At 70.1% G+C, this 57,671-nt stretch carries 43 protein-coding genes and 1 pseudogene (2 of these 44 running past the window's edge); 25 read left to right on the top strand and 19 right to left on the bottom strand.

Annotation, left to right across the window (positions count from 1 at the left end):
• Window positions 1-498 carry the 3' end of an FHA domain-containing protein gene (locus ABD810_RS13465; RefSeq protein ID WP_344938562.1) on the top strand. Its footprint begins 1,881 nt before the window's first position, so 498 of the gene's 2,379 nt are visible here — the last part of the coding sequence; its start codon lies beyond the left edge, outside the window; its stop codon occupies window positions 496-498.
• 89 nt (window positions 499-587) lie between these two features.
• Here ABD810_RS13465 and ABD810_RS13460 read toward each other — a convergent pair whose 3' ends face one another.
• Window positions 588-1,988 carry a cytochrome P450 family protein gene (locus ABD810_RS13460; RefSeq protein ID WP_344938560.1) on the bottom strand — a complete coding sequence of 467 codons (1,401 nt, stop codon included), beginning with the start codon at window positions 1,986-1,988 and terminating at the stop codon, window positions 588-590.
• 245 nt (window positions 1,989-2,233) lie between these two features.
• Window positions 2,234-3,757, bottom strand: a complete 1,524-nt coding sequence (locus ABD810_RS13455) for a M28 family peptidase (RefSeq protein WP_344938559.1) — start codon at window positions 3,755-3,757, stop codon at window positions 2,234-2,236.
• A gap of 264 nt (window positions 3,758-4,021) precedes the next feature.
• Between ABD810_RS13455 and ABD810_RS13450 the strand changes: the two genes are divergently transcribed.
• Window positions 4,022-4,216, top strand: coding sequence for a hypothetical protein (locus tag ABD810_RS13450; protein WP_344938557.1), 195 nt, complete (start codon window positions 4,022-4,024; stop codon window positions 4,214-4,216).
• A 72-nt stretch (window positions 4,217-4,288) separates the two neighbouring features.
• Window positions 4,289-4,645, top strand: a complete 357-nt coding sequence (locus tag ABD810_RS13445; RefSeq protein ID WP_344939036.1) for a YchJ family protein — start codon at window positions 4,289-4,291, stop codon at window positions 4,643-4,645.
• Window positions 4,646-4,783: 138 nt separating this feature from the next.
• Here ABD810_RS13445 and ABD810_RS13440 read toward each other — a convergent pair whose 3' ends face one another.
• Both ABD810_RS13440 and ABD810_RS13435 read right to left on the bottom strand, forming a co-directional pair.
• Window positions 4,784-8,425, bottom strand: a complete 3,642-nt coding sequence (locus tag ABD810_RS13440; protein ID WP_344938556.1) for a CARDB domain-containing protein — start codon at window positions 8,423-8,425, stop codon at window positions 4,784-4,786.
• Between the two features lie 634 nt (window positions 8,426-9,059).
• Window positions 9,060-9,272 (bottom strand): hypothetical protein, encoded by a 213-nt coding sequence (locus tag ABD810_RS13435; protein WP_344938554.1) that lies wholly within the window; start codon window positions 9,270-9,272, stop codon window positions 9,060-9,062.
• Window positions 9,273-9,583: 311 nt separating this feature from the next.
• Here ABD810_RS13435 and ABD810_RS13430 point away from each other — a divergent pair, with 311 nt between their 5' ends.
• The 3 genes from ABD810_RS13430 to speB all read left to right on the top strand — a co-directional run bounded on the left by ABD810_RS13430 (window position 9,584) and on the right by speB (window position 13,081).
• Entirely contained in the window at window positions 9,584-11,008 is a 1,425-nt protein-coding gene (locus tag ABD810_RS13430; RefSeq protein WP_344938552.1) for an erythromycin esterase family protein, read from the top strand.
• A 215-nt stretch (window positions 11,009-11,223) separates the two neighbouring features.
• On the top strand, window positions 11,224-11,865 hold the full coding sequence (locus ABD810_RS13425) for an AAA family ATPase (RefSeq protein ID WP_344938551.1): 642 nt from the start codon (window positions 11,224-11,226) through the stop codon (window positions 11,863-11,865).
• A 250-nt stretch (window positions 11,866-12,115) separates the two neighbouring features.
• Entirely contained in the window at window positions 12,116-13,081 is a 966-nt protein-coding gene (gene speB / locus ABD810_RS13420) for an agmatinase (protein WP_344938549.1), read from the top strand.
• A 49-nt stretch (window positions 13,082-13,130) separates the two neighbouring features.
• Here the strand turns inward: speB and pcaG are convergent, their stop codons facing one another.
• The 5 genes from pcaG to ABD810_RS13395 form a co-directional block, all read right to left on the bottom strand.
• Complete coding sequence (pcaG, locus tag ABD810_RS13415; protein WP_344938547.1) at window positions 13,131-13,742, bottom strand: protocatechuate 3,4-dioxygenase subunit alpha; 612 nt, start codon at window positions 13,740-13,742, stop codon at window positions 13,131-13,133.
• Window positions 13,743-13,838: 96 nt separating this feature from the next.
• Window positions 13,839-14,636, bottom strand: coding sequence for a protocatechuate 3,4-dioxygenase subunit beta (pcaH, locus tag ABD810_RS13410; RefSeq protein WP_344938545.1), 798 nt, complete (start codon window positions 14,634-14,636; stop codon window positions 13,839-13,841).
• Window positions 14,637-14,645: 9 nt separating this feature from the next.
• Complete coding sequence (locus ABD810_RS13405; protein WP_344938543.1) at window positions 14,646-15,827, bottom strand: thiolase family protein; 1,182 nt, start codon at window positions 15,825-15,827, stop codon at window positions 14,646-14,648.
• Between the two features lie 13 nt (window positions 15,828-15,840).
• Window positions 15,841-16,590 (bottom strand): CoA-transferase subunit beta, encoded by a 750-nt coding sequence (locus ABD810_RS13400; protein ID WP_344938541.1) that lies wholly within the window; start codon window positions 16,588-16,590, stop codon window positions 15,841-15,843.
• Complete coding sequence (locus ABD810_RS13395; RefSeq protein WP_344938538.1) at window positions 16,587-17,411, bottom strand: CoA transferase subunit A; 825 nt, start codon at window positions 17,409-17,411, stop codon at window positions 16,587-16,589. Before ABD810_RS13395 ends, ABD810_RS13400 begins: the two co-directional genes overlap by 4 nt.
• A gap of 207 nt (window positions 17,412-17,618) precedes the next feature.
• Here ABD810_RS13395 and ABD810_RS13390 point away from each other — a divergent pair, with 207 nt between their 5' ends.
• From ABD810_RS13390 to ABD810_RS13360, 7 genes are all read left to right on the top strand, one after another.
• On the top strand, window positions 17,619-19,283 hold the full coding sequence (locus ABD810_RS13390; RefSeq protein ID WP_344938536.1) for an IclR family transcriptional regulator domain-containing protein: 1,665 nt from the start codon (window positions 17,619-17,621) through the stop codon (window positions 19,281-19,283).
• 151 nt (window positions 19,284-19,434) lie between these two features.
• Complete coding sequence (locus ABD810_RS13385) at window positions 19,435-21,930, top strand: PEP/pyruvate-binding domain-containing protein (protein WP_344938534.1); 2,496 nt, start codon at window positions 19,435-19,437, stop codon at window positions 21,928-21,930.
• Window positions 21,931-21,939: 9 nt separating this feature from the next.
• Window positions 21,940-22,599, top strand: a complete 660-nt coding sequence (locus ABD810_RS13380) for a TetR/AcrR family transcriptional regulator (protein ID WP_344938532.1) — start codon at window positions 21,940-21,942, stop codon at window positions 22,597-22,599.
• Window positions 22,600-22,758: 159 nt separating this feature from the next.
• The gene (locus ABD810_RS13375; protein ID WP_344938530.1) at window positions 22,759-23,370 is read left to right on the top strand and encodes an RNA polymerase sigma factor; all 612 of its coding nucleotides are present in this window, start codon (window positions 22,759-22,761) and stop codon (window positions 23,368-23,370) included.
• Complete coding sequence (locus tag ABD810_RS13370) at window positions 23,363-24,382, top strand: CU044_5270 family protein (RefSeq protein WP_344938528.1); 1,020 nt, start codon at window positions 23,363-23,365, stop codon at window positions 24,380-24,382. Before ABD810_RS13375 ends, ABD810_RS13370 begins: the two co-directional genes overlap by 8 nt.
• Before the next feature lie 236 nt (window positions 24,383-24,618).
• On the top strand, window positions 24,619-25,992 hold the full coding sequence (locus tag ABD810_RS13365; RefSeq protein ID WP_344938526.1) for a BNR repeat-containing protein: 1,374 nt from the start codon (window positions 24,619-24,621) through the stop codon (window positions 25,990-25,992).
• A 114-nt stretch (window positions 25,993-26,106) separates the two neighbouring features.
• The gene (locus ABD810_RS13360) at window positions 26,107-27,303 is read left to right on the top strand and encodes a YVTN family beta-propeller repeat protein (protein ID WP_344938524.1); all 1,197 of its coding nucleotides are present in this window, start codon (window positions 26,107-26,109) and stop codon (window positions 27,301-27,303) included.
• A 16-nt stretch (window positions 27,304-27,319) separates the two neighbouring features.
• On the opposite strand, the gene ABD810_RS13355 is transcribed toward ABD810_RS13360, so the two are convergent.
• The 5 genes from ABD810_RS13355 to ABD810_RS13335 are packed head-to-tail and all read right to left on the bottom strand — an operon-like array spanning window position 27,320 to window position 32,332.
• Window positions 27,320-28,579, bottom strand: a complete 1,260-nt coding sequence (locus tag ABD810_RS13355; protein ID WP_344938522.1) for an ABC transporter substrate-binding protein — start codon at window positions 28,577-28,579, stop codon at window positions 27,320-27,322.
• 1 nt (window position 28,580) lies between these two features.
• Entirely contained in the window at window positions 28,581-29,708 is a 1,128-nt protein-coding gene (locus ABD810_RS13350) for a branched-chain amino acid ABC transporter permease (RefSeq protein WP_344939033.1), read from the bottom strand.
• Between the two features lie 19 nt (window positions 29,709-29,727).
• The gene (locus ABD810_RS13345; RefSeq protein ID WP_344938520.1) at window positions 29,728-30,618 is read right to left on the bottom strand and encodes a branched-chain amino acid ABC transporter permease; all 891 of its coding nucleotides are present in this window, start codon (window positions 30,616-30,618) and stop codon (window positions 29,728-29,730) included.
• On the bottom strand, window positions 30,615-31,421 hold the full coding sequence (locus ABD810_RS13340) for an ABC transporter ATP-binding protein (RefSeq protein ID WP_344938518.1): 807 nt from the start codon (window positions 31,419-31,421) through the stop codon (window positions 30,615-30,617). Before ABD810_RS13340 ends, ABD810_RS13345 begins: the two co-directional genes overlap by 4 nt.
• Window positions 31,418-32,332 carry an ABC transporter ATP-binding protein gene (locus tag ABD810_RS13335; protein WP_344938516.1) on the bottom strand — a complete coding sequence of 305 codons (915 nt, stop codon included), beginning with the start codon at window positions 32,330-32,332 and terminating at the stop codon, window positions 31,418-31,420. Before ABD810_RS13335 ends, ABD810_RS13340 begins: the two co-directional genes overlap by 4 nt.
• Before the next feature lie 186 nt (window positions 32,333-32,518).
• Here ABD810_RS13335 and ABD810_RS13330 point away from each other — a divergent pair, with 186 nt between their 5' ends.
• Together ABD810_RS13330 and ABD810_RS13325 are read left to right on the top strand one after the other, a co-directional pair.
• Complete coding sequence (locus tag ABD810_RS13330) at window positions 32,519-33,787, top strand: PucR family transcriptional regulator (RefSeq protein WP_344938514.1); 1,269 nt, start codon at window positions 32,519-32,521, stop codon at window positions 33,785-33,787.
• A 102-nt stretch (window positions 33,788-33,889) separates the two neighbouring features.
• Window positions 33,890-34,336, top strand: a complete 447-nt coding sequence (locus ABD810_RS13325) for an SRPBCC family protein (RefSeq protein ID WP_344938512.1) — start codon at window positions 33,890-33,892, stop codon at window positions 34,334-34,336.
• An 8-nt stretch (window positions 34,337-34,344) separates the two neighbouring features.
• Here ABD810_RS13325 and ABD810_RS13320 read toward each other — a convergent pair whose 3' ends face one another.
• Complete coding sequence (locus tag ABD810_RS13320; RefSeq protein ID WP_344938510.1) at window positions 34,345-34,725, bottom strand: STAS domain-containing protein; 381 nt, start codon at window positions 34,723-34,725, stop codon at window positions 34,345-34,347.
• 201 nt (window positions 34,726-34,926) lie between these two features.
• Here ABD810_RS13320 and ABD810_RS13315 point away from each other — a divergent pair, with 201 nt between their 5' ends.
• The 3 genes from ABD810_RS13315 (at window position 34,927) to ABD810_RS13305 (ending at window position 37,491) form a co-directional block, all read left to right on the top strand.
• Window positions 34,927-35,910, top strand: coding sequence for a metallophosphoesterase family protein (locus ABD810_RS13315; protein ID WP_344938508.1), 984 nt, complete (start codon window positions 34,927-34,929; stop codon window positions 35,908-35,910).
• Between the two features lie 37 nt (window positions 35,911-35,947).
• Window positions 35,948-36,916 (top strand): polyphosphate kinase 2, encoded by a 969-nt coding sequence (ppk2, locus tag ABD810_RS13310; protein ID WP_344938506.1) that lies wholly within the window; start codon window positions 35,948-35,950, stop codon window positions 36,914-36,916.
• Window positions 36,917-37,026: 110 nt separating this feature from the next.
• Window positions 37,027-37,491, top strand: a complete 465-nt coding sequence (locus ABD810_RS13305; RefSeq protein WP_344938502.1) for an ATP-binding protein — start codon at window positions 37,027-37,029, stop codon at window positions 37,489-37,491.
• 11 nt (window positions 37,492-37,502) lie between these two features.
• On the opposite strand, the gene ABD810_RS13300 is transcribed toward ABD810_RS13305, so the two are convergent.
• The gene (locus ABD810_RS13300) at window positions 37,503-38,477 is read right to left on the bottom strand and encodes a helix-turn-helix transcriptional regulator (protein WP_344938500.1); all 975 of its coding nucleotides are present in this window, start codon (window positions 38,475-38,477) and stop codon (window positions 37,503-37,505) included.
• 129 nt (window positions 38,478-38,606) lie between these two features.
• Between ABD810_RS13300 and ABD810_RS13295 the strand changes: the two genes are divergently transcribed.
• The 3 genes from ABD810_RS13295 (at window position 38,607) to ABD810_RS13285 (ending at window position 42,316) form a co-directional block, all read left to right on the top strand.
• Window positions 38,607-40,211 (top strand): peptide ABC transporter substrate-binding protein, encoded by a 1,605-nt coding sequence (locus ABD810_RS13295; protein ID WP_344938498.1) that lies wholly within the window; start codon window positions 38,607-38,609, stop codon window positions 40,209-40,211.
• A 277-nt stretch (window positions 40,212-40,488) separates the two neighbouring features.
• Window positions 40,489-41,415 carry an ABC transporter permease gene (locus ABD810_RS13290; protein ID WP_344938496.1) on the top strand — a complete coding sequence of 309 codons (927 nt, stop codon included), beginning with the start codon at window positions 40,489-40,491 and terminating at the stop codon, window positions 41,413-41,415.
• The gene (locus tag ABD810_RS13285) at window positions 41,408-42,316 is read left to right on the top strand and encodes an ABC transporter permease (RefSeq protein WP_344938493.1); all 909 of its coding nucleotides are present in this window, start codon (window positions 41,408-41,410) and stop codon (window positions 42,314-42,316) included. The genes ABD810_RS13290 and ABD810_RS13285 overlap by 8 nt, the downstream gene beginning before the upstream one ends.
• Window positions 42,317-42,737: 421 nt before the next feature.
• Here the strand turns inward: ABD810_RS13285 and ABD810_RS13280 are convergent.
• A pseudogene (locus ABD810_RS13280) lies at window positions 42,738-43,286 on the bottom strand (SDR family NAD(P)-dependent oxidoreductase); the annotation flags it as partial.
• Between the two features lie 320 nt (window positions 43,287-43,606).
• Here ABD810_RS13280 and ABD810_RS13275 point away from each other — a divergent pair.
• Window positions 43,607-43,969 (top strand): class I SAM-dependent methyltransferase, encoded by a 363-nt coding sequence (locus ABD810_RS13275; RefSeq protein ID WP_344939030.1) that lies wholly within the window; start codon window positions 43,607-43,609, stop codon window positions 43,967-43,969.
• Window positions 43,970-44,285: 316 nt separating this feature from the next.
• Window positions 44,286-45,206 (top strand): class I SAM-dependent methyltransferase, encoded by a 921-nt coding sequence (locus tag ABD810_RS13270; RefSeq protein WP_344938492.1) that lies wholly within the window; start codon window positions 44,286-44,288, stop codon window positions 45,204-45,206.
• A 221-nt stretch (window positions 45,207-45,427) separates the two neighbouring features.
• Here the strand turns inward: ABD810_RS13270 and ABD810_RS13265 are convergent, their stop codons facing one another.
• Entirely contained in the window at window positions 45,428-52,510 is a 7,083-nt protein-coding gene (locus ABD810_RS13265; RefSeq protein ID WP_344938491.1) for a polymorphic toxin-type HINT domain-containing protein, read from the bottom strand.
• A 126-nt stretch (window positions 52,511-52,636) separates the two neighbouring features.
• Complete coding sequence (locus ABD810_RS13260; protein ID WP_344938489.1) at window positions 52,637-56,122, bottom strand: LamG-like jellyroll fold domain-containing protein; 3,486 nt, start codon at window positions 56,120-56,122, stop codon at window positions 52,637-52,639.
• Window positions 56,123-56,353: 231 nt separating this feature from the next.
• Here ABD810_RS13260 and ABD810_RS13255 point away from each other — a divergent pair, with 231 nt between their 5' ends.
• Both ABD810_RS13255 and ABD810_RS13250 read left to right on the top strand, forming a co-directional pair.
• Window positions 56,354-57,607: a sensor histidine kinase gene (locus ABD810_RS13255; protein ID WP_344938487.1), complete on the top strand. Its 1,254-nt coding sequence runs from the start codon at window positions 56,354-56,356 to the stop codon at window positions 57,605-57,607.
• Window positions 57,607-57,671, top strand: partial view of a response regulator gene (locus tag ABD810_RS13250; RefSeq protein WP_344938485.1) — the 5' end (the start) only. The gene runs 616 nt beyond the window's last position; the window shows 65 of its 681 coding nt (coding positions 1-65); its start codon is at window positions 57,607-57,609; the stop codon falls past the right edge of the window. Before ABD810_RS13255 ends, ABD810_RS13250 begins: the two co-directional genes overlap by 1 nt.

The raw sequence follows: 57,671 nt of genomic DNA, 5'->3' as shown, positions 1-57,671 counted from the left end.
GTGATCACCGTGGCCCAGGGCGTCGTGCTGACCTACGTGGCGATGCTGAATGTCCAGACCTACGACAAGGGGGTCTTCACCGCGCCGATGACCGAGCTCTCGCTCGCCGTCGCACTGTTGTCGTTCACCGCGATGACCGTCGGCCTGCTCATCTCCGCGCTCGTCAAGACCAGCGAGATGACCATGCCGCTGCTCGTGCTCGTAACGCTGATCCAGCTCGTCTTCTGCGGGGCGCTCGTCCACCTGGACGGCAAGCCGGTCATGGACCAGATCTCCTGGCTCGTCCCGGCCCGCTGGGCACTGGCCGCGCTGGCCGGCACCCTCGACGTGGGGCAGCTCATCCCGCACATCCAGGATCCGCCGGACCCGTTGTGGAGCCAGGACCTCGGCATCTGGTCGCTGGACATGAGCGCCCTGGCCGTCCTCGCGGTCGTCTGCGCCTTCCTGGTGGGCCGCATGCTGCGCCGCTATGAGCCCGCGGTGATGCGCCGCAAGTGACCAGGCGACACCGGCCGGCTCACAGATTCGAGGCGTGAAACGTCACCCGAGGGCGGCCGGGCGGCTCGCGCCCAGGTGACATCCGGTGGTCATTCCCTGCGGCGCAGCTTCCGCAGGAACGCCCAGAAGCCCGAACGGGAGGGCTGGGAGCCGCTGCCGTCCCCGGCCGCGGTGGACGGCGATGCCGGGGGCTCTCCGGGGATCCTCGATCGGGGACCGGGCGAGGGGACGAAGCTCGCGTCGAGCTCGTAATGCACGGGCAGGGATCGCAGCGCGCGCACGAACGGTGAAGGACGCCACGGTAGCTGGTCGGGTGGAAGCGCCAGCTGCAGCGTGGAGAACGAGTCCTGCAGCCGGCGCACGGCGATCGTGGCCATCTGGGTGGCCAGCCGCCGGCTCGGGCAGCCGTGCGGGCCCGCCCCCCATGCGAGGTGGGCACGGGTGCTGCGAATGGTGTCCGGAGTGAGCGCGGCGGCGAACCGCGGATCGGTGTGCGCACCCGCTATGGACAGCATCACCGGATCGCCGGCCGCGATCGTGAAGCGCCCCAGCTTCACATCGGTCCTGGCGTAGCGGAAGCTCAGGTTGGCCAGAGCGGGGTTGAGCAGGGCGACGCGGTTCACCGTCTCCTCGATCGCGCCGACCGGCAGGGCGGCCCGCAGCTGCGGGTTGGTGAGCACCTCGGCGATGACGTTGCAGATCATGCTGCCGGTGAAGTCGAGGAAGCCGGGCAGCATGAACAGCTCGCGGGCCAGCTCTTCGTTGCTGAGGTCGGGGTTGGCGGCGAACATGTAGGAGGGCAGGTCGTCGCCGCGCTGGTGCCGTTTGGCCGTCGCCAGCTCCAGCAGGGCCACGTACAGCCGCTGGTACGCCCCGGCGGAGTCCGGGCCGTCCAGCAGGCGCCACTGGTCCATCATCATGTCGTCGCCACGGGAGAGGGTGACGCCGAGGAGGCGGTTGGCCACCATCAACGGCAGCGGCCGCCCATACTGCGTGGACAGGTCCGCCCACCCGGTGGACGTGCCTTCCGTCATCACGCCGATGAGGTCGTCGCAGTACCTCTCCATGGCGCGTTTCAGCGTCTGGGCCCGCTTGTCGGCGGGGTCCTGGAATGGCCGCAGCGCCGCGTTCCACGCGGTGCGCAGCACGTGGTGCTTCTCCCCGTCGTGGAAACCCATGTTGTCGGCCTGCAGGAGGGGGAGCAACGGCCAGTCCGGCGGGACGCGTCCTTCGGCGTACGCCCGCCAGTTGTCCACGCGCTTGCTCCAGACATCACGCACGTTCTGCATGACGAGCAGCACCTCGTCGTACCCGAGCACGAACCAGGCCGGCACGCCGAGGAGTTCGATCGGGGCCACCGGGCCGTACTTGGCGCGCAGGCGTTCGTGCACGAGGGTGGGACTGGAGTCGTACTCCCCGGTGAGCAGGGGTTCCAGCGGCAACGACGACAGGTAGTCCACAGCGGGCGAGGGCCATCTATCGGGGATCAAGGGGGGCGGCCTGCCTTTCTGGTTCCCGAGCCCTTCCGGGACGATGCGAACGCCCAGGTAAGGGAGGCCATCGTAACCTCCGGCCGAGGATGTCAGCGGCCCGAGGCTCTACGCCTATCGCTGTTCATTCGTCGTCACGCCGAGAACGTTACGTCCGGCCGCTCATGTTCTCCCTGCGCCGTCGACGGCGATCCGCCTGGACGGGACGCCCCGGCGCGAGTGCAGGGGCGTCCCGTCACCGGTCGCTAGCCGGTGATCTTCACGTCGTCGACCCCCGCCTCGACGAGACTGGCCGTCGAGGCGTCCGCGGCCTCGACGACGACGCGGACGCTCTGCCCGGCGAAGGCGGAGATGTCGGCCGTGGCCGTACTCCAGGAACCGTCGCGGTTGGCGGCGGCGCCGAGCTGCTGCAGGACGGTGCTGGTCGTGCTGCCGACGATCCTCACGCGGAGGTAGTCGGCGCTGGAGGAGTTGCTGCCGTGGGCCAGATACCACGAGAGGGAGAGCCTGAGGGGTCCGGCCGAAGGGAGCGTGATCGACGGGGACTGGATGGTGGTCGTGCCGCCGTCCAGGTCGTAGTCACCCGCGGCGGCGCCCGCGAGCCGTCCGGTGACCAGATCGTTGGCGCCGCTGGTCGTGGTGCCGAGCTGCTTGGTGCCGCTGGAGGTCGTGGCCTCGGGGTCGCCGCGCTCCCACCGGCCGGTGGTCGCGGTGTCGGTGCCGCCGGGGTCGACTGTCCACCCCTTGGCGGTCTCGAAGTCGTCCGACCAGACCACGGAGGGTGGCGGGGTGGTGCCGCCGGCGGCGATGGTCCACACCGAGTAGGCGATGGCGTCGGCGTTGCGGTTCAGCGCGGTGTCGTTGATGTTGGCGGTCGTGTCGCAGGAGCGGTGGTAGCAGGGGTCGAAGGCCTGCCCCGCCGTCCCGCCCCACAGCGAGGCCTGGGCACTGGTCTTGACGCCCTCCGCGCCGGTGAACGTGCCGCCCGCCGGGATGCCGCGCGAGATGAACGGCCCGTAGTCGGAGCGCCCGTCGAAGTCGGTGCCCCGGGTCGGGACGCCGATCGAGGAGAAGTAGTCCTGCAGGACCCGCTCCAGCTCGGCCGAACCGGCCGGGCCGGGACCCGAGCCGACGCCGTCGGAGTTGTCGCCGTCGTAGAGGAAGTAGCCGGGGTTGGGCGAGCCGACCATGTCGAAGTTCAGATAGGCCTTGATCCTCGTACGCTCGGTGGCGGCGAGGTTCGAGACGTAGTACGTCGACCCGCGCAGGCCCAGCTCCTCGGCGCCCCACCAGGCGAAGCGCAGATGCTTGGCCGGAGCGAGCCCGAGCCGCGAGACGGTGAGCGCGGTCTCCAGGATCGAGGCGCTGCCCGAGCCGTTGTCGTTGATCCCCGGCCCCGCCGCCACGCTGTCGAGGTGCGCGCCGACCATCAGGATGTCGTTGGGGTCGCCGCCCGGCCAGTCGGCGATGACGTTGTAGCCGGTGGCTCCGTTGTAGGTGAACGACTGCAGGGTGGTGGTGAACCCGGCGCCGTCCAGCAGGCCGCGGACGTAGTTGGCCGAGGCGAGGTAGCCCGGACGCCCGTGTGCCCGGTTGCCGCCGTTACCGGTGGCGATGCTCTGCAGCTGGCTCAGATGCGCCTTGACGTTGGTCAGGGAGATGTCCGGCGGTGCGAGCAGCGCGGCGGCGGGTTGCGCCACCGCGCCCGGCACGGACGCCGCCAGGGCGAGCGCCAGCGTGGAGATGATCAGGAACAGCCGTGATTTCATGCCAGTCCTCTGGGGGTGGGAGGGCTAGGTGGGTTCGCCGGAGCACGTCCGGGGTGGGGGCGTCGCCGGCTGGACGGGGGGACATCACCGACAGGGGAAAGCCGGGTCACCCACGGGAGCGGAGTTGTACCGGGGGCCTCCATCAGGATCCGACGGGACGCGTGAGTCCCCCGACTCGTCCTGTGATGGAACATAACCGCATAAAAGCGGTTCGCCTACATACGATCTGGCCCATCTACCCCATGCACTCGATGAGCCCAGGACATGATGCGTCCCCACCTGGAGTTGGACGTGATCGAGCCGGCCATGACACCCGCCATCGCGAGCCCTCCTGCGTTGGGCGGCCGGGCGCGGCGCTGGGCCTGCGTCTCCTCGGGCGACGTCTACGCCTCTCATGCCACTGCGCGGGAGCGCGAGCGCGAACTGATCGAGGCACTGGGGGAGTCGCGGACCGGATAACCTCGCGGGGTGAGCCGCACCTCCCGCCCTGGTCGCCCGTCGCCGCGCGCCGGAGATCCCTGTCCCTGTGGTCTGCCCGCCGCCTACGGCGAGTGCTGCGGCCGGTTCCATGCCGGGCGGGCCGCGCCGACGGCGGAGGCGCTCATGCGCTCGCGCTTCGCCGCGTTCGCGGTGGAGGACGAGGCCTACCTGCTGCGAACCTGGCACCCCACCACCCGGCCGGCGCGCGTCGAGTTCGAGCGGGGCATGCGGTGGACCGCCCTGGAGATCGAAGACGTCTCCGAGGGAAGCCCACTCCACACCAACGGCACCGTCAGCTTCCGCGCCCGCTACACCTACCGAGGGAAGCCCGGCGAGCTGCGCGAGCGGAGCCGGTTCACGCGGCACGAGGGCGCCTGGGTCTACCTCGACGCCGCCGACACGACCTGACCGGACGCTCGAAACCCTTCGGAGCGGTGCGACCGGCCATGAGCGTGCTCCCGTGAGGGTCCGGCGGGAGCGCGCCACATGGCCGGTCGTCTTCTCAAGGCGCCGGACCCCCTTCACCCAGGGGGTTCGGCGGAGGGGCTAACCTCCGTTGATCACGAAGGTCGTCCCCGGCTGCCGCACGATGTCGCCGGTGGCCGAGTTGGTGATGGTCACGTTGGTCAGCGTCGCGCTGCCTCGGGCCCCGCTCATCGCCAGGATGCCGGCGCCGTTGTTGGACTTGTCGATCCTCACGTTGGTGATCGCGACGCCCGGCATGTTGCCGCCGCCGTTCTTGAACTGGATGCCGTCGTAGGTCGAATCGTAGATATCGGTGTCCCGGATGGTGACTCCGGGGATGTCCTGGCTCGCCGGGAACAGCGTGATGGCTCCGAACTCCTGGTCCTCGTTCCAGAACGCGCCACCGGTGCGGTAGAGCCCGTTGTTGGCGATCAGTGTCTGACCCGAGAAGGGCAAGGGGTCGTGGTCGGTCGCCAGCATGATGCCGGGGTAGTTCATGGTGTCGTAGATGAGGTTGTTCTGGATCTTGTTGCCGTAGCCGCCGTAGATCGCGATGCCGTTGGCCCGCCAGGGCAACTGGATGGTGTTGTTGACGAAGCTGTTGTCGTGCCCGACGTCGACCGAGGTGTCCTTCACGTACTTGCTGGCCCAGACCGCCAGGGAGTCGTCGCCGTTGGTGCGGAAGGAGGAGTTGAACACCCGCGAGTTCCGCGTGCCGTTGGTGAAGTTGATGCCGTCGGCATAGGTGTCGCGGACGCGCATGCCGGTGAACTCCAGCCCGTCTCCCGGGCCCCACAGCGCCGGGATGTTGTCGTAGTCACGCCCGACCCAGACGCCCACGTTGGCGTGCTCGATCCACACGTTGGAGATCTTGGTGTTCCGGCCGAACCGCCCGTTCAGGCCCACGCCGCCTTCGGCGCCACCGGGTCCGCCCCGGATGGTGCCCGAGCCGAAGATGGCGATATCGGAGATCTGGACGTTGTCGTCGATGTCGAAGCCGAAGTTGCCCTCGTGCGGGTGGTTGATGCCGCCCACCACCAGGTGCGGCTCGGTCAGCGTGTAGAACTGGGAGTGCCACATGCCGGCGCCACGGATCGTGACGTTGCTGATGCCCACCTGGTTCCACTGACCCCGGTTCAGCGGGTCGTCGGTGAGGATCTTCTGCTCCTGCCGCCACTGGCCCGGCGGGATCCACACGCAGCTGATCACACCGTTCTGGTCGTCGGTCACCGCCCGCTGGATGGCGGCGGTGTCGTCGCCTCCGTCGTTGGGCACCGCACCGTAGCTGGTGATCGAGGTGCAACCGGCCGGCTGGCTCGCCGCGGGTGCCACCTGCTCAAGGTCGATGAAGTCGATGATGTAGAAGGACGCCGTGTCGGTCGCGTCGCGCTGCAACCTGAACTTGGTGCCGGCCGGGTAGGTCGTCGACAGCAGCGCGTGGGCCTCGTCGAACAACCGCCGGGCGTCGGCCTGGGGGGTGTTCGTCAGGGCCTCGGGGCCGTCGGTGTTCCCGTACAGCCAGCTGTGGTGTGACGAGAGGGTCAGCTTCCTGGAGAAGGTCCCGTTGATGTACAGGCTGATGCTGGCCTCGATGCCACCGCCACCGGGGGCGTCGGGGATGGAATTGCGCACCACGATGGAGTTGGAGGCGTGGGTCGAGGTGAATTCGACGAACTGGCCCGTGTTGTTCAGCCGCACCGACTGGCGCCCCGAGGATTCGGTGGCGAAGTTGGTGTGCCCGAAGGTGCGCAGCGGGTCGGCCGACAGCAGGGTGCCCTGGTAGGTGGCGGTTTCGGCCTCGTAGGAGACCCACGGAACCGCCGCCCCGCGGCCGACCACGATCGCCTGCGAGAACGTGTTGTTGGTCTCGTTGGTCTCGGTGACGGCGCCGGTGGCGTCGGCCGTGGCGGTGATGGTGGCCCCGCCGCTGGTGGCGGTCCAGCTGCCGCTCATGGCCACGTTGGCCGTCGCGCCGGCCGCGATCGACGGGGTGTTGGTGTTGAGCGTGGTGCCGCCCACCGCCACGCGAGTGACCGTGGTGGCGCCCGTCGCGGCGGTCCCGCGGTTCTTCACCGCCACGTTGAACGTGACCGCCGCTCCCACGGCCGGGTTGGGCGGGTTGGAACTGATCCCGATGACCTGTAGGTCGGGGCCGGGAGCCTGCGCGACCACCAGCGGCGACGACGCGGTGAAGGTGTTGTTGGCCTCGTTCTGCTCGAAGACCGTGTTGTCCGCGTCGACCCTGGCGCTGACCGTGTGGCTTCCCTCGCCGCGGGTGCCGATGTTGTGGGTCACCGTGGCGGTGCCGTTGACGGGCAGGGCGGGGATTGCGACGGTGCCGGCCAGCGTGCCGCCGAGGTAGAGGTTGACGCTGTCCGCCGGGGAGGCCGCGGTGCCCGAGTTCCTGACCGTGGCCGAGAGCGTGATCGCGCTCGCCTCGGTCGGGGAGGCGGGGGTCCACGAGAGGTTCGTGACGGTGAGGTCGGGGTTCGGCGCGGGGACGCCGATGACCTGGAACTCGGCGGCCTGCCCGCCGGGCGCGCCGCTGTTGCTCGCGAACTTGAGCTGGACGTCGGCGACGGTCGCGGAGAGGTCGATCCTCACCGAGTTGCCGCCGGAGGCCGGGTTGAAGGTGTAGTTGGCCGCCGACACCAGGTTCTGGTAGGTGGTGGCGCTCTGCTCGCGGCCCAGCACCTGGATGTTCTGCGTGCGGGTGCCCCACGAGGCGTCGGGGTTGAGTTTCACCACGACCGCGCTCACGCTGGCGTTGGAGCCGAGCTTGACGGTCAGCGTGTTCGGGAACGCGCCGGAGTTGGCCTCCCAGTAGGTGGCCAGGTTGTTGTCGTTCGCGTTGGCGGCGACGAACGAGTGCACGTGGCCGGACTCGGCGATCTCCTTGCCGAGCGCCAGGTTCGAGCCGGGGTCACCGGTGCCGGTGCGGGTCACGGAGTTGCTGTTGGCCGACTGGTTGCCCGCCGCGTCCTTGGCCCGCACGAAGTACGTCACGGTCGCCGACGCGGGCTGGCTGTCGGTGTAGGCCAGCACGGTGCCGACGCTGCCCCGAAGCTGGTTGTTGGCGTAGATGTCGTAACCGGTGACGCCCACGTTGTCGGTCGAGGCGGACCAGGTCAGCCGGACCTGGCCGGTGGCCGGCTGGGTGAAGGCCAGGTTGCCGGGGGCCGACGGCTTCTCGGTGTCGCCGCCCGACGCGGCGCCGTAGATCTCGAACTCGGAGATCTGCGCGGCGGGCCAGCCGGTGTTGGCGGTGATGTTGACGCGCCAGTACCTGTGGGTCGCGGCGCCGAAGTTGATGGTGACCGTGTTGCCGGTCGCCGGGTTGAACGTGTAGTTCGCCGAGGCCACGACCGTGCTGAAGCCGGAGCCGTCGGCGCTGCCCTGGATCGACAGCGTCTGGGTGCGGGTCTGCCAGACGGCCGGCGGGGGCAGCTTCAGGATGATCTGGTCGACGCTCGTGGCGGCGCCGAGGTCGATCCGCGCCCACTGCGGGAAGACGTTGTTCGTGCTCTCCCAGTAGGTGGCCTGGTCGCCGTCGTTGATGGCCGACACCGGTTGTCCGCCCGTGGAACTGCTGGCTTGGGTCGCCTTTCCCGGCGACAGGTTGGGTCCGCCCGCGGCGGCGGCCGGGACGACCGACCCCACGACGAGCAGACCGGCGGCGACCATGGCCGCCACCAGCCGTAACGGTCCGTGCAGCTTTCTCATTCGCGTTCTTCCATCTCTCGTCAGGCACGACAGGGTCGGAGCGTGAAGGCATGCGCCTCCACCGCACACGGATGGGGGGCAGGTGCACGGACGCAGTGCAGCCCTGGAGAGTTGCGAGGAATAGCGAAAAAATGAACAGAGAATTGCAATAATCTTGCGTAGTATTGGCTGAATGTTACATACAGGCTACGGTCACGTCAACGGCCGGGAAGCAGCTTTCTCAACCGGCCGCCGTCAGGAGTGAGAAGGGGCCGGGACGGCCGTGCCGCGTGGGGCATCGCGACCTCGGCGGATGACGCGATGCCCGGCGCCCACCCACGCCGGGGGCCCGTAACCGGGGGCCGCGGGTCGTGGGGGCGAGGGGGACGTTGAGCGCCCGAATGCCCCCGCGAACCCCTACCGCCCGTGGCGGTATGTGGCGTAATGCACGCTCGGCCGCGACCACTCCGGCGACTTCGACTGGAGCGACTACTACCGCCGCTCCTTCTGACACGTAGAGACGTCTCCTCGCCTGACACCCGGAGACGGATGAACGGGGCCTGGGCCGCCGGCCCGTCGAGCGGTTCCGCGCCAGGCGGCGCTCATCTCACTTCGAATAGCGAAGTCGAGCGCCTGCCTGGCGCATTGGAGACCGTCATGCGTAAAGGAACCAGTAACCGTACTGGGGAGTGCATGTGTACGAGGTCCACCAACCGCTGTCGATGCCGAGGTTTCCGACGCGATGGCAGTCCCAGTCGTAATAGTAGACGTTTCGAAGTGTGGCGGCCTGCGCGGGCGTCACACCGACGGATACCGCCAGACCGGCGGCCAGGACGACCGAGGCGATCAGGGTTCGTACTGTGCGCATTAATTCTCCTCTGGCGTGCCGAATGATATTTCCGCGAGAAACACGCGGAGACACTTAATTGGAGTGGTGGGCACGGGAAGTATCGCATCGGGGATCACCTGGGGACAGGTCACCTCCGCCGGCTTTGGTTTCCCGGCCTTTGGATGACCTGGTAGGGCCGGCGTAGAAGGCGTACATGAACTGAAACGTTCATCGAACTCGGTGTTTCCGCCGGGACCGCCGCCCTCAGGTGCCACTCCCCGGGCGATTCCCATTCACGTGACGCATGTCCACGCGCCGGGTGGGCGGGCCGAAGCCCCGCCCGGCCGACATTGATCCACGTACTTGAAGGTTATCGCGGGGAATGGGCGGAACAAGAGATAAAAGTCTCAATAAGCTGGTTGAACGATAGGCTTGAAGGTGCTGGAAGCACACCAAGCAGAACGGGGTCCGCCATGACCACACGCCCTCACCTCCACGAAACCGGTTGGGCCTTCGCCGATGACGGTGGCGTCGAAGTCGCGTTCACGAAGTTCCTCCGATCGCTCACGACGACGCCCCGCCTTCTCGGCTTCGGGGAACCCATGCACGGGGAGGAGGCGTTTCCGCGGCTGCGAAACCGGTTGTTCCGGCACCTGGCCGAGCACGAGGGCTACCGGTCGATCGCGATCGAGAGCGACTATGTGGCCGGTCTGGAGGTCGACGAATTCGTCGCGCGGGGCGTGGGGTCACTTGATGACGTGATGCGGCGTGGCTTCAGCCACGGACTGGGAGAGTCGGCGGCCGATCGCGAGCTGGTCCATTGGATGAGGGAATACAACCAGGACCGTCCCGCCGCGGACAGGCTACGTTTCTTCGGGTTCGACGCACCTATCGAGATGACCGGTGCCGCCGGTCCCAGGAGTGTGCTGACCGCCCTTCACGGCTACCTCGCGGACCATGTGGACGCCGATCTGATCCCTTGTTCCCTCGACACGATCGATCGCCTGACCGGCGACGATGAGCGCTGGACCGCCCCTGAGGCGATCATGGACCCTTCCCGGTCGGTGGGGTCCTCCGCCGATGTCTCAGAACTGCGCCTGATCACCGATGACCTGCTGACCCTGCTCGTTTCGGAGTCACCACGCCTGGTCTCCGCGACGTCGCGCGACGATTGGTGGCAGGCGTGCCTGTTCGGCCGAACCGCCGCTGGGCTGCTTCGCTACCACACCGTGATGGCCGATCCGTCCGCGAGTCGCGTGGTGCGACTCATGGGCCTGCGGGACACGATGATGGCGGACAACCTCGGCGCCATTGTGGAGAGCCAGGCACAGCGAGGTCACACGCTGGTGTTCGCCCACAACCGCCACCTTCAGAAGGACAAGAGCCGCTGGACGCTACCGCCCGGCTGGGGGTCCTTGGAAGGCCGGACGCTGGAGTGGTGGAGCGCTGGAGCGATCGTCAGCGCGCAATTGGGCGACCAGTACGCCTTCGTGGCCTCGGCTCTGGGGGCCGCGCGGGGCCAGGGGCTCAACGTTCCGCGCGCGGACACGCTGGAGGGGGTCCTTTCCACCCTCCCGGAGAACCGTTACGTGATCGACTCGGCACGCCTGGCCACGGCTCTCGACGGCATGGGAACCGAACTCGCCCTGCGAACCGATGATTCGGTGAACTACGACTACTTCGCACTGGACCCGGATCATCTTAAGGAGACCGACGGAGTGGTGTTCATCAGGGACATCGCCGCAAGCTCACCTCACACGCCGGCAGCCGACTAGGCCGCCGGCGGGCCCGAGTGGCCGGCCACCCTTTGGAGGCCCTCCAGGCACTCTGGGCACCCATGTGCCGCCCACCCGGCCAAGGACCCACGAGGCGGTTACGGTCGGCGGCTTGAAACTCTGGGGCGGGCTCGTACGTTGCTCATGGTAACGGGCCCGATTGGACCGGTGATCTCCGTTAGCCTCCGGGCTCCCGAGCAGATGACGAGAGGTCAATGATCCCTGAGCCGACCATCCCGCGACCGGAGTACGAACCCCACCAGGTGCAGGTCATGGCCTCCGTAGAGGAGTTGCGCTACCGCGCCGGGTCGCTGGTGCTGCTCGCGGGGCTGCCCGGCGCCGGCAAGAGCACCCTGCTCGCACGCCTGTACGGGCTGAACGGTGACGAGAGGGTGCCGGTGGCCGCCGGCGATGTGCGGGTGGTCGACTCCCGCCAGTCGCGCAACTGGTGGGCACGCTACCTGGGGCCGGTCCCCTCCCGGGTCCGTACCCCCGTCGTGCACGCCACCCACGTGGCGCGCATCGCGCGCGCGGTCCTGCGCGGACACGCCGTCGTCGCCCACACCAGGGGCACCTGGCCGCACATTCTCTACGGCTTCGCCTGGCTGGCCCGCAGCCGTGGCGCCGCCATGCACCTGATCCTGCTCGACATCCCGCCGCAGACGGCCCGCGCCGGGCAGCACTCGCGCGGGCGGGTCGTCACCGCGGCCACCTTCGCCCGGCACTGCCGGCGCTGGCAGGTGCTCATGCGCCGTGCCCGTGCCGGCGGCCTGCCTCCGGCCGCGAGCGTCACCGTGCTCGACCGCGACGCCGCCGACCGTTTGTCCGACATCCGTTTCGACGACTTGTCGTATTGATGATGGTCGACGATCGCGGTGTCGCCGCCGGATTGGTGTACGGCTCGTTCGCGGCCGGCCTTCTGGCGTGGGACCGGTCCACCGCCTGGGCTCGTAGGCGCGGTCCGTCCGCCCGGCCTCTCCGGGCGGACGCGGCGGTGCGGCGACGGAGGCGTGACCGGTAGCTTGCGGGTCGGGGCGGTGTGCCCGTCCGTGACCCGCGGCGCCGGCGAGATGCCGGAGGCCGGCGACCTCGATTGGAGCCGCCACCATGACCGAGCCTCGAGGGCCGGTGGACTCATCGCGGGTCCCGCGCTTCGCGGGACCCGCCACCTTCGCGCGGCTGCCGCGCCTGGACGAGGTCGGCCGGTGCGACATCGCGGTGGTGGGGGTGCCGTTCGACGCCGGGGTCTCCTACCGGCCGGGCGCCAGATTCGGCCCGTCGGGGGTACGCGAGGCCAGCCGCCTGCTGCGGCCGTACAACCCGGGCCTGGACGTCTCCCCGTTCGCGGCCCTGCAGGTGGCCGACGCCGGGGACATCGCCTGCAACCCCTTCGACATCGGTGACGCCATCGAGACGATCGAGCACACCATGGGCGAGCTGATCTCCGATGGCACGCGGCCGCTCACCATCGGCGGCGACCACACCATCGCGCTGCCGCTGCTGCGCGCCCAGTCGCGACGGCACGGCCCGGTGGCGGTGCTCCACTTCGACGCGCATCTGGACACCTGGGACACCTATTTCGGCGCCGAGTACACCCACGGCACCCCGTTCCGCCGCGCGGTGGAGGAGGGACTGCTCGACACCGAGGCGCTCAGCCACGTCGGCACCCGGGGCCCTCTCTACGCCAAGAAGGACCTGGCGGAGGACCGCCGCCTCGGCTTCGGGATCGTCACCTCCGGAGATGTCCTGCGCAGGGGCGTGGACGAGGTGGTGGACGCTCTCCGGCAGCGGATCGGCGACCGCCCGCTCTACGTCTCGGTCGACATCGACGTGCTGGACCCCGCGCACGCCCCCGGCACCGGCACCCCGGAAGCCGGTGGCCTGACCAGCCGTGAGCTCCTGGAGATCCTGCGCGGCCTGGCCGGCGCCAACCTGGTCGGCGCGGACGTCGTCGAGGTCGCCCCGGCCTACGACCACGCCGAGATCACCTCGATCGCGGCGTCGCATGTCGCCTATGACCTGATCGGCCTGCTCGCCCTCACCGGCAAGGGACTGCCTTCGTGGCGGCACTGACCGGCAGGCTCCAACTGATCGCACAGGCTACTGCGCACAGGTTCACCGGTCAGTCGAAGGTGAGGAAGACCGTCTCCTCGTGGACGCCGTCGTGCTGGAGGCGGATGTCGAAGCGGTGGACGCGGTCGCGTTCCGCGGTGGCGAGCAAAGTGGCGCGGCGTTCCGGGGGGAGCGAGGCCAGCAGGGGCTCGGTGGCGGGGTCGGCCAGTTCCGGCAGGTAGGCCCGGGTGTAGAGGTGGTGCACCAGGCCCCGGGCGAAGACGCACACCGAGATGTACGGCGCGCCGCCCGGCGGAACGGTTCGCACCGCGTAGTGGCCGTCGGCGTCCGTGGCGACGCGGGCGAAGCCGGTGAAGTCCAGGCCGGTACGGCCGATCACCGCGCCGGTGACCGGGTCCCGGCGCAGCGATCCGGGAGATCCGGCCCGCGACCCGTCGGCGGCGGGCTGCCAGAACTCCAGCATGGCGTCCGGCACGGGCTCCCCGGCACCGTCGTAGACCCGGCCGTGGACGGTGATGGCGCCGGGGTGCTCGGCCGGGACGATGTCCCCGCCTCCGGCGAACGGCAGCGCGTACCCGTAGAAGGGACCGACGGTCTGGGACGGCGTGGGCGGGCGCGTCATGGGTTCGCCGTGGCCGGCCTCGGGCGTGGTCTGCGTCATGGGCGCACCGTGTTTCGGGTCGGGCGGGTCTGCGTCATCGGTTCACCGCGGGTCTCGTCAGGTGTGGTCTGCGTCTTCGGTTCACCGCGGGTCCCGTCAGGTGGGGTCTGCGTCATCGGGGTCCTCGGTCCAGGTCGCCGTGGGGCCGGAGAGGACGATGTCCCAGCGGTAGCCGAGTGACCATTCCGGGGTGGACAGGTCGTGGTCGTAGCCGGCGACCAGGCGGGAGCGGGCGGCGTCGTCGGTGACCGACTGCATGATGGGGTCGTAGACGAACAGCGGGTCGCCCGGGAAGTACATCTGGGTGACCAGGCGCTGGGTGAAGGCGGTGCCGAACAGCGAGAAGTGGATGTGCGCCGGCCGCCAGGCGTTGACGTGGTTGCGCCAGGGGTAGGCGCCCGGCTTGACCGTGGTGAACGCGTACCTTCCCTGGTCGTCGGTCAGGCAGCGGCCGACGCCGGTGAAGTTGGGATCGAGCGGCGCCGGGTGCTGGTCACGCTGGTGTGCGTACCGCCCCGAGGCGTTGGCCTGCCAGATCTCGACGAGCTGGCCGCGCACCGGGCGGCCGTCGCCGTCCAGCACCCGCCCGGTGACCCTGATCCGCTCGCCCAGCGGCTCCCCGACGTGCTGCCGGGTGAGGTCGGAGTCGAGGTCGGTGATGTCGGTGACGCCGAAGACCGGACCGCTGAGCTCCACGGCGTCGGGGTCGGTCAGGGCGACGAGGGGCTGCCGCGGGTGGCGCAGGACGGTGCTGCGGTAGGGCGCGTAGTCGCGGTCCGGGTGGTGGCGGCGCGGTGCGCCGTCCTGGACGGCCTTCTCATAGGCCTGTCGCGCCTGGGCGATCTCGGCGCTGATGATCTCCTGCGTGGGTGGCGCCGTGGGGCGGGTCGTCATGGGTGCCTGTTACCTTTCGAGGACCAGGGCGATGCCCTGTCCGACGCCGATACAGAGGGCCGCCAGACCGGTGCCGGAGCCGGCGGCGGCGAGCTGGTGGGCGACCGCGCCGGCCAGGCGTGCGCCGGAGGCGCCGAGCGGGTGGCCGATGGCGATGGCGCCACCGCGAGGGTTGACGATCGCGGGGTCGAGGTCAGGCCAGGCGGCCAGGCAGCCCAGCGCCTGGGCGGCGAACGCCTCGTTGAGCTCGAAGACGGCCAGGTCGCCGAATCCCTTTCCCGCGCGGTCCAGCGCCCGCCGGACCGCCTCGACCGGGCCGAGCCCGTAGTACTGCGGTTCGACGGCGGTGACGGCCGAGGCCCGGATCCGGGCGAGGGGCTCGCGCCCGAGAGCCCGCAGCCCGTCCTCGTCGCACAGCAGCAGGGCCGCCGCGCCGTCGTTGAGCGGCGAGGAGTTGCCCGCGGTGACGGTGCCGCCGTCGGTGCGGAAGGCGGGCTTGAGCCTGGCCAGGGACGCGAGCGAGGTGTCGTCGCGGATGGCCTCGTCGCGCGGCAGGTCCGTTCCCTCGACGGCGATGATCTCGCCCTCGTAGGCGCCGTCCTTCCACGCACGCGCCGCCTTCTCATGGCTGGCGAGCGCGAAGGCGTCCTGCCGCTCTCGGGTGATCTCGTACTTGTCGGCGATCAGCTCGGCGCCCTCGCCGAGGGCGACGGTCCACTCGGCCGGCATGCGGGGGTTCACCATGCGCCAGCCCAGGGTGGTGGAGTACAGCTCCTGGTGGCCGGCCGGGAAGGCGCGCTCGGGCTTGGGCAGCACCCAGGGAGCGCGCGACATGGATTCGACGCCGCCCGCCACCGCGATGGAGGCGTCGCCGGTGGCGACCGCCCGGTATGCCTGGATGACGGCTTCGAGCCCGGATCCGCACAGCCGGTTGACCGTGGTGCCGGGGACGGTGACCGGGAGCCCGGCCAGCAGTACGGCCATGCGGGCGACGTCGCGGTTGTCCTCCCCGGCGCCGTTGGCGTTGCCGAAGAAGACGTCGTCGATCCGCTCCGGGTCCAGTCGCGGCGTGCGGTCCGCCAGCGCTCGTACGACCCGGGCGGCCAGGTCGTCGGGACGGACGCGCGACAGCGCGCCGCCGTACTTGCCGAACGGGGTGCGGACGGCGTCGACGATGTAGACGTCGGTCATGTGTCGCTCTCCTTCAGGCGGCAGTCAGTGCGCGCAGGGCGGCGAGCTCGTGATCGGACGGGGGCTCGGTGGTGCCGACGTGGCCCGCGGTCCTCAGCGGCCAGCCGGTGGCGGCGCGTGCGCGGTCCACGGTGACGCCCGGATGCACGTCGGTGAGGACGAACTCGGAGGTCTCAGGATCGGGGCGCAGGATGCCGAGGTCGGTGATGACGGCGACCGGGCCCCTGCCGCGCAGGCCGAGACGCTCGCGGTCGCCTCGTCCGGAGCCGTGCCCGATGGAGGTGATGAAGTGCAGCTTGTCCACGAAGTTGCGGGTGGAGTGCCGCAGCACGATGAGGACCTCGCCGCAGTTGGCCGCGATCTCCGGCGCTCCGCCCGCTCCCGGGAGCCTGCTCGGGGGGCGGTCGGGGCCGCGGTCGACGAAGGTGGTGTTGATGTTGGCGAACCGGTCGAGCTGGGCCGCTCCGAGGAAGCCGACGTCGATCCGCCCGGTCTGCAGCCAGTAGTTGAACATCTCGGGCACGGATACCACGGCGTCGGCGGTCTCGGCGAGCTCACCGTCCCCGATGGACAGCGGCAGCCTGGTCGGCTTGGCGCCGAGGGCGCCGGACTCGTAGATCAGCACCAGGTCGGGCCGGATGGTGTGGCGGGCGAGGTTGGCGGCGGTGCTGGGCAGGCCGATGCCGACGAAGCAGGTGCGCGCCCCGGCCAGCGCACGGGCGGCGTTCACGGTCATCAGCTCGTCGGGGGTGCAGTCGCTCATCTGCTGAGCACCCCCTCGCTCGCCAGGATGTTCGCCTGGACCCACGCGGTGAACTTGTCGCGGTCCCTGGAGATCGGATCCCACGCCTGGTAGAAGTCGTTGTCGCGGACCGAGTATCCGGCGGTGTAGGACGGGTGGGCGCCGCCGGGCACCCGCGCGACGGCGGTGACCACCCAGCCGGGCAGGACGACCCCTCCCGGGCGCGGGCTCAGCTCGTCGACGATCTCCTCGACGGTGACGAGCACCCGCTCGGCCGCGAGCGCGGCCTCCTTCTGCACGCCGGTCAGGCCCCACATCTGGACGTTGCCGTCGCGGTCGGCCTGCTGGGCGTGGATCACGGTGACATCGGGGTTGAGCGCCGCGACGGCGGCCAGCTCTTCGCCGGTGAACGGGCAGGTCACGGTGGAGATGGTGTCGCTGCGGCCGGCCAGGTCCGTGCCCCGGTAGCCGCGCAGCACCGCGAAGGGCAGGCCGGAGGCGCCGGCGACGTAGCGGTTGGCCATGCCGGCGTGGCTGTGCTCGTCGAGCTCCAGGGGTCGCGGCCAGCCGTTCTCCACCGCATCTCTGAAGCGGTGAAGAGACCCGACGCCCGGGTTGCCGCCCCAGGAGAAGATCAGCTTCTTCACCAGGCCGGCACCGATGAGCTGGTCATAGATCACGTCGGGGGTCATACGGATCAGCGTGAGGTCGGTGATCCCCTGACGGATGATCTCGTGGCCGGCGGCGAACGGGATGAGGTGGGTGAACCCCTCCATGGCGACGGTGTCCCCGTCATGGATCAGCTCTGCGACCGCCTCGGGGAGCGTACGGATCTCAGTCATGTCTCTCGCCCTCGCGCCGTACGAGCCGTCGGCGTCATATCCGTCCTTTGCCAGTTGTTCGCCTGGCGAACTTTAGTTCATTATTGTCGGGACAAAGTCTGATCCTCGGCGGCGGAGCTGTCAATCGCCGGGGGCGGTACCGTTCCCGGCGAAGGTGCCCCGACGTGGAGAGCGCATGACGGACCAGATCGGCGTGGCAAGCGTGTGATGGACCCGATCATCGGCGCGCCGCCGCCCCAGGACGCGGTGGGTCCGCTGATCCGGGGCCTCGCGGTGCTGCGCCTGCTGGCCCGGGCCCACGGCCGGCGCGGCGTGGGCGACCTCGTTCGTGACACCGGGCTGGCACGCTCCACGGTCGACCGGATTCTCAGCACCCTCGCCCGGATCGGCTACGTCCGGCTGGACGGCCGCGACGCCGTGCTCACCCCCCTGCTGATGGAGCTCGGCAACGCCTACCTCGCCGCGTCCTCGCTGCCGGGCCTGCTGGGTCCGCTCGCGGACCGGCTCGCCGGTGAGCTGGACGAGTCGGTCTCGCTCGCCGTCCCCGACCGCGACGGTGTGCGGTTCGTGCACCGGGCGGACCGCAGGCGGGCGATGTCGGTCGCCTTCCACGTCGGCGACCTGCTTCCGGCCGAGTGCGGGGCGATCGGGGCGCTGTTCGCCGCGGAGTGGTCACAGGACGACTGGTGGCGCTGGCGGGCGCGGCGGGAGGCCGATCCCGGCAACGCCGCGTTCCCCGTCGTGCCACGGGGCGCCGAGCACGGCGCGGCGTCGTTCGAGGAGCGGATCGCCGGCGCCCGGCGCGACGGCTGGTCCCTGGACGACCAGCTCATCGAGCCGGGGCTGGTCGCCATCGCCGCGCCGGTCCGGGACGGAACAGGGCGCCTGGTGTGCGCGGCCGGCGTGGTCAGCCACACCAGCAGGCACAGCGCCGCGTCGTTGCGGGACGCGGTGCTGCCACCGCTGCGCAGGACGGTCGCGGCGATGGAGGACGCGCTCGCCTCCGCCGTCCCGGCGCCCGTCCCGCCGTCCGCCGTCCCCGCCGCGTCCCAGGCGCGTACGTCGAAGCGGGAGCTGGGCCCGGAGTTCGTGGAGTCGCTCGCCCGGGGCCTCGGCGTGCTCACGGCCTTCGAGGAGACGCCACGCGCGGGGCGGGGCGGGGCGACGCTCAGCGCTCTGACCGAGGCCACGGGACTGTCGCGGGCGGCCGTGCGGCGGTCCCTGACCACGTTGTGCCGGCTTGGCTACGTGGCCGAGGAGGGGAAGCTGTTCGGCCTCACGCCCCGGCTGCTGGAGCTGGGCTTCGCCCGCCTGTCCACGCAGACGCTGCCCCAGATCGCCCAGCCGCACCTGACGTGGCTGGCCAGGCGGGTGGGCGACTCGGCGTCGATGGCGGTCCTCGCCGGAGACGACATCCAGTACGTGGCCCGGGTGCCCATGGTGCGCATCATGAGCGTCGACATCACCCCCGGCACCAGGTTCCCGGCGTACGCGACGTCCATGGGGCGGGTCCTGCTGGCGGGCCTGCCGCCGGACCGCCGTGCCGCGTCCCTGGCCCGTACGGACCCGCGTCCGCTGACCCGGCACACGGTCACCTCGCCCGAACGGCTCGCCGCTCTGGTGGAGGAGGCGGGCCGCGAAGGATACGCCCTGGTGGACCAGGAGCTGGAGGAAGGGCTGCGGTCCGCCGCCGTCCCGGTGCGCGACCGTACGGGCAGTGTGGTCGCCGCCGTCAACGTCTCGATGCACGCCGGCCGCGGGACCGCCGAGCAGGCCCGCGAGAGCGTGCTGCCGTCGCTGCGGGAGGCGGCGGCGCGCATCGAGGAGGACCTGCGCGTGGCGGGGCGCTTCGCGCGGATCTCGCTCGGCTGACCCGCCGGGGCGGGTCAGCGGCCGGCCCACGGGACGACCGGCCCCATAGTGAACGTTGCGTACCCAATGGTCGAGCACTATTGTCCATTCCCGCCGGGGTGCGGGCCGCCGCTCGGGTCCGTGATCCAGAAGGGACCAAGGAGGCACGTCCGTGAAGGAGCAGCTCGTCGCGCCGTTACGCGCGTTCGGCAGGAACGACCTCGCGCTCGCCGGGGGCAAAGGCGCCAACCTCGGCGAACTCATCACGAACGGCTTCCCCGTCCCGGACGGGTTCCTGATCACCACGCGGGCCTACACCGCGATCGTCGGCAGCGCCGGCCTGGGCGCCCGCATCACCGCGCTGCTCACGGACTGCGGCGATGACGGCGCCGCCATCCGCGCGGCCTTCGCGTCCGCCGGCATCCCCGGCGAGCTGCGCGCGGACATCACACGCGCGTACGCGGAGCTCGGCGGCGGGCCGGTCGCCGTACGCTCCAGCGCCACCGCCGAGGACCTGCCCGGAGCGGCGTTCGCCGGCCAGCAGGACACCTACCTCAACGTCATCGGCGAGGACGCGTTGCTCGACGCCGTACGCCACTGCTGGGGGTCGCTCTGGACCGACCGGGCCATCGCCTACCGCCGCAGGCGCGGCGTCGACTCCGGCGAGGTGCGCATCGCCGTGGTCGTCCAGAGCATGGTCCAGGCCGAGACCGCGGGGGTGATGTTCACCGCCAACCCGGTCACCGGCGATCGCGGGGAGACCGTGATCGACGCGAGCAGCGGCCTCGGCGAGGCCGTCGTGTCCGGCCTGGTCACCCCCGACCACTACGTGCTGGACGCCCAGGGCAGGGTCCGGGAGAGATCCCCCGGGCGGCGGGAGGTCGTCATCAGGGGCGCGGAGGGCGGCGGGGTCACCCACGAACCCGGGGGAGACGCGGAGGCCCGGCCCTTGCCCGGCGAGGTCCTGGAGGAGCTGGCCCGGCTGGGCGCCTCGGCCGCCCGCCACTTCGGCCGCCCCCAGGACATCGAGTGGGCCTACGCGGACGGTCACGTACGGCTGCTGCAGGCGCGGCCGATGACCGCGCTCCCACCGCCTCCGGTGCGGCTCAACCGCCTGCAGCGCCGCCTCGGATCGATCCTCACCGAGTACGTTCCCTGGCGTCCCTATCCGATCGACATGACGACCTGGCTGCCTCATGGCCCCGCGGGTCTCATGGGCAAGGTGGTGGGGAGCATCGGGATCAGGAACGTCTTCCAGGACTTCCTCACCGAGGAGGACGGCGTCGTCGTCCGGCTCGTCCCGCCCGCTCCCCATCCCACACTGCGGACGTTCGCGGCCCCCTTCCGCATCGCCTCCCGGGCGCGGCGCCACGATCCGGCCCGGTGGACCGAGGATCCGCGCTTCGCCGCGTTCCTGGAGAACACGCGCAAGCTCGCCGCGCGAGACCTGCGCACGATGCCCTGGAAGCGGCTCATCGCCGTGCCGCGGGAGTCCCTGGCCCTGGTCGAGCCGGTCGCCGACCTGCGCATCGACTACCTGCCGCGTACCGGTCTCTCGCTGCTGCGGCTGCTCATCGTGGTGAAGGCGCTCGGGCGCGGCCCGCTGTTCGGCGATCTGGTCCTCGGCGCCCGGACACGCACCGAGGACGCCAACCGCGCGCTGGAGACCCTCGCCGAGCGGGTGCGCGAGACTCCCGCGCTCCGTGACGCCTTCGCCAAGCTGGAACCCGACCGGCTGGCGGACCTGACGGCCCGCGATCCGGAGTTCGGCGCGTTCCGCGGCGCGTTCGAGGAGTTCCTGGCGGAGTACGGGCACCGCGAGACCGCGAGCCCGATCCTGGTCTCCCCGCCCACCTTGGGGGAGGCTCCGGAGACGGTCCTCGGGCTGGTCAAGCTGCTGGCCGGCAGACCTCCCTCGCCTGCGGGCGCCGACCGTGCCGACCAGGCGCTGAAGCGGCTGCTCGCCCACCCGCTCCTGCGGACCGCCGCGATGCGTTCCCGCGTGCGGCGCTGGGTCGAGGCGGCACGCGCGGGCGTCGCGTTCCGCGAGGACTCCCACTTCTACTTCACCCAGCCGTTGCCCGTCCTGCGCCGCTCCCTGCTGGAGATCGGCCGCCGGCTGCGAGACGCGGGGGTGCTGGCCACGCCCGAGGACGTGTTCCACCTGCGGCTGGAGGAGCTGGAGGGCATCGCCGACCTGCCGGGACTCGCCGAGCCGCACGCCGAGACGCTGCGCGCGGCCGTACGGACCCGATCGGCCAGGCGCGAGGAGCTCGCGGGCGTCCGGCTCATCGACCCGCACGCGATCTTCCCGCCGGGACCCGACGACGGCGACGCGCTGGTCGCCGGCACCCCCGGTGGCGGTGGCACGGCGAGTGGCCGGGTCAAGGTCATCCGCGACCCGGCCGAGTTCGGCAAGCTGAGCGACGGCGACGTCCTGGTCTGTCCCTACACCAACCCGTCCTGGACACCGTTGTTCCAGCGCGCCGCGGCCGTGGTGGTCGACTCGGGGGGCATCGCCTCCCACGCCGCGATCGTCGCCCGCGAGTACGGCCTGCCGGCCGTCATGGGCGCCGCCACGGCGACGACCGTGCTGCAGGACGGGCAGATGGTGACGGTCGACGGCGGCACCGGCCGCGTCACCTCAGCCGACGCCGGTGGTTCGTAGGATCTCCTCATGGCCTCCGAACCCGGCGCCGGCCCAGGAAGGCCGGCCCCCGACCACCACGACGGGCCGGCCGTCGACCACCGCAAGCTGCCCCGCAGGCGCGGTCAGGCGCTCAACGAGGCCATCTTCCAGGCGACCCTGGACGAGCTCGCCGAGGGCGGCTACGCGAAGCTCACCATGGAGCGCGTCGCCGAGCGGGCCAGGGCGAGCAAGGCATCGCTGTACCGCCGCTGGCCGACCCGCGTCGAGCTGGCGATGGAGGCCGTCTACCACGCCCTTCCCGACCCCGCCTCGCCGCCCGACACCGGAACCCTGCGCGGCGACCTGCTCGCCGGCCTGCGGCGCACCGCCGACGTGCTGGCCGGGCCGGCGGGGGAGGCGATGCGCGGCCTGCTCAGCGACGTCCTGCGCGATCACGCCCGCACCATCGAGGTGCGCCGGCACCATCAGGGAGCGGGCCGCAGGCTCATGCAGGAGATCACCCGCCGGGCGGTGGAGCGCGGCGAGATCGACGCCGCGGCCGTCACCCCGCGCCGCCTGGAAGCGGGACAGGCGATGCTCCGCAGCCACTTCCTCTTCAACGGCGTGCCCATACCCGACGAGGTGATCGTGGAGATCGTCGACGAGATCCTGATGCCGGCCTTCCACGCCGGTCCCGCCCGATCCTGAACGCGGTGCCGGCCCCTTCGCAGGGTGCCGGAGATGCGAGGCGGTGGCGATACTGGGCGGTGGCACGCGGTCCCCGTGAACCCGATTGCCCGGAACGGGTGATAAGGGGTGACACGCCCCCACCTGGAGAAGGTAGAGGCCCGATGAGCGGAGCCCTGTTTGATCACCGACGCGCACAGCGCAGAGACGTCGGACCAGACCGACGACGCAGAGTTGATCCGGCGGTCCTGGGACGATCCGGCCCTGTTCGCGGCACTTTTCGACCGACATGCGCCGCACCTTCACCGTTACGTCACCCGCAGGCTGGGTGACGCCCTGTCGGACGACATCGTCGCCGACACCTTCCTCGCCGCCTTCAGGCGCCGCAAGGGCTACGACGTGACCCGTCGAGATGCCCGCCCCTGGCTGTACGGCATCGCCGCCAACCTCATCGGCAAGCACCGCCGGACGGAGGTCCGCTGCTACCGCGCGCTGGCTCGTGTCGGCGTGGACGCGGTGGCCGAGACCTACGCCGAACGCGTGGAGGCGAGGGTGAGCGCCGCCGCCGCGCACCGGGCACTGGCGGGAGCGCTCGCGAAGCTCTCCACGGGCGACCGTGAGGTGCTCCTGCTGATCGCGTGGGCGGATCTCAGCTACGAAGAGGTCGCCGATGCGCTCGGCATCGCCGTCGGCACGGTGCGCTCGCGGCTCCACCGGGCCAGGAAACAGACGCGCACCGCGCTCGGCGGCGTCGATCCCACCGCTTTCAAGGAGGAGTTGGGCCGTGGATGACCTGACAATGCTCAGTGAGTTCCGCGTCGAGGTGCCCGAGCCGGACGCCGCGCGGCTGGCGTCCACCCGCGCTCGCCTGGTGGCCGGAACGGGCCACGCGGGCCATGCCGGACGCACGGTCGGAGCGGGCGGCAGGCGAAAGCCCTTCTGGAACCGGCCCGTCCTGCTCGCCGGCGCCTTCGGTGTCGTGGCCGCCCTGGTGCTGGCCTTCGTCCGGTTCGGCCCTACCGGCGACGCGACCCGTCCGCCGGTCGCGGAGCGGTACGCCAGCACGGCGGTGGTGCTGGAGCAGGCGGCGCTGGTCGCCGAGACCCGCTCGACCGGTTCTGCTCCGCGTCCGAACCAGTGGCAGTACAGCAAGGTCCTCGACAGGCAGCCCAACGGGGACCCGGGCGACCGCGACCACAGGGAGAGCTGGATCCGCTACGACGGGAAGCAGACGGCCGGCTACGACGAGGCGGGGCAGGTGACGGTCTCCGACCACCCGCCGGACCCCGGCGACGACGACCTCTCGCCGATGCGGTACGCCGAGAAGCTCCGCAAGCTGCCCACCGACCCGGCCAAGCTCCTCGCGCATGTACGGGGAGACCGGCACTGGGTCGACTATCCGGTCGAGGAGAAGTCGCCAAAGGGCGAGCAGGTGGCCCGGGCGGAGACTCCCGACGAGCGCGCGTTCCGGGTGCTCTCCCTCTACCTGCAGCAGCAGGCGGTCATGCCGCCGAAGCTGGAGGCGGCGATGTACCGCGCGCTGGCGCAGATTCCCGGGGTCCGGGTCCAGCTCGATGTCGAGGACGGTGCGGGCCGGAGGGGCATGGGCCTCTTCCGCGAGTACAGCGACGCCATGCGTACCTATTTCATCCTGGACGAGAAGACCTACCGCTACCTCGGCATGCGGATGGTCTGGTTCCGTGACCAGTACATGGGATCCGAGCTGGTGACCCGTGCGGGAAGCGTCTGGACGGTCACCCAGCTGGCCTCGGCCATCGTCGACAAGCCCGGGCAGCGCCCATAGGGAACGGGCGGTTACCGGCCCGCCCGGGGGCGGGGCCGGTCTCCGCCGGATACGAGTGGCCGAAGCCTGGGCGGGGACGGGCACCGCCGGGTACGAACGGACAGGACCGGTGGCCGCCCGAGGTGGTCACCGCCTTTTCGCGTCTTAACGCCTGGATGTCCTCTTGACGGTGCGGATCACCGCGGTTAGTTTCCGGGGTGCCGCCCGGCTCCCTCCTCACGGAAGAGCCCAGGCTCATGTTAAAACGTTTTAATCCCCTCTGCCGTCTCGCCGTCGTCGCTGCGCTGGCCCTCGTGGGCCTGGTCGCGGGACCGGCGCCCCAGGCCGGTGCCGCGGCGCCGGGCGTCACGGCCCAGGGGACCACGCTGCTGACCTCGAGGGGGCACACCGCCCTCACCTACACGGGCTACATGAACGGCGAGTCGTTCCAGCAGGAGGGCATCACCAGCTACCGGGGATGGCAGTACGCCGTCTACTGGGACTCCTCCTCGCACGTCAACATCTCCCGCAGGCAGCTTCCCTCCGGCGGCTGGCAGAACCTCACGCTGACCGACTACACCACCACCTCGACGGACTCCCACAACGTCATCAGCCTGGGGATCTCCCGCGCCGACGGCACGATCCACCTGGCGTTCGACATGCACGCCAGCACGCTGCGCTACCGCAGGTCCGTCGCCGGCCTGGCGAACGATCCCGGCCGGTTCTCCTGGACCGCGGACGCCTTCGGCGCCACCCAGTCGCAGCTCACCGGGTCCACCGTCACGACCGTGACCTACCCGGCGTTCATCGACGCCCCGGGCGGGCGGTTGCAGCTCGCCCTGCGCACCGGCACCAGCGGCTCGGGCGACGAGGTGCTGTACGAATACGCGGGCGGCTCGTGGAGCCACCTCGGCCGGTTCCTCGACGGGGTGAGCAACAACCAGAACGCCTACCTGTTCGGCATCGAGTACGACGGCGGCGGCCGGCTGCACATGACCTGGACCTGGCGCGAGACCTCCAACGCCAGCACCAACCACGACCTGATGTACGCCTACAGCACCGACCTCGGCCGTACGTGGCGCAACAACTCCGGCGCCGTCATCGGCACCACGGGCAGCCGTTCCATCACCTCGGCCTCGGCCGGTGTCAAGGTGTGGAGCATCGGGCAGAACCGCGGGCTCATCAACCAGGAGTCGCAGGTGGTCGACGGCTCCGGAGTGGTGCACGTGCTGGCCTCGCACCTCCCCGCCGGCGCCGCGTCCCAGAGCGACTTCACGACCGCGCGCGAGACCGCCGTCCTGGTGCACTACCACCGCGACACCTCCGGTGGCTGGCACCAGACCTACACCCCCTTCCTCGAACGGTCGAGCCGCGGGGACATCGGCGTGGACTCCGGGAACAACCTGTACGTCGTCAGCGGCGACAGCAAGACGCACAAGCTGCACATCCAGACGGCGTCGAGGAGCTCGGGCTGGTCCGATTGGACGCTGAGATACACCTCGGCGGCCATCTACTTCTCCGACCCGCTCCTCGACCACGCCCACCTCAGAGACGACAACCTGCTCACGATCTTCACGCCGCAGTACGGCGGCAGCAGGATCGACATCCAGGACTGGAAGGTCACCGCCTGACGTGCCACCGGCAAAGGCGAACCACTGACCCTGGTTTGAGTCTTCCCTGACCGTCTCCCTCCTAGCGTGGCCGTAGCCGGCGCGGGCCGGGAGCAGACGGCGGAGGGGCAGGTCATGCGGCGGTGGACAACAGAGCGTCAGCCGGCACGAACGGTCCGGTGGGGCATCCAGGCGCTCGTCACCGGGACCGTCGTCGGCCTGACCGCCTGCTCCGGCGGTGGCGCCGAGTCGCGGAACGCCGAGGTGCCCTCGGCTCCGCCGCCCGCCGCGGTCACGGTCGAGCCGGAGGCGCACGGTGGCAAGAAGGCCGCGACCGTGGACGTCTACGCCAACGACCGGCCCGGCATGCTCAGCCCCGTGGTCCAGGGGTTCCCGTCGCTGGTGTACGTGCCGAACAGCGACAGCGGCACGGTGAGCGTGATCGATCCCAAGACCTACCAGGTCATCCGGCGCTTCAAGGTCGGGGCGCGGCCGCAGCACGTGGTCCCCTCGTGGGACCTCAAGACGCTGTGGGTCAACAACAACGAGGGCAACACGCTCACGCCGATCGATCCGGCCACCGGAAGGCCGGGCAGGCCGATCCCCGTCGAGGATCCCTACAACCTGTACTTCACCCCGGACGGCGCCACCGCGCTGGTGATGGCCGAACGGCTCAACCGGCTGGACTTCCGCGACCCGGCCACCTTCAAGCTGCGCGAGTCACTGGACATGCCGTGCCGTGGGATCAACCACGCGGACTTCACCCTCGACGGCTCGACCTTCCTGGCCAGCTGCGAGTTCTCCGGCCACCTGGTGGTCGTCGACCTCGCCCGGCGGAAGGTCGGCCAGGTGGTCAACCTGCCCGGACACCACAACATGCCGCAGGACGTGAAGCTCTCACCGGACGGCGGCACCTTCTACGTCGCCGACATGGCGCAGGGCGGGGTCTGGCGGGTCGACTCGGGGAGCTTCAAGGTGGAGGGCTTCGTCAGGACCGGCGCCGGCGCCCACGGGCTCTACGTCAGCAGGGACTCCAAGGTCCTGTACGTGTCGAACCGGGGCGCGGGGTCGGTGTCGGTCGTCTCGTTCGCGAAGCGCAGGCCGATCGCGACCTGGCGCATCCCGGGCGGGGGCTCGCCGGACATGGGCGGGGTGTCCGCCGACGGCCGCCGCCTGTGGCTCACGGGGCGCTACAACAGCGTCGTGTACGTCTTCGACACCGGCGACGGCCATCTCGTACGCAAGATCCCGGTCGACGCCGGGCCGCACGGCCTGGCCGTCTACCCGCAGCCCGGTCTGCACTCCCTCGGGCACACCGGAGTGTTCCGGTGAGCGGTGTCTCGGCCGGTCAGCCGATCGGCACCTGGTACTCCTTGGCCAGGTCCGAGACGGCGGCCTCCTTGAGGATCACCGCGCCGCCGATCACCGACTTGTCCGGCTTGACGACGTAGGACGCGCGAGAGGCCGGCTGGTCGACCTGCGAGAAGTCCATCGGCGTGCCGAAGCCGCCCTCCCAGGAGGGCTGGGAACGGTGGGCCTTGACGATGCCCTCGCGGCTGAGGTCCTTGGACTCGCAGGCCTTCTTGAGCGCGTCTCCGACGATGAGCGCCGCGGAGTAGCCGGCCCCGACGCCGCTGTCGACGGGCTGCCCGGCGTACTTCGCCTGGTAGTCCTTGACCAGCTTCTGGATGGCGGGGAGCGGGGCGCTCATCGGGGCGCCGGCGGTCATGATGTAGTAGTCCTTCAGCAGCGCCGGAGCCGCGGGCGTGCCGAGCAGTTGCGGGCTGTAGGCCGAGTTGCTGGCGACGAACGGGATGTCCATGCCCTTGGCCACCGCCACGCCGACCAGGGACGCCGCCTGCTTGGGCCCGACGGAGACCATGATCGCCTTGACGCCCGCGTCCTTGAACGCCGAGACCTGGGCGCTCATGTCCTGGTCGGTGGCCTTGATCTTCTGCTCCACCACCGTGAGGCCGAGCTTGTCCGCGGCGTACTTCGACCCGTTGAGCGCGCTCTGGCCGTAGTCGCCCTCGAAGTACAGATGGCCGATCTTGTCGCCCTCCTTGATGCCCTTCTCCTTGACGAGGAAGTCGACCCCGTTGATCATGTCGACGTCGTAGGTGGTACCGGTGACCTGGATGGCCTGGCCGCCCAGCAGGCTCGTCGCCCACGCCATGGGGATCGTCAGCATCTTGTCGCCCTCGATGCGCTGCTTGAGTGCCGTGACCATCGGCGAGCCGATGAACTGGGTGATGGCCGCGGACTGGGGCGCCACCTCGGTGTAGGCGGCCACGGCCTTCTGGGCGTCGTAGCCGTGGTCGCGCACGATGCCCTCGATCTTGCGGCCGCACACCCCGCCCGCGGCGTTGACCTGCTCGAAGTAGAGCTGCTGAGCCTGGGTGATGCTCTTGCCGAGGGACGCGTACGGCCCCGTCAGGTCGGTGAGCATGCTGACGGAGATCTTGTCGGTGGTCACGCCGGGGCCGGACTTGACGCCGTCGCCGCCGGTGGCGGTCTCGCCGCCCGTGGCCTTGCCGCTCGCGCACGCGCTGACCGCCAGCGCGAGCGCCGCCATCGTGGCTCCGGTACGGATGCCGAACTTGCCCATGTCAGCTCCTGGTGTCGGGTGAAGGGGTCGGAGAGGGGGAGGGTGCGGAAGAGCGCCGCATCCGGGTGGTGCGGGTGAGAAGGGCCGCGCGGCCCCTGATCGCCGTGCGGAGCCGGAGGAACAGCTCCCGCAGGCCGCCGGGCAGGAAGAGCACGACCGTGACCACGGCGGCGCCGTACAGGATGCGGGCCGCCTCCGCCGGCGAGACCCCGCCGGAGCCGGGCTCGGCGATCAGCGGCAGGCTGTCGCTGTACCGGGTGAGCAGCTGAGGCAGCACCGAGACGAAGACCGCGCCGGCGATCGCCCCGCCGATCGACCCCAGCCCGCCGATGACGATCATGGCGAGGTAGTCCAGCGACAGCAGCACGCTGAAGTAGTCGGGAACGGTCCGCTGGAAGACCAGGGCGAGCATCACCCCGGCCAGGCCCCCGTACATCGACGACAGCACGAAGACCCCGGCCCGGTAGCGCGCGACGGGGACCCCCATGACGCCCGCGGCGATCTCGTGGTCCCGGATGGTGTTCATCGCCCGCCCCGGCCGCCCGCGCAGCACCCCGCGGGCGAACGCGGCGGCGCCCAGCACCACGGCCAGCCCGAGGAACCAGAGCCGTTCCAGCGAGCCGAACGGCACATCGAAGAGGACCAGTGCGGGGGAGTCGGCGAAGACCAGCCCGAACAGCTCCAGCGGCGGTACGGCCCGGCCGTTGTAGCCGCCGGTGACCGGTTCGGCGTTGAACAGCAGGTGCTGGCCGAGGAAGATCAGCGCCAGCGTGGCGATGCCGAGGTAGGCGCCCTTCAGCCGGCCGGCGATGGGGCTGAACAGGCCGCCCGCCACGCCCGCCGTGAGCACGGCGAGCACCGCCGCCAGCGGCGTGGGCAGGCCGAGACCCCCGAGCGCGTGCTGCCCGGACTGCCCGGGGTCGGCGGCGAAGTACACGTAGGCGTAGGCGCCCACCGCCAGGAAGAAGGCGTGTCCCATCGACAGCTGCCCGGTGGAGCCGGTCAGCAGGTTGATCCCGATGGCGCCGACGGCCGCCGACATCGCGAACAGGCCCGTCTGCAGCCAGAACCCCTCCATGTAGAACGGTATGGCCGTCGCCACCACCGCGGCGGCCCCCCAGCCCCCCATCCGGACGAGCGAAGGACGGTCAGACACGGGCGGTCTCCCTGATTCCGAACAGTCCCGCGGGGCGGAGGAGCAGGATGACGATCATGACGAGGAACGGCGCGACGTCTCCGATGCCCCGCCCGAGGAAGGCGAGCTGGTTCTGGTAGCCGGTCATCAGCGCCTCGGTGACGCCGACGACGAGCCCGCCGACCAGTGCCCCGGTGGTGGAGTCGAGCCCGCCGAGGATCGCGGCGGGGAAGGCCTTGATGGCGGCCAGGGAGGTGCCCCGGTCCAGCCCCGGCGTCGGGAACACGCAGAGGAAGACCGCCGCGACCGCCGCGAGCGCCCCGGCGACCGCCCACGCGCTGAGGGAGACGCGGCCGAGCCGGATGCCCATCAGCGCGGCGGTCTCGGAGTCCTCGGCGGTGGCCCGCATCGCGATGCCCCAGCCCGTGTACTTGAACGCCAGCAGGAACGAGGTGATCAGCACCGCCGCGGTCACCAGCGCCACGATCCGGGTCTCGGCGACGGTCACCTGCCCGAGGTGGAGCACCGAATCCCCCCACGGGTCGCCGAGCGCCAGGATCTCGGTGCCGATCTGGCGGGTCAGCTCGGTGGTCAGCACGATGTCGACGCCGATGGTGACGATCGCCAGCACGCTGTGCGAGGCCACGTTGGCCCGCCGGATGATGAGGAACTCGATCAGCGCCCCGACGGTCGCCGCCGAGGCGACCCCGATCAGCAGCGCGGCCCAGAAGCCGGTCACCGGCTGCAACCTGGCGACCAGGTAGCCGCCGGCCAGCAGCAGCGACGCGTGGGCGAAGTTGACCACCTCTGTGGCCTTGAAGATGACGACGAAGCCGAGGGCGATGAGCGAGTAGACGGCGCCGATGGAGATCCCGTTGACCAGGAGCTCCAGGAACGTGATCACATGTCCTCCTGGTCGGCGCTCGCGCCGAGGTAGGCGCGGATGACCTGGGGATCGGCCTGTACCTCTTCGGGGGTGCCGTCGGCGATGCGACGGCCGAAGTCGAGTACGGTGACGCGGTCGGCCAGGCGCATGACCATGCCCATGTCGTGCTCGACGAGCAGGATCGAGATGCCGAGGCTCTCCCTGACCGCGATGATCAGCTCGGCCATGTCCAGCCGCTCGCCGCCGTTCATCCCCGCCACGGGCTCGTCCAGCAGCAGCAGCCTCGGCTCCATGCACAGGGCACGGGCAAGCTCCACGCGTTTCTGCACCCCGTACGGCAGGAGCCCCACCGGGGTGGCCAGGCGGTCGGCCAGGCCGACGAAGTCGGCGATCTCGATCACCCGCTCGCGGTGCCGGGACCACTCCCGGCGCGCCCACGGGAGGCGCAGGCCGGAGGAGACGAATCCGGCCCGGGTGAGCCGGTGGCGTCCGAGCATGAGGTTGTCCAGCACAGGCAGGTGGCGGGAGAGCGCGATGTTCTGGAACGTGCGGGCCACCCCGAGGGCGGCGACCCGGTGGGGCGGCAGCGCGGTGAGCTCGGTGTCGCCGAAGCGGACGCTGCCGGACGTCGCCTGGTACACCCCGGACAGCACGTTGAAGAAGGTGGACTTACCGGCCCCGTTCGGCCCGATGACGGCGTGCACGGTTCCCGGCGCCACGGCGAAGCTCACGCCGTCCAGGGCCGTCAGCCCCGCGAAGCGGACGGTGACGTCTCTGACGTCGAGAGGGGACATACCGTCCGGTTGGTATGAGGTGGTCATGCGGACCACCTCGTCAGCCTTCGGCGCCCTGACGCGCGCTCCGGCGACCTCTTCTCCGAGCCGTCCGGTGCCGAGGAAGCCGCTTCCGCGGAACCCGGTCCCGTGAGGTCCGGCCGCCCGGAGTCCGGTCCCGGCGGTCCCGCGCCGGGTGCGTCGGCGATGCCGAGGTACCGGCGCCTCACCTCGTCGCCGGCCGCGAGGTCGGCGGTCGGACCGTAGAGCACCACCTCGCCGACCTCCAGCACGTATGCGTGCGAGGCCAGTGACAGGGCGAGCGCGACGTTCTGTTCGATGAGCAGGACCGAGGTGCCACGCGCGTTGATCTCCTTGATGGTCTCGGCGATGCGGGCCGCCATCAGCGGCGCCAGGCCGAGCGTGGGCTCGTCGAGCAGCAGCATCGCGGGACGGGCCATCAGGGCCCTGCCGATCGCCAGCATCTGCTGCTCGCCGCCGGACAGCAGCCCGGCGCGCTGGTGGGCCCGCTCGGCGAGCACGGGGAACAGGCCGAGGACCTCCTCTCGTGCCGCCGCCACCGCTTTCTTACCCCCACGTGCGCCGAGCGCGCCGGCGCGGAGGTTCTCCTCCACCGTCATCCGGGCGAACACCCTGCGCCCCTCGGGGACCTGGGTCACCCCGCGGGCCACGACGGCGGGCGCGGACACCCCCGAGAGCCGTGTTCCGCCCCAGGAGATCGCCCCGCCGCCGACGGATCCCCGGTGGAACCGCAACGTCCCGGAGATGGCCCTCAGCAGCGTGGTCTTCCCCGCGCCGTTCGCGCCGAGGACGGCGACGATCGATCCGGGAGGGACCCGCAGGGAGACCCCGCGCAGCGCGCGCACCGGGCCGTAGTTCACCGCCAGTTCGCTGACCGCCAGCCCGGCGTGACCGGGCGGGGGCGCCGTGGCGTCCATGTGTTCCTCCTGAGAATCGGTGAGGCACACACAAACGCCGCACGCGCACCGTCGTCCAGGTCCGGAGGTGAAGTCGGGACCGGTGCCCATCACCGCGGGAAGGCGGTTGTGCGCCCGCACAACGGCACGTCACGAAACGAAACCGAACCTTGTTCCGTCCAAGGGCCGGATGGCAGTCTCTCAAGGATGGCCGCCAAGCGAACCGAGCACGTCGACGACAAGGTCCGCCAGGTGTTGCGCATCGCCGCCACACGGCTGCTGGAACGGCTGCCCGAGCTGACCGACGAGCTGGTGACCCGCGTGCGCGAGGGCGACGAGGCCTACCGCAAGCTCGTCTCGCTGGAAGAACACTGGCAGAGCACCGAGGAGGGGCTCAGGATCGGCATCGAGGCGATCCTGCAACGGCCGGAGGAGCGGCGGGACATGACGTTCGCCCAGCAGATGGCGAGCCGCCGCGCCGAGCAGGGACTGCCCATGGACTCCCTCATGCGCATGTACCGCCTGGCCGCGCAGGTCACCTGGGCCGGCTTCGTCGAACTGGTCGAGCGCGAGCATCCCGACCTGCTGGGCGCCCTCGTACGGACCGCCACCCATGTCTGGCACGCGATCGACCGGCAGGCCCTGGTGGCGGCCGACACCTACAGGCGGCGCGAGAAGGAGCTGCTCGGACGCAACGACGAGCGGGTGAACGCGCTGCTCGACGACCTGCTGGAGGGCACGGGCAACGCCGCCGTCGCGCGTTCGGCCGCGGCCGCGCTCGACCTGCCGGAGCGAGGGCGTTATGCGGTCGTCACAATCAGGCTCCCCGTACGTCACGAGCACTACGGCCACCGCTCGGGCCAGAGCTGCCACGGCGGCCCTCCCTCCACCAGGAACGGCTCCGGCGGCAACGTGGGCACCCACCCCGAGACGCTGGGGCCGATGCGGTTGCTGTGGCGCATGCGCACCCAGCACGAGGTGGCCGTCGCCGCCCTCGGAGACGGCACACTGGAGCACCTGGTCGAGGGCATCACCCCGATCGTGTACGGCCCCGCGGGCGTGAGCCCGGTCGTGGACGGCCTCGACGAGCTGGCCACCGCCAGGAGGCTCGCCGAGCTGGCCATGCGCACGTGCTCGGGCTGCGGGCCGGAGATCGCCCGGCTGGATCGCCGGCTGCCGTCGGCGCTGGTGGTCTCCCAGCCCGACCTCTCCGGCCGCCTGACCTCCGAAGTGCTCGGTTCACTGCTGGCGCTGGACCCGGCCGACCGCGAGGTGCTGCTGGCCACCCTGGAGGCGTGGCTGCGGTGCGAGGGCTCGGCCGCGCGTGCCGCCGGGCAGCTGTACTGCCACCGCAACACCGTCTTCAACCGCATCCGGCGGGTCGAGCAGCTCACCGGGCGGTCGGTGTCCCGCCCCCGCGACATCGTCGAGCTCGCCCTGGCCCTGGAGGCGGTTCGCCTGCTCACCACGGCATAGCGGCGAAAAGCGGGCACAGCACCTGTTTCCGCCGGGGATCGCGACGTAGGTTTCGCCTGAGGGCGCCGCACCGGGACCCGATCGGGGCCGAGAGGAGTTTTAGTGGACGAGGTGTGCCTGAAGATCGACGCACCCCCCAGGAAGGTGTGGGAGCTGGTCACCGATGTCACCCGTTACGGGGAGTGGAGCCCGGAGAACACGGGGGGACGCTGGCTCGCCGGCGTGGGCGGGCGGCTGGGCGCCTCGTTCCGGGGACGCAACCGCCACGGACTCTTCCGCTGGGCTACCACGTGCACGGTGGTCGAGTGGGATCGGCCCCGCGCGTTCACCTTCGAGGTGAACCTGTCGCGGATGCGCTGGGGCTACCGCCTTGAGCCCGACGGCGACGGCACGATCCTGTACGAGTGGCGCGAGCACATCGGGTCACCGGTCAAACCGATCCGCACGCTGCTCTCCCTCGGCCTGCTCGGCAAGAACCGCGAGAGCCTCATGGTCGAGGGCATGCGCAGCACCCTGCGGCGGATCAAGGAAGCCGCCGAGAGGTCCTGAGCGGGGCCTCAGGCCTCCCCGCCTGCGTCCCTGCCCGGCCCTGAGGCGGCGGACGCGGCGATCAGCGATGCCGTCAGGTCCTCGTCGATGGTGAAGGCGGCGTCCAGATGGGTGAGCGCGAGCAGGCGCAGCAGGAAGCCGTTCACGCCCGCGAGCCTGATCCATCCGCCGGTCTCGATCGTCTTGCGGTGGAGGCCGAGCAGGAGCCAGATGCCGCTGGAGTCGCAGAACCCGAGCCGGGCGACGTCGATGATCATGCGGTTGTGGCCCTGGGCGAGCAGCTCGTCGAGCCGCTCCTTGGCCCCTGGGGTCGAGATCGCGTCGAGCGTGCCGATGACGCCTACCACGGTGCAGCCGGGGTGATACGTGACAGCCAGTTCCAGAGCCATTCGGCTGCTCCCTCTGCCGAACGTCTAAGACGGAGGCGTCATTTTCCGTGATCCATGCCTGTCAATCGTTGCACCGCATCATAGCGCTGAGGCTGTTTTCACCTCCTATGTACTTGGATCGAGACCTCCTCTCCGCCGGTTCTCCACCGAGGAGGGCCGAAACGGCACGAGCGGTCGCCGGGTCCAAGCAGGATGGATTCTATGCGACGTCGTTCCCGCAGAGGGCTGCCCAGCGTTCTCACCGCCGTGGCCGCGTGTGCCCTGGCCGCCGCGTGCGGCGGCACGGCGTCCTCCGGCCAGGCGGATCCGTCTTCCAGCCCACCGGCGCCGTCCTCAAGCCCTGCCACGAGCGCACCGGCGCCCAGCGGCGGCACCGCCCCGCCCTCCGGGGCAAACCCCGTGGTCGTAGCGGCCGGTGACATCTCGCCCCGTTGCACGGCGGACCGGTGCGGCGCGCGTGCCACCTCCGACCTGGTGCTGAGCATCGACCCGGCCGCCGTGCTGGCGCTCGGTGACCTGCAGTACCCCGCAGGGGCCCTGTCCGACTTCCGCTCCTACTACGACAAGACCTGGGGCCGCTTCAAGGGCCGCACCTTCCCGGCTCCGGGCAACCACGAGTACATCACCGAAGGCGCGCAGGGATACTTCGATTACTTCGGGCCCGCCGCCCGCCGTGAAGGGCGGAGCTACTACAGCTTCGACCTCGGAGAGTGGCATCTCATCGCCCTCGACTCGATGGCCGCGCACGACCCCGGCTCCGACCAGGTGGCCTGGCTGAAGGCCGACCTGGCGGCAAGCCGGCACCGGTGCGTGCTGGCGTACTGGCACCACCCGAGGTTCTCCTCCGGCAGGCAGCACGGGAACGACCGGAGCGTCTCCACGTTCTGGAAGGCCCTGTACGCGGCGCGGGCCGAGGTCGTGCTCGCCGGGCACGAGCACAACTACGAGCGTTTCGAGCCGCTGCGGCCCGACGGGAGGCCCGCCCAGGGCGGCCTCCGCCAGTTCGTGGTCGGCAGCGGCGGGGCGAGCCACTACGCCTTCGGCCCGGCCGTCCCCGGCAGCGCGTTCCGCAACAACACCGACTTCGGAGTACTGCGGCTGGTGCTGGGTCCTCAGGGCTACGGTTGGCGGTTCGTCAACACCGACGGCGTGGTGCTCGACTCCGGCACCGGCGGGTGCCACTGACCAGTTGACCGGCCTATATATATGCAATGCTGGCGATATGGACTCGGACCCTTCGGAAGTTCTCTATCCCCAAGCCGTGGACTCCAGCGAGTTGCTCGACCGCACTCCTGGCCTGTGGGTCGATGCCAGCGACGACGACGATCCCATCCTTCTGTACGCCGACGGCCGCGTGGTCGACACCTGGCGGGAGCACTATCCGTACACCGAACGGATGTCGCGCACCGAATACGAGCAGACCAAGCGGCTGCTGCAGATCGAGCTGCTCAAGCTGCAGTACTGGATCAAGGACACCGGTGGCCGCCTGGTGATCCTGTTCGAGGGCCGTGACGCCGCAGGCAAGGGCGGCACGATCAAGCGGTTCATGGAGCACCTCAACCCCCGCGGGGCGACGGTCGTGGCGCTGGAGAAGCCGAGCGAGCGCGAGCGCACCCAGTGGTACTTCCAGCGGTACGTCGCCCACCTCCCCGCCGCCGGGGAGATCGTCCTGTTCGACCGGTCGTGGTACAACCGCGCCGGCGTGGAGTGGGTCATGGGGTTCTGCTCCCCCGAGGACTACCAGGAGTTCATGCTGCAAACGCCGAACTTCGAAAGGATGCTGGTCCGTGACGGCATCCACCTGATCAAGCTGTGGTTCTCGGTGTCCCACCGCGAGCAGCGCACCCGGTTCATCATCCGCCAGGTCGACCCGGTCCGGCAGTGGAAGCTGTCCCCGATGGACCTCGCCTCTCTCGACAAGTGGGACGAATACACCAAGGCGAAGGAGGATATGTTCCTCAACACCGACACCGAGGACGCCCCGTGGACCGTCATCAAGAGCAACGACAAGAAGCGCGGCCGCATAGAGGCGATGCGCCACGTCCTGAACCAGTTCGATTACGAGAACAAGGACCACGAGGTCGTGGGAACCCCCGACCCGCTCATCGTCCGCTCCGCCGCCGACATCGTCGACGAGGACCACTCGGATCTGCCGCCGGCGAGGACGCCTCCCGAGATGTCCTCCTCGTAGGTCAGATGGTTTCTCCCGCCGGGGACCAGGTTCCTACCCTTTTGGCGACATCTCTACGGATGACCCCCGCGTCCTAACAAGGTGCGGGCGAATCACAACCGGGGGGTCGCATGACCACTTCAGGGTACGGCAGGGCGGATTCTGGCAGTGATCGGGTTCTGCACCTGGCCGGCGATCCTGACGCCGTGGCACGAGCCCGGCGGCTGGTGTCGTCCGCGCTGGGGGCGGGACACCCGCTCCACGACGACTGCGTGCTGCTGACCAGCGAGATCGCCACCAACGCGGTGGTGCACTCCGACTCCGGCGACGGCGGGACGTTCAAGCTGAGCGTGTCCTTCTCCGCCGACTGGGTCCGGATAGCCGTCCAGGACGCCGGCTCTCTCGACCCCCCTTTCGGGTGGCGCCCCTCCTCTCCGCTGGACACCGGGGGGCGGGGCCTGCTCCTGCTGGAGGCGCTCGCCCACCGCTGGGGCTTCATCCGGGAGGCGGGGACCAACAACGTCTGGTTCGAGATGCACATCGATTTGAACCCCTCGGCGGTCATCCCGCCGGGGAACCTGAGGGTCGCCCGCTGAGAGCGGGCGGGTCAGGGCAGGTCGAGGCGGCAGAGGCCCTCGGCGAGGACCTTGGTCGTCAGGCGCGTCCGGCTGTCGCATCCCAGCTTGGCGAAGATGTGCTCCAGGTGGGTGGTCACCGTACGGACGCTCAGCACCAGCGCCGCCGCGATCTGCGGGTTGGAGTCACCCAGCGCGACCCTGGTGAGCACCTCGATCTCCCTGGCCGTCAGGTCGTACGGCAGGGAACACGGCCGCTCGGCGATCACGGCGCCCTGGATGGCGCCGTGGAAGCCGACGCCGGCGCGGTGGACGCGGACCTCGCGCCACTGCCCTGAGGAGTCGAGCCACAGCCCTCGCCGTGACAGCTCACGCGAGTCGATGAAGTCCCTGGCCAGTTCGGCCATCGACGGCTCGGTGTCGACGGCCTCGGAGGCCGGCCACCCGGCCACAGCCCTGCGCCGCCCGCCGCGCTCGAAGGCGACCGCGTGGAACCCCGGCGGCAGCCCGAGCGGGTCGATCACGCACCGCGTCAGGTCGGTGACGTGCGCCAGCGCGCTGGACACGGCGCTGATCACCGTGGTGGTCTCTGGCGGGAGCGCGTCCCGGGAGTTCACATGGAGCAGCCCGGTGTACCGGCCCTCGGTCACGAACAGCGGCGCGGTGAGCCCGGACCGCCAGCCGTACGGCTCCAGGTGCCTGCGGTAGTACAGCTCGGTGCCCGGGGACCCCATGGGCAGCGGCACCCGGGAGGCCATGGCCCGCCGGTAGGGATCGAGGCGGGCGTACTCCTCCGCGGCGTCCACGTCCACACGCGTGTATCCGGACGACACCAGGCTGCGGTGGCACCCCGTCGCCGGGTCGAAGGCGACGAACTCGTACGCCTCGACCGGGATGATCTTCCGCAGCGCCGTCATGGCGCCGTGTGCCCCCGAACCGCCGGCCACCTGGAAACCCACTTCGGTGAACGCGTGGAGGTGACGTGTGTTCAGGGTGATCTGATCCATCTGTCCTCCACGCGCAGCTTGCCCGACACAGATCTTCGCAGGGAATACGTAAACCTTCCGATGTAGAGCCCTGCTCCGCTATTTAGCCTCTCCGGCATCACGCCGGAGCGACGGAGAGGCAGAGGAATAGTGACGGTCCTGAACAAGGCGCGAGGTGCCGCCGTCCTCCTCGCGGCTGCGCTCACGTTGAGCGCCTGCGGGGGTTCCAGCGGAAATACCAGTAATGACCAGGCGAAACAGGGTGCGGGGCAGTTCTCCGTCGCGCTCACCGAGCCCGATCACCTGACGCCCGGCAACACCTCCAGCAGCTACTCCATCACGGTGCTCCAGGCGCTGTTCGACACGCTGGTCGTGATCGACGCCAAGGGTCAGACGCAGATGCGGGCCGCCGAGTCGGTGACCAGTGACGACCAGAAGACCTGGACCATCAAGATCAAGCCGGGGCAGAAGTTCCACAACGGGGAGGCCGTCACCGCCGACAGCTTCGCCGACGCCTGGAACGCCGCCGCCTACGGTCCCAACGCGTGGACCAACAACTACTACTTCGCCAACATCGAGGGCTACGACAAGCTCAACCCCGAGGCCGAGGGCGAGAAGCCCACCGCCGACAAGCTGAGCGGCCTGAAGGTCGTCGACCCCACCACCCTCGAAGTGCACCTGACCGCGCCGTTCAGCCAGTTCCCGATCACGCTGGCCTACACGGGCTTCGCGCCGATGCCCAAGGCGGCCTTCACCGACCTCAAGGCCTACGACCAGAAGCCCATCGGCAACGGCCCCTTCGCCCTCGACGGCGACTGGGCGCACAACCAGCAGATCAAGCTGAAGAAGTTCGCCGGGTACGCCGGCCCGCGCGCGGCCAAGTCCGACGCCGTCCTGTTCAAGATCTACGCCAGCCGCGACACCGCGTACACCGACCTGCGGGCGAACAACGTCGACCTGCTGCAGACGATCCCGCCGGCGAGCGCGCCCGAGGCCAAGAAGCTGCTCGGCGACCGGTTCGTGCCCACGGCCGGCGGCACCATGGACTACCTCGGCTTCCCGGTGTTCGACAAGCGGTTCCAGAGCGCCGACCTGCGCAAGGCCATCTCGATGTCGATCGACCGGCAGGGCATCGTGGACGCCGTCTTCAACGGCACCTTCAAGCCGATGGCCTCGCTGCTGCCGCCGCTGGTGCCGGGATACCGCGAGAACGCCTGCGGCGAGTCCTGCGTGTACGACGCGGCCAAGGCCAAGGCGCTGTTCGACAAGGCCGGCGGGTTCAAGGGCACGCTGAACCTCTACTTCTCCAACGCCGACCCGAGCTACGAGCAGTGGATGCAGGCCGTGGCCAACCAGTTGAAGGAGAACCTCGGCATCACCGACATCCAGTTCCGCAAGATCCCGGCCGCCGACTACCTCTCCACGCTGCGGGAGAAGAAGGAGGACGGTCCGTACCGCAACAACTGGGTCATGGACTACCCGAGCCCGCAGAACTACCTGGAGTCGATGTGGGGCGCCGGTAACCGGATGGGCTGGGAGAACAAGCAGTTCACCGACCTGATCGCCAAGGCCAACTCGGCGGCGAGCATGGAGGCGAGCATCCCGCTCTACCAGCAGGCCGAGGACGTGGCGCTCGCCGAGATGCCCATGATCCCGCTGTGGAACTGGCAGGATCAGGCCGGTTACTCCAGCAAGATCACCGGAGTCCAGATCGACTCCTACAGCCCCAACCTCGACACGATCACCGTCAAGTAAGGATGCGCACCATGGGGACTCCGTACACGGCCCCCGGCCGCCCGGGGTCCCCCCGTGCCGTGACCGGCCCCGCGTCTCGCACGAACGGCCGCCTCTATGCCGTCACGGGCTGTGGGTGTCGTACGAGCGGACGCCTTTGTGCCGTCACGGGCTGTGGGTGTCGTACGAGCGGACGCCTTCGTGCCGTCACCGGCTGCGGGTGTCGTACGGACGGCCACGCAGGTGGGGCGGGCACAGACGCTCAGGCGGGTCGCCGCGGTGCGGGAGGAGCGCGACAGTGAGGTATGCCGTCCACCGCCTGCTCCAGGCCATACCGGTCTTCGTGGCGACCACCTTCCTGATCTACGCCATGGTCTTCTCCCTGCCGGGGGACCCGATCCTGGCGCTCGCGGGCGACAAGCCGGTACCCGAGGCGGTCCTGCAGGCCATGCGCGACCACTACCACCTCAACGACCCGCTGATCGTGCAGTACGGCCTCTACATGGCGGGGGTCTTCCTCCGGGGCGACCTGGGGGAGACCTTCACCGGGCAGCCGGTCAGCGAGCTGCTCCAGGACCGGTGGGCGGTGACCGCGCAGCTCGCCGTCACCGCCTGGATCTTCGAGCTGGTCGTGGGGATCACCCTCGGCGTGATCGCGGGACTGCGCCGCGGCAAGCTGGCCGACACGGCGGTGCTGGCCGGGACCACGTTCGTGATCGCGGTCCCGGTCTTCGTCGTGGGGTACACCGCCCAGATCGTCTTGGGGCTCAACCTCGGCCTGTTCCCGACCGCGGGCACCGACCAGGGATGGCCCGGGAGCTACCTGCTGCCCGGCATGGTCCTCGGCTCGTTCGGCCTTGCGTACGTCGCCCGGCTCACCCGGACCAGCGTGGTGGAGAACCTGCGCGCCGACTACGTCCGCACAGCCGCGGCCAAGGGGCTGCGGCGGTCGAGGATCATCGGTCGGCACACCCTGCGCAACTCGCTGATCCCCGTCGTGACCTACCTCGGCGTCGACTTCGGCAACCTGATGGCGGGGGCCGTGGTCACCGAGGGCATCTTCAACCTGCCGGGCATCGGCCAGCAGGTCTTCCAGTCCATCCAGCTCCAGGAGGGCCCGGTCGTCGTCGGCGTCACCACCCTGCTGGTAATGATCTTCATCGTGGCCAACCTGCTCGTCGACCTGCTGTACGGCGTGCTCGACCCAAGGATCCGCCGTGGTTGACCTCAAGGCCTCCGTGGAGGCGGCGGCGCCGGGTCCCAAGCCGGCGCGGAACGTCCGCGGATCCCTCTGGCACGACGCGTGGCTCGAACTGCGCGGCCGAGTCATCTTCTGGATCTCGATGGCCATCCTCCTCGTCGCCTGCGTGATGGCCGCCTTCCCCATGCTGTTCGCCAAGCTGGGCCCGAACGAGCACTGCGTCCTGCGCATGTCGAAGAAGGGCCCCGCCGACGGCGCGATCTTCGGGTACGACCTCCAGGGGTGCGACTACTGGTCGCAGATCGTCCACGGCACCCGCGCGTCCGTGCTCATCGGGGTCGCGGTCACGGTCTTCGCCCTGCTGATCGCCATCGTGCTCGGCCTGCTCGGCGGCTACTACGGCGGCGTGCTGGACGCGATCATCTCCCGGGTGACCGACGTCTTCTTCGGCATCCCGTTCGTCCTCGGGGCCACCGTCGTCCTGGTCGCCTTCCCGGGCCACGGCATCTGGGCCATGACGATCGTCCTGGTGCTCCTGGGATGGACGACCATGACCCGGCTGATGCGCGGGCAGGTGATCGCCATCCGCGACACCGACTACGTGCAGGCCGCACGGGCGCTGGGGGCCAGCGACCGGCGGATCATGTTCAAGCACATCCTGCCCAACGCGATCGCCCCGGTCTTCGTGGTCGCGATGCTGAACGTCGGCAACGTCATCTCCGGCGAGGCCACCCTCGACTACCTGGGGGTCGGACTGCAGTACCCGGACGTCTCCTGGGGCCTGCAGCTCAACGTGGCGCAGAGCTTCTTCGCCGAATACCCCCACCTCCTGATCTTCCCCGCTCTGTTCCTCACCGCGACCGTGCTGAGCTTCCTGATGCTCGGCGACGTCGTCCGCGACGCCCTCGACCCCAAACTCCATTGACCGGACTGGGACGACAGTCGATAACCGGGGACTGGGAGGACGGCGAGAGATCGACTGGGGACTGTTCGGCGAGAATGGGCCCCGACTCACCCACCCACCCTTGGTTTCCCGCCGCACGTCGGCGCGGTCTCTGCCGCGCCGTTCCTCGTCGCGTCGGCGTCGCCTCGTGCGCTCCAGTCCCAGGCCGAGGCAGCCGATCGCACGGACCTGGAAGACGGCTCGTAACAGGGGACTGGGGGAGTAGGAATCTGGGAGGACGGCGCTCGACTGCGCGTTCGAGGCCATCTTGCGAGCCTCAAACGCATCGTCCGCCGACGCGACCATGGCGCCGAGGTCGCCAACGCGGCCAGCCGCCGGGTCATTTTCGCCCACCACGACGGCGGTCAGCGGCGACAATTGTCCCGACGACAACGGTGCCGGGTCACGCGTCCGGCGTGATGTCGGTGGAGAAGGCCACCTCGCGGCCGTTCTCGACATCGGCGGTCAGCGCGTCGATGCGAGCCTTCGCCAGCCCATACGAGTCGGAGCCGAGCAACTGGTGCAACGGGGCCTTGCCGTCGGCGGCCACGTCCATGATCGCGGCGGCGGCCTTGACCGGGTCGCCGAGCTGGGTGCCGGGCATCGCCAGATGCGCCTTGGTCATCTCCCGGATCGCCTCGTAACCGGCGATCGTGGCCGACGGCAGGCCGAGAGAGGTGGTGCGCAGGAAGTCGGTGCGCGTGTAGCCGGGCTCGATGAGATTCACGTCGATGCCGAAGCCGGAGACCTCGGCGGCCAGTGCCTCGGTGAGGCCTTCCAGGGCATACTTTCCGGCGCAGTAGAGACCCCAGCCCGGGAACGCGGTCATGCCGAGGATCGATGAGATGTTGATGATGCGGCCGCCGCGCCGTTCCCGCATGGCCGGCAGCACCGCCCGTAGCACGTTCCAGACTCCGAAGATCTGTACGTCGAACATCTGCCGGGCCTCGCTGTCGGAGACCTCCTCGACCGCGCCGAGGAAGCCATACCCCGCGTTGTTGACGACTACCCAGGAGGCGGGTACGCGGGTTGCGTCGAGAAGAGGTGGCGCATCTCGCCGGAGTGAGCGTGGACTACTACACCCGCCGCGGTGGCCGCGGCAGCGGCGCCGGCTCGCCGCAGTAGCAGGAGCCGCTTGGCGGGTCATACTGGTGTTCACCGCACTGCTGGCGTACGCCTGCGCCGCTGCGGAGACAGTCACGCCTGGTGAGTGGGGCTTCCTCGCGTTCGAAGTTCTCGCAGTGGCCACGGTTCCCGCTGGCGCGGTCCTGAATCGGAACACGCACCGCTGGTGGCTGCGGCGCGGCCGGGCACCGGGTGACCGGTGTGGACCTGGCACCGCGGATGATTGAGCAAGCCCAGGCCAAGTTGGCGGACGCCGGGCTCGCCGGACTTTTCCTGGTCGGCGACGCAGCCGATCCGCCCACCGGCGGCGAACAGTTCGACATGCTGCTGTGTGCGGCGAGCCGAGTTGTATTGACGGGGGAGTGTCCGGCGAGAATGGGCCCCGACTCGCCCACCCGCCCTTGGTTCCCCGCCGCACAACGGCGTGGTCTGTGCTGCGCCGTTCCCCACCGTATCGGCGTCGTCTCGAACGCTTGGTCCAGGACGAGGCAGGGGTCGGCAGCCCGGTAGAGACCTTCTCCAGGGACACGGTCGACGTCGGCACTACGGGGTTCGCCAGCGACATGATCAGCTTCGACCACTCCAGCGACACGGTCGACATTCGGCACTGTGGAGTTCGCCAGCAGCATGATCAGCTTCGGCCGTGCGATGTTCTCCGGTGGCATCGTCGACTTGCGCGACCCTAAGCCGGTGGGAGGTTGTGCCGGTGGGAGTGCCCGACCCGGGTCCGGGGAGTAGAGGCTGACATGCTCGCGCCCCCGGGGCAGGGTCTGACCTGCTCAGGGGGTTACCAGGGAGCGGGGGAGCCCAGGTCTACATTGGAGGAGTGGGCACCGAGAAGGTCCACCTTACCGGGGACAAGGAGACCCTCCTCGCCACCCTGTACGGGCGCGCCGTGCACAGCCGTACGGAGGACCCGGTTCTCCGGGATCCCCTCGCGCAGCAGGCCGTCGAGCGCATCGACTACGACTTCTCGAAGCTGAAGATACGCGCCACCGACGCGCTGAGCGTGGCCATCCGTGCGAAGACCTTCGACACCCTCACCGCCGCCCACCTTGCCCGGAAGCCCGACACGACGGTTATCCACCTGGCCTGCGGTCTCGACACCCGCGCCTACCGCCTCGACCTGCCCGAGACCGTCCAATGGTTCGACATCGACTACCCCGACATCATCGCCCTGCGTGAGCGCCTCTTCCCACCCCACCCGGGCGACACGACCACTCACCTCGATGACACGACCACTGGACCGGGTGAGGCGATCACTGGGCCGAGTGAGGCTGTAAATGCGCGGGGTGAGGCTGAGACTCGGGCTCGTTACACCATGATCGGTCTACCCGCCACGGATCCCGGATGGCTGGAACGGGTTCCTGACGACCGGCCGGTGCTGGTCGTCGCCGAGGGGTTGATGATGTACCTCACGACCGAGGAGGTTCACGCTCTCCTGCGCCGGATCACCAACCGGTTCCCCTCCGGCGAGATCGTCTTCGACGCACTCAGCAGCCTGGCGGTCAAGCTCAGCCGTTTCCAGCCCGCCATCAGGTCCACCGGCGCGACCCTCCGCTGGGGCCTCGACGACCCCGCAGAACTGACCGCCGACAACCCCCGCCTCCACCTGGCCGAGCAGCTGTTCTTCTCCGACGTTCCTGAGGTCGAATGCTTCCCGGCCGGCTACCGCGCGGCCCTGGCGGTGATGAACCGCTTCTACTTCCTCCGCAAGGTCGGCCGCATCCTCCGCTATCGGTTCTGAGATCCGGATCAAGGTGCGAGGACGCGCGCGGGCCCGCTCGCCACCCCACCGGCCGCGCCGTCGAGGTTGAGGTGCGCCGGTTGCGGTTCGCTTGGGAGACGAACATGTGATGGCGACCGGCCGACCCTCCTGTCGGAAACTCCTGGTCTCCGCGAAGGGCCGGCCGCGCCTTGTCATCTCGGATCCGAGAATGGGATCCCAGGTGGCGGCATCGTCGGTGATCAGCCGCCGGCGCCGAAGAACATCCCGAGAAGGGCATTCACCATGTCGACGGCGTGCGCTTCGTCAATCTTCTGGATGACCCTGGTCCCCTGAAGGATGTTGTCGCCCAGGCGCGTTCTGACGTGTTCCTCCGTGAGTTCCTCCAAGGTGTCATGCCGGACCGGGGCATCGTCTGATCGGACGCCCTTTGGGAGTCTCTTCCCGAGATATCGATTGGCTGCCTTGATGCCCGCCGGCACCAACCGGCCATTCGTCGAGACGGTGATGCTCGGCCCCTCGGGCAGTCCCCAGGGGGTCGGCCTCAGGGGCAGCGACCAAGGGGTGGGGCAGTTGTGCACCAGTACTGATGTGTCCGCCGCCGCGACGTAGAAGGAGTGGACGTCGTCGACCGTGATGTCGTGCACGACCGGGTGGTCTCGCCGGGGCGTGGCGGCGACGACGGGCAGGGGCTTTCCGTCGGGGTCGCGGAGACGGTCGGCGTCGGTGAGCTGGTCGGCGCGGACCCATGTACGGTCCTTGGCGTCCCAGAACAAGTGATGTTCAGTGGTGAGGAGGGTGCCGGTGGCGTCGCCGCGCTTGCCGTCGGTGTCCACGGTTATCTGGACAAGGGTGAGGTAGCTGAGGCCGGAGTAGGTGGCCAGGACGGTTTTGGGCGTGGTGTTGTCGGTCAAGGGATCGGTGGCAAGGACCTTTTCACCGGGTTGGATTTTCTCGATCGGCTTGAGGGTTCCGTCGGCCATCTTGACCTCGGTGCCGGTGACGAAGCTGCTGCAGCCGCCGGACCGGCCTGACGCGGCGCGTGGGCTTTCGCCGCCCTTGGCCGCGCCCTTGCCGGCGCCCTTGCCCGCGGCGCCCCGGGCCGCCGCGCCTTCGGCGGTCGCGCCGCCTCCCTTGCCGAGGGCGGATTTGGCCTTGCCTGCGGCCTTTGCTATGGCTCCGGCGACGACCTTGCCGGCTGCCGTAGTGGCGAGTTTGCCGACCACCGCCGACGCGGCCTTGCCGACGAAGCCGCCTGCCATGTTGACCACGGCTCCGACCGTGGCCGTCTTCACCATCCCGCCGAGGCTCCACTGGTCCGGGGGCTTGGTGACCATGTATTCGGCCAGGTTCCCGGCGGCCCCGCCGGCCGCAAGGCAGCCGACGCTCCCGGTGCCGACGGTCGCCGCCTCACACCCGATCGTGACGACGACCGCGACCGTGATGTTGACGATGATGCCCTTGTGGTCGTGCCAGACCTTCTTGGCCTTGCAGCCGAAGTCCCAGGTGCCGCAGTGCGGCTTGGGGCGGGCCGCGGGGGGCGGGGGTGGGATGCTGTAGTGGGAGGCGCCGCCGATCGTCAAGCCGGACGCGGCGCCGAGCATTCCGGCGTCCTGGGCGAGAATGGGCGACGAGCCGCCCCCGCCGCCGTCCCGGAGCAGGCCGCTGGGGTCGGAAGTGGTGACCGGGTTGTTGCCCGAGTAGGCGTAGCCGTTCCAGCTCTGCGGGTCTGACTGGTCGAACACCGGGTCGACGGAGATGAAGCGGCCGGTCTCGGCGTCGTACTCGCGGGCGCCGAGGTGGGTGAGGGCGGTGCTGGTGTCGATGGTGCCGCCGACGAAGCCGCGTTCTCCCGGCCAGTACGCGGGCTGGACGCCGCGCATCTGGCCGAAGGGGGTGAAGCGGCGGTGGTCGGTCGTCTGGGCGGCGTTGTCGGTGATCGAGGTGTCGGCGCTGCCGTGGTGGTCGGCGCCCAGCCACGTCACGCCGGTGGAGGTGCGGGTGGCGACGACCTGGCCGGCGTGGTCGTAGTAGCGGGTGGCGGTCTTGGCGCCGGTGGTCTTGTCGAGCCGGATCTCCATGCCGGCGACGTAGAGGGTGGTGGAGGTCGGGTCGCGCCGGATGAGCCGCTCGCCGCCCGCGTCGTAGAGGTAGGTGCTGACGCCTGACGGGTCGGTCGACTTGGCCAGGTGGCCTTCGACGTCCCATTCCAGGACGCGGCCGTCGCCGCGTTCGGTGGTGTTGCCCGCCTGGTCGTAGGCGTAGGTGTCGGTCTGGCCGTTGCGTGCGCCGCCCTGGAAGGAGACGGAGGTCAGCGTGTGCGGCTGGGGGTTGCCGGCGCCGGCGTAGGTGAAGGTCTTGGTGACGTCGCCGGTCGGGTCGTGGTCGACCTCCTTGGTGCGGTTGCCGGCCACGTCGTAGGAGAAGGACTGCCAGTACGGCGCGGGCCCGCCGACGATGGCCTGGGAAGGGCCGCCCGCGCAGCCGTCGGTCGCGGTCCAGGCCTCGGTCAGGCGCTGCAGGTAGTCCTGCTTGAAGCACTGCACGTCGGCGGGTTGCCCGGACGGCGTGTCGGCGATCTTGGTGATGTTGCCCGACGGGTCGTACGTGTAGTTGGCGTCGGAGATCGAGATGGGGGCCGTCTCCCGCTCGAACAGTGAGCGCGTGAGCCGGTTGGTGCCCTCCTCGTAGTAGTTGGTCTCCTTGACCCGCTTGCCGCCGGTGGACAGCGTCATGTCGAGGAGCTGGCCGAGCTTGGAGTACGTCGTCGAGGTGACGTAGTTCGTCAGCCCGCGGGTCGTCGTCGAGTTGCCGAGCTCGTCGTAGTCGTAGAGCAGCGTCTCGCCGAGCAGCCCACCGGCGGCGGGGAGCACGGTGCGGTGGACGGTCCCGTCGAGGTTGTAGTCGGTGCTTGTGCTGTAGGTGCCCTGCAGCGCGCCCTCGGCGGCGGGGATGACGGTCTGGGCCCCGGTGGGCCGGTAGGCGTTGTCGTAGCCGGTGATCGCGCTGGTGTAGGCGTCGGTGGCGCCGGTGACGGAGTTCTTCACGTAACGCGTGGAGGAGGCCGGCTGGCCCTTGACCACGGTGCCGTCGGGCAGGGTGTCGTAGGTCCAGGCGGCGAGCTTGACGCCGGTGGCGTCGGTGCCGGCGTACTCGGCGGTCTTGCGGCCCAGCAAGTCGTAGGTGAAGGCGATGCTCTTGCCGCGCGAGTCGGTGCTCGACAGCAACTCGTCGGTCCGGTCGTCGTACTTCAGCGTCGCGGTGCCCTTGTCGGGGTCGTCGATCTGCTTGACCCGGCCCCGTAGGTCATAGAGGTAGCGCCAGACGCTGCCCGCCGCGTCGGTGATCGTCGCGGGCTGGCCGTTCGGGGCGTAGGTGGTCTTGGTCGCGTCGTAGGCGCCGCTCGGCCCGTCGCCCTTGTACTGGCGCACTTCGACGGTACGACCCCGGGCGTCGGTGATCTTGGTGATCGGTGTGGACCCGGCGGGCGGGTCGACGCTCGTGCGGTCGCCGTCGTAGGTCGTGGTGGTGCGCCACTGCTCGCTGCCGCGCTTGCGGAAGATCTCCGCCGTGGCCCACTCCATGCCGTCGTAGACGGTGACCGTCTGCCCGGGCACGTCGTCGTCGCTGGCCGGGCTCCACAGCGTGGTGCCCGGCGAGCCCTCGGTGTAGTAGTCGTCGTTGGACTTGTAGACCAGGCCGCGGGCGTCGTAGAAGGTGTCGTCGATCAGCCGGCCGCCGCCGGGAGCGGGCTGCTGGGTCTGCCGCGCCCGCAGCAGGCCGTCGTACATCGCGTACCCGGTGGTGTAGGTGCTGCCGTCGGTGCGCAGGGTCGCGGTGGACACCGCGGTCGGCCCGTCGGCACGGATCTGGTAGCCGAACCGCATGTTCGGAGTCGCGGCGTACGTTGCCCTGGCGCGGCCCGGTAACCACACGCCGGTGAGCCTGCCGAGCGGGTCGTAGGCCAGGTCGGAGCGCTTGCCGTTGACGTCGACGGCGGCGGTGGCGAGGCCCCAGGCCGGCTCGACCTCGGTCTTGGTCACGTGTCCGGCCGGGTTGGTCTCCTGGGTGGCGGTGACCGGGCCGGCGGCAGGGGTGTAGGTGGTGGTGGTCGTGCCGCCGGCGGAGTCGGTGACGATCAGCGGCCGGCCGTACGCGTCGAAGGTGGTGCTGCCGACGGTGACGTACTGCGGGCCGCCGTTCCACGAGCCGAGCTTCTCGGTCCTGGTGACGTCGCCCTTGGACGGCGCCGCGCCGAAGGCCTTGCCGTCGTAGTACTTGCGCATGTCCGACAGCACGTCGCCGGGCCTGGAAGGCGTCGCCGAGCACGCCTTGCTCACCGTCTCCACCCGCGAGGCGTAGGAGATCATCCACCGGGCGTCGTCGCGGGCGTAGGTGGTGCGGACGCACTGGTCGTCGGCCGGAGTGGAGTCGTCGGCCAGGTCGCTGATCTGGGTGATCAGGCCGTCGGCGTTGTAGTCGGTGTCGGACGAGGTGCGCCGCCACCCGCCCGACGCCAGAGCCGTACGGGTGCGGACCTTGTCGACCTGCACCATGCTCGCCGTCGTGGTACCCCAGGAACGCACCCGCTTGCCGGTCTGCCTGACCCAGTAGCCGGTGATCTCCCCCATCTTCTCCGCGCCGCCGGGACCGTCGTAGTGGATCTGCTCGCGGGTCTGGCCCTGCAGCGCCTCGGCGTCGGCGAGCGCCGTTCCCTCCGAGTCGGTGACGCTGACGTGCCGGGTGCCGCCGCCGGACAGCTCGTCGCCGTCCATGCCGCGGAAGTAGGTGAACTCGGCCTGGGAGCGCTGCCCGGCCGGGTCGCCGTGCAGGACCCGCACCTTGCCGTAGCCGCGCCACTGCGACCAGGTCTTGTACTTCTCCTTGGTCAGCCCGTCGTCGTCATCGTGGTGCCAGGCGCCGCCGCCGAGGTACTGGTAGGTGTCCACCACATCGGGTGCCCCGCCGGTACGGTCGATCTGCTGGACCTGGGTGACCACGTACTTGTGGAACCAGTCGCGGACCGGCGTGGTGGCGCCTTCGGGCGACCAGTACTGCGGGTAGCACCGCCGGGTGTTGGAGTCGGGTTCGGGGGTGTTGCCGGCCGTGCAGTCGGCGCCGGAGTAGGTGATCGACAGGGCCCCGCCGGTCTCGTTGTCGATGGCCGAGACCCGCCACTTGGTCAGCGGCGGCCGTCCTTCCAGCGCGTCCACCCGGTTCGGCTTCTGGACGCCCGCGAACCGGACCGGCGGGAGGGAGACCGACCCGCCGACCTTGCCCGTGTGCTGGATCGAGGCCAGCCACAGCCCCGCAGCGGTGCCGTCACCGGGGGCGCGGAGCTCGTGGTTCAGCGTCCAGACATCGACGTCCTTGTATGTGCTGCCGGAGACGAGCACCTGTGTGGTGACGCCGGCCAGCCGCTTGCGCGTCCAGAAGGTGGCGGCGTAGTTGTCGAGGCAGGCCTCGCCGGAGTCGCATTTCTGGTCGTAGGGGACGTCGGGCCAGTACTTGGCGTTGTCCTTGGTGAACTTGCTTTCGGCGCAGTCGAACGTGGAGGTGGGGACGCAGCGTTCGGCAGTGTTGAAGACGACGCGTGCGGGGGCGGAGGAGGAGTAGACGGCGTTGGAGCGCTGCCCGTAGTCGGCCCGTTTGAGGTAGCCGCCGCGGGTGTAGCGGGTCGGGGTGCCGTTCGGCTGGCCGTCGGTCAGGGTGGTGACGTCGCGGCGGTAGTGGTTGGTCTCGGGGGTGTACCAGAACGTGCTGACGGTGCCGTGCGGGTCCACGACGTAGTCCAGGTTCCACCGCCAGGCCTGCCGGCACCAGGAGTCGGAGAACCCGCTGTCCTTGTGGCACGGCTCGCCGTCGTCGTCGCCGAATACCGGCACCGTCCAGGTGGACTGGGTATCGGCGCTGCCGGTGCTCCAGCCCGGCAGGTGGTTCAAGCCGAAGTAGTACTGGGTGCCGTCGGGGGTGGTGACCCGCCAGTGCTCGCCGTCGTCGTCCCCGTTGTCCGCGCCGCCGAGCTTTTCGATCTTGGCGCCGTCGTCGTTCTGCGGCTGCCAGGTGCCGGTCGCGTCGTCCAGGACCAGCTCGGTGGCCTGGCCGTTCAGCGACATGGTGGCGTTGTGGTCGCCCCAGCACTGGTCGGCGCGCTTGGGGGTGACCCCGTCGTCGGCGCACTGCTTGTACTTGCGCTCGATGAAGCCGGGCCAGTAGTCGAAGCCCTCGCCGATCCAGGACGCCTGGTTGTTGCTGGCGACCGTACGGCCGTCGATGCTCCCCGAGGAGTAGGCGAACCCGATGTTCGGCGTCGGCCCGCCGGGGGTCGGCGGCAGGCGCAACGGGTAGGACCAGGAGAAGGCCCCGCTCTGGTTGCCGACGTTCCACGTCGCCGAGGGCGAGAGCGAGGAGGCCTCGTACGTGCCCGCCGAGCCGGACGGTGCCGCCGTGGCGGCCAGCGTCATCGGGGCCGCCGAGGCGAAGTCGACGTCGGCGGACAGGCGCCCGGCCTTGACGTCGTTGCGGGTCGCGAGCGGTGTCCGGGTCTGGCACTCGGGCCTGTCGGGCGTCGTGGCCGCGCATTCGGGTAACCGGACCAGCCGCAGCCGCGAGCCCCAGTCACCGCCGAAGGCGTACCGGAACCCCGAGTAGTCGACCTCGACCGCCATGCGGGACGGGCCGGCCGGTTTTGCCTGGGGGGTCAACTGGAGGCCGAGCCCGATGATCTGGGACGCCGCGGCGGCACGCGCGTCCAGCGTCCGTACCTCGACGGAGGGCGGTGACGCGGGTGCGGCGGACGGCGCGGCTGTGGCGGACGGCGCCGCTGTGGCGGACCGCGCGGCTGTGGAGGAGGGCGCCGGGGTGACCGAGGCGGTTTCCCGCCGCGTGGCGGTGTCCTCGTCATCCGTGCCGGTCACCGGAGTCGCCCGGCCGAGCCAGACCGGCAACCGCCCGGCCCGCACCTTGTCGATGGCACCGGCCCGCGTTCCGGTGGCGGTGCCGGCCCCTCCGGCACCGCCACCGGTCCCACGCTGCGTCGGGGTGGCGGTACGAGCGCCGTCCGCCGCCCATGGAAGCGTCACCACCGCCGTACCCGGCGCCGGCCAGGTGACCGCAGGTGCCCCCGTCAGGTCGTACTTCGCCCCCGGGTCCGCCAGCGGGGCACGGGCCTTTACGGCATGACCGGGTACGGGGTGCTGCTCCTGCGCCTGGTGCCATCCGGGGTCGTCCGTCGCCCGGGCGGCTCCTGGGGCGATCAACGTGGCGGGGACCACGACGGCGAGCATTCCGGCGACCTGGGCCAAGCCTCGCCATGAACCGAGCACGACTTCCTCCGGGGGCGTGGATGAGCGTCGGTGAACAATGGACGGGTCAGAGCGTGATCGGCTCTGGTCCGGTGGGTTCCAATGCCTGGGTGGCCTTCAAGCCAGGCAGACGGCCGAGCCGGCAGGTCAGCCGTCGATGGGGAGGCCCATGGCGAGGTTGAGGACCTGGCGGTCGGTCAGGGTGCCTGTGTAGAGGCGGACGTCGTCCACGTCGCCGGCGAAGTAGTCGACGTAGGCCCCCTTGTTCTTGACCCTGCCGATCTGCAGGGGGCCTCCGGCGTTCCAGGCGGTGAAGGGGCGGACGTCCGCCAGTTGCCCGTTGACGTACAGGCGGAGTTCCTTGGCCACCTCGTCGTACACCCCGGTCAGCAGGGTCCAGGTGTCGAGCGTGGAGCAGTCGACCGTCTCCACGGACCTGGCGTGCGTCATGGTGAAGGAGTCGGTGTCGGTGCCGGCCGTGCTGAACGACCAGCGGTAGACCGTGGCGCCGTTCTCGGTGAAGGTCCGGTAGCCGAGATAGAAGCCGCTGTTCCTGGCGCCGTCCTGCCCGACGGCGGTGAGCGTGTGAGTGGGCATGGTGCAGGTGTCGTCGCCGGTCAGGCGAACCCGGGCCGACACCGCGTAGCTGTGGTCGGTCCGCACGGGAGCCACCGGAGCCGAGGCGAAGGCCGTGGTGCCGTTGAGGCGCAGGACGGCCGCGCCGTCGAAGCCGTCGTCGGACCAGGTGGCGCCGCCGCCGAGCGTCGCGTTCCGGCCGTACCCGGAGGAGTCGGCGGCGGTGGTGCCCGTTCCCTCGTCCAGCTTCCACAGGCCGAGCCCGGACGGGGGCTGCTTGGCCATGGCCGCGATCTCGTTGCCCAGCATCGGGTCGTTCACCGTACGCGGGTCGTCGGACAGGATGCGGTCCCAGATCGTGGCATCGTCGATGTCGCCCGCGAAGTTCTCGTGGAAGCCGCCCTCCCACTTGGTGCGCCCGATCTGCAGCGGCCCGGTCGCGTCCCACGGCGTGTACGGGTAGGCCGCCGGCGCCTGCTGGAGCCTCCCGTTGACGTACAGCCGGACCTGCTTGCCGGGGGCGTCGTACACGCCGGTCAGGTGGGTCCAGACGTTGAGCTGGGGACCGGCGTCGCTGATCGCCCGGGCGAGCGCGGTACCGTCCACGTCGGTGGCGTACTTGCCGAAGATCCACCGGTCGTAGCCGGAGGAATAGTAGAGCTGGAAGCCGGAGTTACGGGTGCCCGACTGGCTCAGCACCGAGGAGTTGACGGACTTGCCGGTGAGTCGCACCCACGTCGAGACGGTCAGGCCCCTGTCGGTGTGCAGTACCGGCCCGGACGTGGCGCCGTACCCGGTGCTCCCGTTCATCCGTGCCGCGCCCCCGGTCCGGCCGCCCACCCATGAGACGCCTCCCGCCAGCGTCACCGGGTGTGGCGCCGCGGCCGAGTCGGCCGCCGCGGTCCCGCTCGTCTCGTCCAGCCGCCACCGGCCCACCGGGCCGGCGCCCGCATTGACGTAGAAGCTGTAGACGGCGGGCGTCTTACCGACGTTGCCGGCGCGATCGACGGGGAAGACGTACAGGGCGTTGAGCCAGTCGTGGCGCGGTGCGATCGGCACGGTGACGGACGTCTGCCCGGCCGGGATCGCCACCTGGGTCGCCGCCGTGGCCCGGCTCTGGTCGTCCAGCGCGAACCGGAACGCCGACACGTCGGTCTCCCCGTCGCCCGGCGCGAGTGTGAACCCACCGGCCGAACCGACGCCACCCTTCCAGTCGTCGGGGGTACCGGCCGGGTAGTCGGCCGAGGTCACCTTCGGGAGCTGGGCCGGGTCCACGGTGTCCACGGTGAACTCGCACCAAGGACTCCACGCGCTGGAGTCGGTGCCGTCGAAGGCCTTGACCTTGTAGGAGTAGCTCTGCCCGGTGACCAGCCCGGACAGCGACACGGAGTGGTCGGTCGCCGAGGTCGTGTACTTGTAGGCGGTCTTGCCGTCGCCGGGCATCGTGGTGGTGAGGTCGTCCCACACGGCCGTCGCGGTGTTGTAGTGGTGCAGGATGAATTCGGCGCGCACGCCGTCGTTGGCCTTGTCCGGGTCGTAGATCCGCGCCTTCAGCTTGATCGGGTTCTCGGTGTCGCCCGCGTTGACGGTCGGGCGGCCGGTCCCGGTGAGACAGGGTGTGGCCGGGTACGTGCTGACGCCCGAGGGCGCCGAGGGCGGGGTGTTGTAGTCGACGACCAGCTTCGGCGCGGTGCCGAACCCCTTCCACCCCCATGTGCTGCTGCCGGTGTCGTCGTAGTCCTTCAGCCCGAACGTGGTGTTCGGCCAGCCCGACTTGGCGGCTTTGGCGATGGTGGCGGTGACGTTGAACTCGATGCCCTTGTCGGGGCAGGAGGAGCTGTAGCCGGCGTCGGAGGACACGCTGTCCTGCCAGTCGATCCAGGACGGCTGATGGGACCAGTTGGTCGAGCTGGAAATGCCGCCGGTCAGCCAGAGCTGTACGGCCTGCGGGGAGGAGGTGCAGCCCCACGACTTGGCCTGGGTGATGCGGAACGTCGCCTTGAGGATGTGCTTGCCGTTGATGTTGTTGGAGTCCATCCGGAAGAACGACCGTTTGATCCCGCTGCCGTAGTTGCCGGCTTCGGGCATGTGGCTGGAGTTCCAGTACTCCTGGCTCGGAAACGCGCGGTCCACGTACGTCCAGGCCTGCTTGGAACCCGACCACTGGGGATCGATGTAGACCGGGTAGGTGGTGGCCGCATCGGTGAGCAGCCTCGAGTCGGGCGTCAGCACCACCTCGCCTGGAGTGGCCTCCACGCCGAGCACCGCCTGCCGGCCGTTCAGTTTCGGCGCGGTGGTGACCGGGCGGGTCAGCACGGAGCCGGAGGAGTCCCACATCCGGGGCGCCGGGGAGTGGAACACGGTCGCCCCGCCGTCGGTGACCGCGATGAGCCCACCGCTCGCCGACCTTCGCACCGACACCCCGGTGCCGCGCATGCCGAGCCGGATCTTCGCCAGAGCGGGGTTCGCCGCCGCCTCCCTGGTCTTCACGACGAGGACCTCGGAGTACCCGAGCACCGACGCCGTGATCTTCAAATCGACACCGGGGAGCACCGACTCATAGGTCGCGGTGTCCTTCTCCAGCACCGGTTTGGGCAGCGCGCCCGGCCAGGTCATCGCGACCGAACGCCCGTCCTCGCTCATGGTCGCCATCGGGACCGTCCCACCACCGGAGAAGGCGAGGTCCAAGGGGGTGGCCACCGGTCGTACGGTGCCGTCCGCCGCGAACCGCAACGTCGTGTCGACGTCCGCCCAGCCCGCGTCCCGCCGTACCCGCTCGGGCAGCGCCGCCGTCTCGGAGGTGAAGCTTCCGCCGGGGTTGGCGAACACCTGCCGGGTCTCGGTACGCAGGGACAGCACCTCGACGCGGTTCCCCGAGGCACGAGCAAGCTCGGCCGCCTGCCTCTCGGTCGGCGCCGAAGCCGGTGGCGGTGGTGGCGGCGCGTCGGTGGTGGCGTGCGCCGGGCTCGTCCCGAGCGGTGCCCCGGTAAGACCGCTCAGCGACGCCAGCAGCGCGATCGCTCGGACCGTACGGCGGGGGAGACGTTGGTGACGCACGTGCCCTCCTCAGGGCTCCGACACGCTGGCCGGGCCGCCGGCGTTACCGCAGGACGGTACGTAAGTCAGGGAGTAAGGTCATCCAGCACCCGGTTGAGATCATGGTCAACCGGGTGCCCCACCCGGGTCAACCTGCGTGGTACGCGGTGGCGCCGTGTGCGACTTTGGCGGTAGGCGTGCTCATGTCGGCGGGGGATGAGGGATCGGTGGTCGTCCGGTTACCATGCGCCGATGGGTACAAGGGTCGTGGCGTGGCTCAGGCGGTTCGCCGCGACGAACCCGCTGGTCGTCGACACGGTCTTCGCCTTGGCGTTCACCAGCATGACCGTGGCTATCGAGGTGGTGGTCGCCCACCACCCCGAGCTGCTGGGAATGACCGAGGCCGGGTTCCGGCGGCCGGACGGGCTTTCCATCGCCTTGACGCTGGTGGCGAACCTCCCGCTGGCCCTGCGCAGACGCGCCCCGCTGACGATCGTGCTGATCACCTGCGCCGCCGGCATCGTCTACCACGCCCTGGGCTACTACTACGGGATGAACACCATGCCGCAGTTGCTCGGCCTCTATACGGTGGCGGTTCAGCGGCCCCCGCGCCTGGTCGCCGTGGGCGCGGTGGCCGTCCTGGTCATGTGGTTGCACGCCTTCTTGGTCGGACCCGTCGACCTCCTGTGGGCCGGTGTCATCCAGGGATGTGTCATGGTCGCCGTGGCCTGGGGGTTCGGCAACAGCGCCCGGATGCTGACGGACAGGAGCCGGCGGCTGACCGAGCTGTCCGAACGGCTCAGGCGCGACCAGGAGGGCAGGGCGCGCCGTGCGGTCACCCAGGAACGGGTGCGCATCGCCCGCGAACTGCACGACGTCGTCGCCCACCACATGTCCGTCATCTCGGTGCAGGCCGGGCTCGCCCGGTATGTGTTCTCCTCAGACCCGGCCACGGCCCGCGCCGCGCTCGCGACGATCGCCGACACCGGCAGCGAGGTCATGGGCGAGATGAGGCGGTTGCTGGCGGTCCTGCGCATCGAACCCGAGGACGACGGGGTGAGCTATGACCCGGCTCCGGGTCTGGACCGTCTCGGACAGCTTGTCGAGCGGGTGCGTTCCGCGGGGGTGCCGGTGGAGGTCACGGTCACCGGCAGCGTACGGCCGCTGGCGTCCGGGATCGACCTGTGCGCCTACCGGGTCGTTCAGGAATGTCTCACCAACGTGCTCAAACACGCGGGCTCCGCCAGAGCCCAGGTGGTCCTCCGGTACGGGTCCGCCGAGCTGGAGCTGCGTGTCACCGACGACGGCAGCGGCGCGGGCACTGCGGTCGCACCGGACACTGACGGCCACGGGTTGATCGGCATGCGCGAACGGGTCAAGCTCTACAAGGGAACGATCGTCGCCGGACCAGGGCCGCTCGGCGGGTTCGAGGTCGTGGTGACGCTGCCCCTCTCGTCCTCGACCGCGGACGAGCTGCCCCCTACGCCGGCCGGTGAGACGTTCTAATGATCAAAGTGCTTGTCGTGGACGATCAGATCCTGGTCCGTGCCGGTCTGGCCGCGCTGATCCG

This window comes from Sphaerisporangium flaviroseum, assembly GCF_039537005.1.
In the GTDB taxonomy this organism is placed as follows: Bacteria; Actinomycetota; Actinomycetes; order Streptosporangiales; family Streptosporangiaceae; genus Sphaerisporangium; species Sphaerisporangium flaviroseum.
The sequence above is the reverse complement of the archived record's forward strand: the minus strand, read 5'-3'. Positions and strand labels throughout refer to the sequence as shown.

Excerpts from the sequence above, each read along its gene's own strand:
- ABD810_RS13435 (WP_344938554.1), bottom strand. The coding sequence starts at position 9,272 with ATGCGCACAGTACGAACCCTGATCGCCTCGGTCGTCCTGGCCGCCGGT.
- ABD810_RS13300 (WP_344938500.1), bottom strand. The coding sequence starts at position 38,477 with ATGGATCAGATCACCCTGAACACACGTCACCTCCACGCGTTCACCGAA.
- ABD810_RS13360 (WP_344938524.1), top strand. The coding sequence starts at position 26,107 with ATGCGGCGGTGGACAACAGAGCGTCAGCCGGCACGAACGGTCCGGTGG.
- ABD810_RS13455 (WP_344938559.1), bottom strand. The coding sequence starts at position 3,757 with ATGAAATCACGGCTGTTCCTGATCATCTCCACGCTGGCGCTCGCCCTG.
- ABD810_RS13255 (WP_344938487.1), top strand. The coding sequence starts at position 56,354 with ATGGGTACAAGGGTCGTGGCGTGGCTCAGGCGGTTCGCCGCGACGAAC.
- ABD810_RS13380 (WP_344938532.1), top strand. The coding sequence starts at position 21,940 with ATGGCCTCCGAACCCGGCGCCGGCCCAGGAAGGCCGGCCCCCGACCAC.
- ABD810_RS13440 (WP_344938556.1), bottom strand. The coding sequence starts at position 8,425 with ATGAGAAAGCTGCACGGACCGTTACGGCTGGTGGCGGCCATGGTCGCC.
- ABD810_RS13450 (WP_344938557.1), top strand. The coding sequence starts at position 4,022 with ATGATGCGTCCCCACCTGGAGTTGGACGTGATCGAGCCGGCCATGACA.
- ABD810_RS13350 (WP_344939033.1), bottom strand. The coding sequence starts at position 29,708 with ATGGGGGGCTGGGGGGCCGCCGCGGTGGTGGCGACGGCCATACCGTTC.
- ABD810_RS13340 (WP_344938518.1), bottom strand. The coding sequence starts at position 31,421 with ATGACCACCTCATACCAACCGGACGGTATGTCCCCTCTCGACGTCAGA.
- ABD810_RS13395 (WP_344938538.1), bottom strand. The coding sequence starts at position 17,411 with ATGACTGAGATCCGTACGCTCCCCGAGGCGGTCGCAGAGCTGATCCAT.
- ABD810_RS13425 (WP_344938551.1), top strand. The coding sequence starts at position 11,224 with ATGATCCCTGAGCCGACCATCCCGCGACCGGAGTACGAACCCCACCAG.
- ABD810_RS13315 (WP_344938508.1), top strand. The coding sequence starts at position 34,927 with ATGCGACGTCGTTCCCGCAGAGGGCTGCCCAGCGTTCTCACCGCCGTG.
- ppk2 (WP_344938506.1), top strand. The coding sequence starts at position 35,948 with ATGGACTCGGACCCTTCGGAAGTTCTCTATCCCCAAGCCGTGGACTCC.
- ABD810_RS13305 (WP_344938502.1), top strand. The coding sequence starts at position 37,027 with ATGACCACTTCAGGGTACGGCAGGGCGGATTCTGGCAGTGATCGGGTT.
- ABD810_RS13390 (WP_344938536.1), top strand. The coding sequence starts at position 17,619 with ATGGACCCGATCATCGGCGCGCCGCCGCCCCAGGACGCGGTGGGTCCG.
- ABD810_RS13365 (WP_344938526.1), top strand. The coding sequence starts at position 24,619 with ATGTTAAAACGTTTTAATCCCCTCTGCCGTCTCGCCGTCGTCGCTGCG.
- ABD810_RS13355 (WP_344938522.1), bottom strand. The coding sequence starts at position 28,579 with ATGGGCAAGTTCGGCATCCGTACCGGAGCCACGATGGCGGCGCTCGCG.
- ABD810_RS13335 (WP_344938516.1), bottom strand. The coding sequence starts at position 32,332 with ATGGACGCCACGGCGCCCCCGCCCGGTCACGCCGGGCTGGCGGTCAGC.
- pcaH (WP_344938545.1), bottom strand. The coding sequence starts at position 14,636 with ATGACGACCCGCCCCACGGCGCCACCCACGCAGGAGATCATCAGCGCC.
- speB (WP_344938549.1), top strand. The coding sequence starts at position 12,116 with ATGACCGAGCCTCGAGGGCCGGTGGACTCATCGCGGGTCCCGCGCTTC.
- ABD810_RS13405 (WP_344938543.1), bottom strand. The coding sequence starts at position 15,827 with ATGACCGACGTCTACATCGTCGACGCCGTCCGCACCCCGTTCGGCAAG.
- ABD810_RS13330 (WP_344938514.1), top strand. The coding sequence starts at position 32,519 with ATGGCCGCCAAGCGAACCGAGCACGTCGACGACAAGGTCCGCCAGGTG.
- ABD810_RS13320 (WP_344938510.1), bottom strand. The coding sequence starts at position 34,725 with ATGGCTCTGGAACTGGCTGTCACGTATCACCCCGGCTGCACCGTGGTA.
- pcaG (WP_344938547.1), bottom strand. The coding sequence starts at position 13,742 with ATGACGCAGACCACGCCCGAGGCCGGCCACGGCGAACCCATGACGCGC.
- ABD810_RS13400 (WP_344938541.1), bottom strand. The coding sequence starts at position 16,590 with ATGAGCGACTGCACCCCCGACGAGCTGATGACCGTGAACGCCGCCCGT.